The following is a 48,712-nucleotide window of genomic DNA, read 5'->3' as shown; positions in this document are numbered from 1 at the left end:
TCCTCGGTGCTTTCCAGGTTCCCGCTTCCGCGTTTCCCTTTCCGGCGGTTCCGACTCTATCAGACCCTTTCGGTGTCTGACTCCCAGTCAGCGGGCTTGTCCTCCCGGCCGTTGGGCCGTTCCGACGTCTCAAACCTTAGCGGATCCGTCCGGCGATTCCCAATCGGACCGCCGGGTTCCTATTCGAATTGAATTCGAGCATGCCGAAATCAATCCGGTCAGGGGATCGTGCTGGTGTTTGAGGGTGCCGCTCTGGGCGGCTGAGGTGCCGTCGCAGAACCGTTACGGCTCTGCGGCAACCCGAAGAACTCTACGGATCGGACAAGGGCGTGTCAACACCCCGCTGTCAAGATCTTTTACGCCCGCTTCGGTGCCGACTCAGTCGAGGTCGCTGAGCCGGCCGCCGGCGTCCGGCTGGGCGTGTTCCACCCTGCGCAGGAGGCGGGTCAGGACCTCGCCGAGCACCGCGCGCTCCACGGGGGTGAGGTCCTGGAGCAGGTCCTCCTCGAACACGGTCGCCATGCGCATCGCCTCCAGCCACTTCTCGCGGCCGTCGGGCGTCAGCTCGACGATGACCCGGACGCGGTTGGACTCGTCGCGCTCCCGGGTGACCAGGCCCTCGGCGACCATGCGGTCGATCCGGTGGGTCATCGCGGCCGGCGTGAGGCCGAGCCCCTTGGCCAGTTCGCCGGGCCCCATGCGGTACGGGGCGCCGGAGAGGACGAGCGCCTTGAGGACCTCCCACTCGGCGTTGCTGATGCCGAGGGCGGCGGTCTGGCGGCCGTACGCGACGTTCATGCGGCGGTTCAGCCGGGAGAGCGCCGACACGATCTTCTCGACCTGGGGATCGAGGTCCTGGAACTCGCGCTGGTAGGCGGCGATCTGTTCTTCGAGTGTCGGCTCGGCGACGCCGGGAGTGTCGGCCATGAGCGCAGTATCGCACGCACCTGCTTTGCCTCGAAGTCCTTCGATGTGTACTCTTTAGCTTCGAAGTCTTCAGGTCTAACTAGTGGAAGAGGTGAACGTGACCAGGGCGATGGGCGCAGCGATGCGCCGGATCCACGTGGGCAACGCACTCAGCGCGTTCGGGCTCGGCTTCACCGTCCCCTACCTGTACGTCTATGTGGCGCAGGTGCGGGGACTGGGAGCCATGACAGCGGGACTGGTGCTCGCCGTCTTCGCCGTGGCCGCGCTGATCGTGCTGCCGTTCGCCGGCCGGGCGATCGTGCGGCGCGGCCCGCTGCCGGTCCTGGTCGCCGCGCTGGTGACCGCCGCCCTGGGCGCGCTGAGCCTCGGTCTCGCGGGCAGTGCGGCCACCGTGCTGCCTGCCGCGGCGGCGCTGGGCGCCGGACAGGCCGTGATGCAGCCGGCCCTGGCGACGATGATCGTGGACTGCTCGACGGCCGACACCCGCTCTCGGGCGTTCGCGACGCAGTTCTTCCTCCAGAACCTGGGGCTCGGCGTCGGCGGTCTCATCGGCGGCCACCTCGTCGACACCACCCGCGTGTCCTCGTTCACGCTGCTGTTCGCGATCGAGGCGGCCATGTTCCTGCTGCTGGTCGGCGTGGTGGCGACCGTGCGGATGCCGCATTCGCCGCGGATCGAGGACGCGCCCGCGCGGTCGGCGAAGGGCAGCTGGAAGCAGCTGCTCGGGAACCGGACGATGGTGCGGCTGTGCGTGCTGGGCTTCGTGCTGTTCTTCGCCTGCTACGGACAGTTCGAGTCGGGGCTGAGCGCGTACGGCGTCGAGGCCGCCGGGATATCCACCTCCGCTCTGGGGACGGCGCTGGCCGCGAACACCCTGATGATCGTGGTGGCCCAGTTCGCCGTGCTGAAGTTCGTGGAGCGGCGGCGCCGGTCCCGGGTGATCGCCGGGGTCGGGCTGATCTGGGCCGTCGCCTGGCTGGCCGCCGGGTACGCGGGGCTGGGCCACGGCAGCCAGGAGATGGCCACGGCCGCGTTCGTGTCGACGTACGCGCTGTTCGGTCTGGGCGAGGCGATGCTGTCGCCGACGGTCGCTCCGCTGGTCGCCGATCTGGCGCCGGAGGGCATGGCCGGGCAGTACAACTCGGCGTTCGCGCTGGTCAAGCAGCTGGCGTTGGCGGTCGGCCCGGCGGTGGGCGGCCCCCTGGGCGCCTCGCTGCCCGGGCCGTACGTCGTGACCTTCCTGCTCTTCTCGCTGGGGATCACCTATCTGGCGCTGCGGCTGGGGCGGCAGCTCACCGCCGTACAGGACCAGCCGTGGCTGGCGCGGACCAGCCGGGTGGTCACCCGCGGCGGGACGCCCGCGGAGCCGGTGGCCGCGGAGGCGTGAGGCCCGTGCCCGTCGCCGGCCCCCGCGGTGGCAGGCGACGCCGGGCGGGACCGGTGCCCGGCGGAGTCTCAGTGTTTGGGCAGCAGGAACTCGCACCACACCGCTTTGCCGCCGCCCGGCGTGCGGCGGGAGCCCCAGCTGGTGGCGATCGTCGCCACGATCGCGATGCCCCGGCCGGACTCGTCGCCGGGTTCGGCGCGGCGGCGCAGGGGCAGGTGGTCGTCGCCGTCGGTGACCTCCACGATGAGGCGGCGATCGGTGCGGCGGAGTCTGAGCCGCATGGGCGGGGTGCCGTGCTGGAGGCTGTTGGCGACCAGTTCGCTGGCGGCGAGGACACCGAGGTCGTGCAGCTCGGTGGGGAAGCGCCAGCTGGTGAGGACGCCCGAGGCGAAGGCACGCGCGCGGGGGGCCGCCTCGACACCGCCGAGGAGCTCCAGGGCCGCGTTGCGGAAGAGGTCGCCGTCGGGGCCCGTACGGGCGGGGTGCTGGAGGACGAGGACGGCCACGTCGTCGTCGTGGTCCGCGGTGACCCCGGCCGAGCGGACCAGGCGGTCGCAGACGACCTGCGGGGTGCCGGTGGCCCCGGCGAGGGCACCGGCGAGCGAGGCGATGCCCTCGTCCAGGTCGGCGTCCCGGCGCTCGACCAGGCCGTCCGTGTACAGGACGGCCGTGGCGCCGGGACCGAGGGCGATGGAGCCGGAGGAGTGCATCCAGCCGCCGGTGCCGAGGGGCGGTCCGGTGGGTTCGTCGGTGCGGGAGACGGTGCCGCTCTCGTCGCGGACCAGGATCGGCAGGTGGCCGGCGGAGGCGTAGACCAGGCGGCCCTCGTTGGGGTCGTGGACGGCGTAGCAGCACGTGGCGATCTGGTGGGGGTCGATCTCGGTCGCGAGGCCGTCCAGGAGCTGGAGCACCTCGTGCGGGGGCAGGTCCAGGCGGGCGTAGGCGCGAACAGCCGTGCGGAGCTGTCCCATGACGGCGGCCGCGCGCACCCCGCGGCCCATGACGTCGCCGATGACCAGGGCGGTACGGCCGCCGCCGAGGGTGATCACGTCGTACCAGTCGCCGCCGACCGCCGCCTCGGTGCCGCCGGGCTGGTAGGTGGCGGCGATGCGCAGGTCGTCGGGCTGGTCCAGTTCCTGCGGGAGCAGGGAGCGCTGGAGGGTGACGGCGGTCTCCCGCTGGCGGCGCTCGCTGGCACGCAGGCGTTCGGCGGCCTCGGCGTGGTCGGTGACGTCCGTGGCGAAGACCAGTACGCCCGCGCCGCGGGCGCCGTCCTCGGCGACGGGGGTGCAGGTGAAGGTGTACGAGCGGCCGTCGACGGCCTTGCGGGACTTCAGGGTGCGGGGTCTGCCGCTGCGCAGCACCTGGTCGAGCAGCGGGAGCAGCCCCAGTTCGGCGAGTTCGGGCAGGGCCTCGCGGGCGGGGGCGCAGGTGGGCCGGGTGCCGAAGGCGGCCGTGTAGGCGTCGTTGACGTAGGCGACGCGGTGCTCCGGGCCGTGGACGAGGGCGACGAGGGCCGGGACGCGGTCGAGCACCTCACGCGCGGGCAGTTCGTCGACCGCGGGCACCTGGGAGGTGCCGTCGGCGGACCGTTCGGCGCGGGCCGCGGGCACGGAGCCGTTTCCCCGCCGGTCCGGGGGGACCGCCGTCCGGGTCCGCGCGGCGGCGCGGCGCTGCGTTCCGGGGAGCCGGGCGCTCCAGCGCGTGAAGTTCACTTCGGGAAGGCCTCGTGGGTGCTGGGGCGGGCTGGTGGCCCGTCCGACGTCGTGGGGCAGTCTGGCAGGGAGCGGGCCGCGGCGAGTGACAACCGTCAGACGCCGGGCCGCGCCGTGGAGTTCCCGGGTCGGGTCAGGACGACCCCTTCGGGTCGTCGGGGGGGTCGTGGGGGAGCTTTCCACCGGCCGCCAGTTCGAACTCCGCTCGGGGATGTTCGACCGAGCCGAGCGAGACGATCTCGCGTTTGAAGAGTCCGGCGAGGGTCCATTCCGCGAGCACCCGGGCCTTGCGGTTGAAGGTGGGCACCCGGCTGAGGTGGTACACCCGGTGCATGAACCAGGCAGGGTAGCCCTTCAGCCGGCGTCCGTAGACCTGGGCGACACCCTTGTGCAGACCGAGGGAGGCGACCGAGCCGACGTACTTGTGCGCGTACGTCTCCAGGGGCTCGCCGCGCAGGGAGTGCACGATGTTGTCGCCGAGGGTGCGGGCCTGGCGGACCGCGTGCTGGGCGTTGGGGGCCGTCTCGGTGCCGGGTACGGCGGCCGTGACGTCGGGCACGGCGGCGGCGTCGCCCGCGGCCCAGGCGTGTTCCGTGCCGTCGACCGTCAGCCGGGCCGTGCACCTGAGCCGGCCGCGGTCGGTGCGCGGGAGGCCGGTGGCGGCGAGCAGCGGGTGCGGTCGGACGCCGGCGGTCCACACGACCGTACGGGTCGGGAAGCGCTGGCCGTCGCTGAGCACGGCGACGCGGCCGGCGCAGGACTCCAGGCGGGTGTCGAGCAGCACCTGGATGTTGCGGCGGCGCAGCTGGGTGACGGTGTAGCGGCCCATCTCCGCGCCGACCTCGGGGAGGATGCGGCCGGTGGCCTCCACGAGGATCCACCTCATGTCCTCGGGGCGGATGTTGTGGTAGTAGCGCGCGGCGTAGCGGGCCATGTCCTCCAGCTCGCCGAGCGCCTCCACGCCCGCGTAGCCGCCGCCGACGAACACGAAGGTCAGGGCGGCGTCGCGGATGGCGGGATCGCGGGTGGAGGAGGCAATGTCCATCTGTTCGATGACGTGGTTGCGCAGGCCGATGGCCTCCTCGACGGTCTTGAACCCGATGCCGTACTCCGCGAGGCCGGGGATGGGCGCAGTGCGGGAGACCGAGCCGGGGGCGAGCACGAGTTCGTCGTAGCGGAGGAGTTCCGCGGGTCCGCCCGCCTCCGCGGTGGCGAGCGTGGTGACGGTGGCGGTCCGGGTCGGGTGGTCGACGGACGCCACCTCGCCGACGATCACGTGACAGCGGTCCAGGACGCGGCGCAGCGGGACGACGACATGCCGCGGGGAGATCGAGCCCGCGGCGGCCTCCGGAAGGAACGGCTGGTACGTCATGTACGGGTCGGGAGTGACGACCGTGATGTCGACCTCGCCCCTCCGCAGCTCGCCCTTCAGCTTCCGCTGGAGGCGCAGGGCCGTGTACATCCCGACGTAGCCGCCGCCGACAACCAGAATGCGCGCACGTTCCTTCACCGTCCCATGACGCACCCGGCGCTGTCGTTTGTCCACAGCCCCGGCAATTTGTGTGACCGGCGGCGTGATGTGCGCGAGGTCGGCCGCGGTGTCCGTGCAGGACGAATCGGGGCAGGTCAGCGGGGGCGGGCGACAGTGCACGAAGGGGCGCAATCGGGGCGTACGTGTCCCGTACTCCGATCGGGGGGCGCTCCGTGCGGAACCTGCCCCTTCTGAATTGACTGTCTCTCAACTATGTTCGTGTGTCGACGGGGTGTAGGGACTGTGGTCGAACGGGTCCGCGACGGGCGGGTCCGGTCGGGACCGATGCCATATCCGCGCACTTCGCATTCAGTGGCGGGGAGTCTCCGGGGGGAGACGTCATTACCGGGGGAAACACATGCATGTTCAGGACACTCATTGGGCATCTACGGCCACCGTCACGCCCGGTGGCCAGGCGATGACCGCGGCGAGGGGCAACGGGCGCGCGGACGGGGCGCGTACGGCACCGCTGCGGGTGGACGCACAGCGCAATCTGGAGCACGTGCTGCGCGCGGCGCGCGAGGTGTTCGGCGAGCTGGGCTACGGCGCGCCGATGGAGGACGTGGCGCGGCGCGCGCGGGTCGGGGTCGGCACGGTGTACCGGCGCTTCCCGAGCAAGGACGTGCTGGTCCGGCGGATCGCTCAGGAGGAGACGGCACGGCTGACCGAGCAGGCGCGGACCGCGCTCGGACAGGAGGACGAACCGTGGTCGGCTCTGTCGCGGTTCCTGCGCACCTCCGTGGCGTCGGGGGCCGGGCGGCTGCTCCCGCCGCAGGTCCTGCGAGTCGGCTCCGGCGGTCCGGCCGGGCCGGAGGCGTCGGGTGGGCCGGCCGGCCCGGTGGGGATCGCCCCGCCGGCCGGCGGGGTCGCTTCGATCCCCGCGGTCGCCCCGGTCGCCTTGGCCGAGGAGCCCCGGGTGCCTCAGCAGCGGGTGCAGTCCGGCGGTGGTGAGCTGCGGCTGGTGGCGGACGAGATCTCGCTGACGGCCGACGACACCGGGGCCGGGGCGCTGCTCGAAGTGGTCGGGCAGCTGGTGGAGCGGGCGCGGGCGGCGGGTGAGCTGCGGAGGGACGTCTCCGTGGGCGACGTGCTGCTGGTGATCGCCACGGCGGCGCCGTCACTGCCGGACGCGGCACAGCAGGCGGCGGCGTCCGCGCGGCTGCTGGACATCCTGCTGGAGGGGCTGCGGTCCCGGCCGGCGTGACGTCGGGCCGCTCATTCGGTCCTGCCGTCCGCGGGATGCCGTCTGCCCTCCGCACCCGTACGGCTGTCACGGTCGTACGGGTGCGGGTGTCTTGCGCGGGGCCGCCGTCGCCGTGGGTGCCGCGGGGGTGTTCGAGTGGGACGGGAGGAAGTCCCCCCGGATGAGTGGATGGGCTCTGTGACGGGGTCTCCGGACCGGCGCGCTGTGGCACTCTGAGCCGGTGACGGGTTGGGCTGGGCCGGTGTCGGGGGCTGTCCGTGGTGGGCGTTGACGGGTGGGGCGAGTCACGCGGTGGCGACGGGGACCAGGAAGCGCGCGGTCTGACCTCACCTCACGTACCGAACCAGGGCGGCCGCCCCGCTGCCGTCGGCGGCCAGGGGGATGAGAGTGTGCCGGCCCGGCGCGGGGGGAGCGTCCTGCCGCCGCCCCGGCGCACACCCCCCGCCGACGGCGAGCTGATCGAACGGATGCGCGCCGGGGACGACTCGGCATACGCGGAGCTGTACCGGCGGCACGCCGGCGCGGTACGGCGGTACGCGCGCGGCTGCTGCCGGGACGCGTACACCGCCGAGGACCTCACCGCCGAGGTGTTCGCGGGGATGCTGCAAGCGGTGCGGGGCGGTTCGGGTCCGGAACACGCCGTACGTGCTTATCTGCTGACGTCCGTGCGGCGCGTCGCCGCGCACTGGACCCGGTCGGCCCGGCGCGAGCAGCTCGTCGACGACTTCGCCGTCTTCGCCCGGCAGGCCGCAGGGGCCACGGAGGTACCCGGCGACGGCACCGTCGCGCTCGGCGCCGATGTGCGCGCCCTGCACGAGGCCGAGCAGTCCATGGCCATGCGGGCCTTCCGTTCGCTGCCCGAACGCTGGCAGGCCGTGCTGTGGCACACCGAGGTGGAGGACGAGTCCCCCGGCGAGGTCGCCGTGCTGTTCGGCCTGGACGCCAACGGCACCCGGGTGCTTGCCAGCCGCGCCCGGGAAGGGCTGAAGCAGGCCTATCTCCAGGCCCATGTCAGCGACGCCCTCGCCCAGGACGAGCAGTGCGCCCGCTACGCCGACCAGCTCGGCACGTACGCCCGCCGCAAGCTGCGTGTCCGCGCCGAGCGCGGTCTGCGCAAGCACCTGGCCGAGTGCGCCAGGTGCCGGCTGGCGGCGGCGCAGATCGAGGAGGTGGCCGGCGGTATCCCGGGTGTCGTACCGGTCGCGGTCATCGGCTGGTTCGGGGCCGCCGGGTACGCCAAGGCCCTCGGGATCGTGGCCGGCAGCGCCGGGGCCGGGGCCGCCGGTGGCGCCGCCGCGGCAACCGGGTCGTCCGGCGGGGCGGGCGGCGGGGCCGCGGCCTCGGAGGGGCTCGGGGCGCCGGTGAAGGCGGGCATCGCGGCCGGTGTCGTCGCGGTGACCGCCGCGGCGGTGGCGCTGGCTCTGGTGAACGACGGCCATCCGGCGAAGGAGGCCGCACGGCCGCGGCCGGCCGCGCCGATCGTGCGGTCGAAGACCCCGGCGCCCGCGGCGCCGGCCCGGCCGGCGGGGCCGGCACGGTCGGCACGTCCAGCGCGGCCGGCACAACTGGCCCAGGCGGCTCATCCGGTGAAGCGGAAGCCGGCGCCCGCGACCGTGGCCGTCGCCCCGGAGCCGACGGCGCCACCGCCCCCGTCACCGGCCCCGGATCCCCGGCCCGCACCGACGCCCACCCGCTCACCGAGCCCGGCGCCCACCCCGCCCCGCACGCCCGGCCCGGCTCCCGCACCACCGCCGGCGCCCGCCGTCTACCGGCTGAGCGAGCTGCGCTACGACCTCGACGGCGACGGCACCCGGCCGGAGATCGCCCTGGGCGGCAGCAGCTGGGTGTGGCAGCGGTACGGCATGTCGGCCGGCGGCAGCCGGTACGCGCACGGGGTGACCGTGTCCGGCCGGTCCTCCGTCACCGTCACCCTCAACCGCCGGTGCACCGCCTACGACGCGCTGGCCGGCGTCGACGACCTCACCCTCGGCCTCGGCAGGGTCTCGTTCTCCGTCTACGCCGACGGGGCCCGGCTCTGGCGATCCGCCACGGTCGAGGGCCGCGACCGGGCCGTCCCCGTCCATGTGGACCTCACAGGCCGCCGGACCGTACGGCTCGTGGTGGAGCCGTATCGCACCGCCTTCGACCGGGCGGCGCTCGCGGACTGGGCGGAGTCCCGGTTCACCTGCCGTTAGACCGTGTGGGCCCGGGCGTGCCCCCGCGTCACTCGACGGCCGCCGGGGCGCCCAGCTCGCGCAGGACGTCCGCGACACCGAGGGACGCGCCCCGGGCGCTCTCGGCCGCGTAACGGTCGGCCGGAAGGGCGGCGCGGGCGCCGGCGCGCACCCGGGCGGCGTCGCCGCGCTCCGGCTCGGGCCGCCGGCGGCCGTCCCGCCAGTGGTCCGCGGCGGCGAACAGCCGAATGGCTCCCGGCAGATCGCCGTGCCGGGCCAGCAGGCCGGCGGCGACGTCCACCAGCCCGGCCGTGATCGACTCGCCGCACCCCTGCTCCGCGGCCTCGCGCAGGGCTGCCACCACGACCGGCAGGGCATGCTCCGGACCCGACTCGTCGGCCGTGACCAGCACCTCGACCGTGCGCTGGGCCGCCACGAACTGCGGGGGCGGGGTACTGCCCCGCACGGCCGCGCACACCGCCTCGTACAGCTCGCGGGCGCGGCCGGTACAGCCGTCCTGCAGGGCGAGGTGGGCGCGCAGCAGCAGGACGAAGGCGCGTGACTCCGGCACCGTGTACCGGTCGGCGGCCGTTTCCGCCTCGTCCAGGGCGGCGAGCGCGGCCTTCCGGTCGCCGGAGCGGTAGGAGATCTCGGCGAGGCGGGCCAGCAGGAACGGGGACTCCGCGTACGCGCCGACCTCGTAGGCGAGCCGCAGGGCCTCCTCGTACTCGGCGCGTGCCTCGTCGAACCGGCCGCGGGCCATGGCCGTCTCGCCGGCCGCGCCGCACACCTGGGCCCGCATCCAGCGGTCACCGACGCGCCGGCTGAGCTGCCGCAGCTCGGCCAGGTCCTCGTCGACGCCCTCGAGGTTGCCCGGCGAGTCGACGGTCACGTGGGTGCGGAACATCAGGGCGACCCCGACCTCCCAGGGACCGCCGTGGCGGCGGCAGTTGGCGACGGCCTGGGTCAGGTCCGGGCGGACGTCGGCCGGGCCGCCCAGGTAGTGGGCGGTCAGCGGCCAGACCAGGCCCGGGAGCCGGGCCGCGCGCGGGCCGCCCGGTTCGTAGGCGGCGCGCACGCGCGCGATGTACTGCGGGGCCCGGTCGTCGGCGGTGAGGCTTTCCGTCCCCGAGTCGGAGGTCAGGAACAGGTCGAGCATGCGCAGGTCCGTCCGCAGCTCGTGCAGCGGATGCCCGGCCTCGCCGTCCGGGGCGGCGAGGAAGGCGCCCACCGGATCGGCCGACTCGGTGAGCGCCATCAGGTCGCCCTTCGGCGCGCCCGCGGACACGGCGTCCAGGGCGACGCCCAGGCGGAGGACCAGCCGTACCCACGCCACGGCCTCCTGGCGGTGGTTGCGCAGCCACCAGAACCAGCCGATGGCCAGGACGACGGCACCCGCTCCGGCCTCGTCGCCCGCGCGCACCGCGCGGTCCAGGGCCGCACGGACGTTGTCGAGCTCGGTCTCCAGCCGGGAGATCCACGGCAGCTGGGCCGCCGACCGCAGTCGCGGCTCCGCCTCCTCCACCAGCTCCCGCACCCACGCACGGTGGCGTCGCTCGGCCGCCGCGCGCAGGCCGGGGACCTCGGCGGCACGCTCGGTGGCGTACTCGTGGATGGTCTCCAGCATGCGGTAGCGCATGCCGGAGGCGGCGCCGTCGGGGCCGTGCGGGGCCGCCACCACCAGGGATTTGTCGACCAGCGCACCCATCAGCTCCGCCACCGGGCCGGTGCACACGGCCTCGGCCGCGGCGAGGTCCCAGCCGCCGGCGAACACCGACACCTCGCGCAGGACCGTCCGTTCCCCTTCGTCCAGCAGGTCCCAGGACCAGTCGACGACCGCGCGCAGGGTCTGCTGGCGGGGCAGGACCGTGCGGCTGCCGGCGGTGAGCAGGCGGAAGCGGTCGTCCAGCCGGTCGGCGATCTGGCGCGGGGTCAGCAGCCTGAGCCGGGCCGCGGCCAGCTCGATGGCGAGCGGCAGCCCGTCCAGGCGGCGGCAGATCTCCGTCACGGCCGCGGTGTCGCCGAGCACGGCGCCGGCGTCGGGGCGGACGGCCTTCGCGCGCTCGGCGAAGAGGTGGTGCGCCTGCTCCGGGGCCAGCGGCTCGACCGGGCGCACCGACTCGCCGGGGACGCCCAGGGGTTCACGGCTGGTCGCGAGGATCGTGAGGCCGGGGCAGTGGGTGAGGAGGGTCTCGGCGAGGGTGGCCGCCGCGCCGATGACGTGCTCGCAGTTGTCGAGGACCAGGAGTTGGCTGCGCGGGGCGCAGTACTCGACCAGCAGGGCCGTGGGGTCGGCCTGCGGGGTCGCCAGTTCGTTGCCCAGCAGCACGGTCTCGCGTATACCGAGGGCGCTGACCACCGCGTCGGGCACCGCCTCCGGCCGGTCGAGCGGGGCCAGCTCGGCCATCCGGGCCGAGGGGAACGCGGTGGCGGCCTCCTCGGCGAGGCGGGTCTTACCGGAGCCGCCCGGTCCGGTGAGCGTGACCAGGCGGGCCCTGCGCACATCCGACCGAATGGCCGCCAGCTCCCGTTCCCGGCCGACGAAGGACGTCAGACGGGGACGGAGATTGCCGGTGCGCCCGGGAGGCGGGGCGCGGTGCGGTACCTCCGGGTGCGGTCGGTCCGCCGGGTTCTCCTGTCGCAGCAACGCGGTGTGGAGGGCGCGCAGTTCCGGGCCGGGGTCGGTGCCCAGGGTGGCGGCGAGGGTGCGGCGGACGGATTCGTAGGCGGCGAGGGCGTCGGCCGGACGGCCCGCGTCCCGCAGGGCGCGGATGAGGAGGGCGTGCAGGGATTCGTCGTACGGGTGCGCCGTGGCCAGTTCCCTCAGCTCCGGTACGGCCTCCCGGGCGCGCCCGAGGGCGAGCGCGGCGGCGGCGCGGGCGCGGGCCGCGTCCAGGCGGAGGGCGTCCGGGCGGGTGGCGGCGGTGCGGTCGGGGAGGTCCGCGAGAGCCGGGCCGTGCCAGAGGGCGAGGGCCTCGGTGAGCGTGCGGTGGGCGGTGGCCGGATCGCCGGCGGCGAGTGCGTCGGTGCCGGCGCGGGTGAGCCGCTCGAAGACGTGGAGGTCCACGTCGTCCTCGGCCGCTTCCAGCCGGTAGCCGCCGGGCGCGGAGGTGACGGCGTCCCTGCCGAGGGTACGGCGGAGGCGGCCGACGAGCGCCTGGAGGGCGGCGGGGGCGTCCTGGGGCGGGTCGTCCGCCCAGATCTCGCCGATGAGGGTGCCGGGAGTGGTGGTGCGGCCGGGACGCAGGGCGAGGGCGGCGAGGAGCGTACGGAGTCGTGGGCCGCCGATGGGCAGGGGGGTGCCTTGATCGTCCGTTGCTCGGGTCACGCCCAGGATTCCGTACCGCACCGGGTCATTGTCGCGGGGAGGCGGCAGCTGAGGCACGGGGGTTTTCCCGACGGGCGGGTCGCCGCCACCGGAGGGGGCCGGCCCACTGGCCCCTGCGACGGGGCCCCGGCATTGTCCCCGGGCGGGGGCCGGGGCACCCACCCGCGCTCGCGGGGCACCGCCGCGCCCACCAGTGCCGCCCCGGCGGAACGACCGCCCGCCACGACGGTGCGGACACCGACTCCCCAGGGGCACGGGGAACCGCGCGACCAGCCCCCGCGACCCGCAGCCGCACGACCGCCACACCGACCCAGGGCCCGGGACGCTCACACCCCCGGTGTCAGGGCCCCCCGCCTCGGCTGGATCCCGGAGGGTACCGCCCGGGAGCGGGAGGGCGTGCCCGTCCAGCACGTGCCGCGGCGGGCGAGCAGGCGGTGGAGCCAGAGTTCGAGGGAGACGAGGCCGGCGAGTCCGTCGAGGGGCAGGGGGTCGCCGGCCGCGGCGGTGCGCAGGGCCTTGCGGACGACGCGGGCCTCGACCAGCCCGGCGTCGGCCAGGAGGGGGCTGGAGAAGAGGTCCACGAGGGAGTCGGCGGCGACGCGGAGACCCGCGCGGGCGGCTGCCGCCGAAGACCCGTGGGAGGGGGTGCCCCAGCCGGGCGGGAGGTCGGTGACGCCGGAGCCCGCCAGGACCGTACGGAGGATGGCGGTCCGCGCGCCGGGCTGGACGCGCAGGGCTTCGGGGAGGGCGCGGCAGGCGCGGACGACCTGGTTGTCGAGGAACGGCGCGTGCAGTCGCTGGGAGCGGATCTCCGCGGCCTGCTCCAGCACGCGGAGATCGGCGGCGTGCCGGGCGAGCGCCGCACGCGCGCGGTAGTCGCCGGGCCGCTGTGCGCCGGTCCCGGAGCGGTCGGCCTCCGCCTGGAGCAGAACCGATACTTCAGCCAGCGCCTCACCCGTCAGCCAGCGGGCGGCCGGCCCCGGTCCGGCCCAGGTCAGCGCGGCGAGCGACGCGCCGACGGCGCCCTTGGGCTCGTCGAAGCGGCGCCGCATCAGCCGCTCGGCCAGCGCCTCCAGGCCCGCCCGGTAGGGGGTGCGGGCGAGCCGCCGGGCCGCGCCGTACACGCGCGCGGGGACCATCACCGAGCCGTCGGCCCGGGCGAGCGCGGCGACCGGCCGGACCAGGTTGCGCCGCCGGCGGTCCATCAGGAGGTCGGCGAGGCGGGCGGGGTGGGCGTCCAGGACCTGGCGGGCGCCGTGGCCGGTGAAGTGGTCGGCGCTGCCCGCGGCGAGCCGGGCGCGGTGCCGGGCGGCCAGCACCAGGGAGGGGCCGGGTTCGTCGGTCAGGGGGCCGTCGAGGCCGGCGTACGGCAGGGTCTCCTCGCCGCCTGCGACCACGACGTGGTGCAGGCGGGGGTTGGCGGCGAGGGCGCCGGCGCGCTGGAGTTCGGCCTCGCGGCCGGCCACGGCGAGGTCGTTGAAGGTGACGGCGAGGAGCCGTTCGCCCGCGCCCGTGCCGTGGCCGAGGAGCGTGCCGGGTCTGCCGGGCAGCCCGGCGGCCAGCAGTGCCAGGGTGCCGGAGGCGGGCCCGCCGGACAGGTCGGCGCCGATGCCGGGCACCGGCATCCCGCGCGCGGCCCGGCGCTCGGCGGGTCCCATGCCGGGCACCGGTCCGGGGTCGAGGTCGGGCACGTGCCGGGGTGCGGAGAGCCGGGTGCGGACGGCCTCCACGAGGGCGTCCCGTACGGCGTCCACGGCGCGGTCGGGGTCGGCCGCGGGCGCGGCCACGGCGAGGGAGGCGACCGGCTCGTACCCGGCGATCTCGCGCGCTCCGGCGCGCAGCACCAGCGCGTGTCCCGGTGGGATGCGCCGTACGCCCTCGTACGGGGTGGTGTCGCGCAGCGCGGCCGGTACGTCGGGGGCGGCGAGCAGGGCGGCGAGGTGGGTGAAGTCGAGGTTGGCCTCGATGAGGTCGGCGAGGGGCAGGGCGGCCGTGGCGTAGGCCGTACCGCCGGCCCAGGGGGTGTGGAACACGGGCCGGGCGCCGGCGAGGTCACCGCAGACGGTGATGCGGCGGCCGGCCTGGACGACGGCCGTGTAGCTGCCGGGCCAGCCGGTCAGATGGCGCAGGGCGCCCCCGCGCGCGGTGACCAGGCCGCGCCGCAGTTCCTCGTCGGTGGCGCCGCAGATGCCGAGGACGGCGATGCGGTGCTGCGGGTCGGCGTGCACCACGCGGACCTCGTCCGGGCGCCAGTCGCCGACGGCCCACAGCGGGTCCGGGTCGCCCCACAGGAGCTGTGATCCGACCGGGCGCAGGGTTTCGCCGTCGTATCCGGTGGCGCCCGCGGTGCCGCTCCCGGCGGTGCCCGCGGCGGTGCTGCTCCACCCCACCAACCACCGCATCGACGCCTCCACACGCTGTGGACAACCAGTGCACCGTACGAACCGGATCCCCATGCTGCCATGAAGAACGCGCCGGGGTGGGGCGGCGGCGCCGCCTTGGACCGGGGGAAGTCCGTGGCACGTGCCAGGGGAGTTGGCCGGTGGCCCGGGCGGGTGAGGGGATCTTGTTCCGGGCGGTGCCCGACGGGTGCGGCGCGAATGCGCCCCCAGTGCGCGCCCCCAAACCGCCCCCCGCGCCCTCAAGTTACGTGGTGGGAGCGGAAATCCGAGGTCCGGAACGGGGGGCGGTTTTCGGCCAATTACGCGGAGCGGCAACGCATATGAGCACGCTCCGTACAGGCCTGCGGAGCGCGAGGCGGCGCGCGCGCAACGCACAGTCCGGGAGGCGGGCATCGCCTCCCGGACCGGTCCGCCACCCGCGGGGATGAAGGCGGCGGTGTCCCCCAGCCCACTGGATCCAGTACAGCGGGCCGACCCACGCGGAAGCCATGGAACCGCTCCCCCGGTGGCCGGAGAAGAGCGCACGGACGGGCGCACGGCCACATGCGCGGGGGCACGCGACGGCGGGCCGTGCACGGTGCGTACAGGACCGTACTGCCGTACGGACCACAATCCCGCCATCCGGAAGAATGCCCCTTAACGCTTGGGATGCGGCGAACTACGCTGGGTTTACGAATGCCGCGCGGTTATGCCATCGCGGCAGCCGTCTGTGTCGAGGGGTGGCGCATGTCCAGGGAGCAACGCGGGCCGAACGAAAAACTCGGCGCCGTTCTCGCCCTCGCGGGAATCAGCAACGCAGGACTCGCGCGGCGCGTCAACGACCTCGGCGCCCAGCGCGGGTTGACGCTTCGCTACGACAAGACGTCGGTGGCGCGCTGGGTGTCGAAGGGCATGGTGCCGCAGGGCGCGGCACCCCACCTCATCGCCGCCGCGATCGGGCAGAAACTCGGCCGCCCGGTGCCGCTGCACGAGATAGGCCTGGCGGACGCGGACCCCGCGCCCGAGGTGGGCCTCGCCTTCCCCAGGGACGTGGGACAGGCGGTGAAGTCGGCGACGGAGCTGTACCGCCTCGACCTCGCCGGCCGCCGGTCCGGCGCCGGCGGCATCTGGCAGTCGCTCGCCGGGTCGTTCGCGGTCAGCGCGTACGCGACGCCCGCCTCACGATGGCTGATAACCCCCGCCGACAGCTCGGTCGCGCGCGAGACGGCTTCCGCCGAGGAATCGGGCGCACCGATCAAAGTCGGCCACAGCGATGTGCAGAAGCTGCGGGAAGCCGCGGAGGACGCCAGGCGCTGGGACTCCAAATACGGAGGCGGCGACTGGCGTTCGTCCATGGTGCCGGAGTGCCTGCGGGTGGAGGCGGCGCCGCTGCTGCTCGGCTCCTACTCCGACGAGGTCGGCCGCGCCCTGTTCGGCGCCTCCGCCGAACTCACCCGGCTCGCCGGCTGGATGGCCTTCGACACCGGCCAGCAGGAGGCCGCCCAGCGGTACTACATCCAGGCGCTGCGCCTCGCGCGCGCGGCGGCCGACGTCCCCCTGGGCGGATACGTCCTCGCCTCCATGTCGCTGCAGGCCACCTACCGGGGTTTCGGCGACGAGGGCGTGGATCTCGCGCAGGCGGCCCTGGAGCGCAACCGGGGGCTGGCGACCGCCCGCACCATGAGCTTCTTCCGGCTGATCGAGGCGCGGGCCCACGCGCGCGCGGGGGACGCGCAGGCGGCGGGCGCGGCGCTGAAGGCCGCCGAGGGGTGGCTGGAGCGGTCCAGGGAGGGCGACAACGACCCCTCCTGGCTCGGCTTCTACGGATACGACCGGTTCGCCGCCGACGCCGCCGAGTGCTACCGCGACCTGAAGGCGCCGCGGCAGGTGCGGCGGTTCACCGAGCAGGCGCTGTCGAAGCCGACGGAGGAGTTCGTGCGCTCGCACGGGCTGCGGCTCGTCGTCTCGGCGGTGGCCGAACTGGAGTCGGGCAATCTCGACGCCGCCTGCGAGCAGGGGGTGCGGGCCGTGGAGGTGGCCGGACGGATCTCCTCCGCCCGCACCACCGAGTACGTGAAGGACCTGCTGCACCGCCTGGAGCCGTACGGGGACGAGCCGCGGGTGGTGGAGCTGCGGGAGCGGGCCCGGCCGCTGCTGGTCACGCCGGCGTAGCGGCACCGCGGCGTCCGCTGCCGGTGACGCCCCGGGACGCCGGCAACCGGCCGGCGTTTGAAGCCACTGTCAGTGGCGCAGTGCACTATCGAAGGCGGAGGTGGTGCAGGTGCGGGCCGGGGCGTACGACTGCGATGTGCTCGTGATCGGTGGCGGGATCGTCGGGCTGTCGACGGCGTACGCGATCACGCGCACCGCACCGGGTACGCGCGTGACGGTGCTGGAGAAGGAGCCCGGCCCGGCGCGGCACCAGACGGGGCGCAACAGCGGCGTCATCCACAGCGGGATCTACTACCGCCCCGGCTCCCTGAAGGCGCGGTACGCGGTGCGGGGTGCCGCCGAGATGGTGAAGTTCTGCGCCGAGTACGGCATCGCGCACGCCGTCACCGGCAAGCTGATCGTCGCGACCGAGCGCGAGGAGCTGCCGCGGCTGCACGCGCTGGTGCAGCGGGGCCGCGAGAACGGCATCCCGGTGCGCGAGCTGGGAGCCGCGCAGATCAGCGAGTACGAGCCGGAGGTGCGCGGTCTCGCCGCCATACACGTGGGGACGACCGGGGTGTGCGACTTCGTGGGCGTCGCGCGCGAGCTGGCGCGGGCGTCCGGGGCGCGGGTCCGGTACGGCGCGAGGGTCGTGCGGGTGGACCGCCGGCCGGAGCGCGGCGTGGCCGTGCTCACCGCGGCCGGGGACGTCGTCCGCGCGCGCGTGCTGGTGAACTGCGCCGGGCTGCACTGCGACGAGGTGGCCCGCCTCACCGGGGACGAGCCCGGGGTGCGGATCGTGCCGTTCCGCGGGGAGTACTACGAGCTGGCGCGGCCGGAGCTGGTGCGGGGACTGGTGTATCCGGTGCCGGATCCGGCGTTCCCGTTCCTCGGTGTGCATCTGACGCGCGGGATCGACGGGAGTGTGCACATCGGGCCGAACGCGGTCCCGGCGCTGGCCCGCGAGGGGTACGGCTGGGGAGTCGTACGGCCCCGGGAGCTGGCCGGGACGCTCGCGTGGCCGGGGTCGTGGGCGATCGCCCGGCGGCACTGGCGGTACGGGGCGGGCGAGCTGCGGCGGTCGGTGTCCAGGAGAGCGTTCCTTCAGGCCGTGCGAAGACTGCTGCCCGGCGTGGAGGCCGGCGATCTGGTGCGGGCCCCCGCCGGGGTGCGGGCCCAGGCGGTGCTGCGGGACGGGACGCTGGTGGACGACTTCCTCATCGAGGAGGGGCCGCGGACCGTGCACGTGCTCAACGCGCCGTCCCCCGCGGCCACCGCGTCCCTGCCCATCGGCAGGGAGGTCGGACGCCGGGCGCTGGGCCTGCTCGCGTAGGAGGGCGGCCTCGTGGGGCGCCGTAAAATCGGTCGTACTGTGTCTGACTCCCTGAACACCCCCGATGCCCCGCCCTCGGCACCGCACGATCCCGGTGTGTCCGTCCGGCACACCCGCACCCGGGGCGAGCCGCGGTTCCCGGACGGGCCCAGGGCCGACCCCGCCGGCTCCCATTTCGAACGGCGGATCCGGAGCTTCCAGCCGCGGCGCAGCCGGGTGACGGCCGGGCAGGCCGACGCCCTCCAGCGGCTGTGGCCCACATGGGGGCTGGACATCGACGGGCAGCGGGTGATCGACCTCGGCGAGCTGTTCGGGAACGACCGCCCCGTGGTCCTGGAGATCGGGTTCGGGATGGGCGAGGCGACCGCGCGGATGGCCGCGGCCGACCCGGGCACCAACATCCTGGCCGTGGACGTGCACACCCCGGGGCAGGGCAACCTGCTCAATCTGGCGGAGCGCGACCGGCTGTCCAACGTCCGGGTGGGCAACGGCGACGCGATCATCCTGCTCCGGGAGATGCTGCGCCCCGACGCGCTGGACGGGCTGCGCGTCTACTTCCCCGATCCCTGGCCCAAGAAGCGGCACCACAAGCGGCGCCTCATCCAGCCCGAGTTCCTCACCCTGGCCGCGGCCCGGCTGAAGCCCGGCGCGATCGTGCACTGCGCGACCGACTGGGAGCCGTACGCCGAACAGATGCTCGAGGTGCTCGGCGCGCACCCCGACTTCGAGAACACGCGGGCAGAGGGCGGTTTCGCCCCGCGCCCCGAGTTCCGGCCGCTGACCCGTTTCGAGGGACAGGGCCTGGACAAGGGTCATGTGGTGAACGACCTGCTGTTCCGGCGCGTACCGCACCGGGAGCGATGAGTCCGGCCCCGCGCCCGGACCGGTAATCCGCTCCTGCCCCTCGTCCCGCCACCGTTAGGGTCGATGCCGTGGCCACCAGTCCCCCGTTCCCGACGTATCCCCCGCGCCCCGGCGACGGTGTGCTCCGCCATCCGCACTGGTGGCAGCGCAGGTGGGTGCGGTACGGGGCGCTGAGCACGCTGCTGGCGCTGTCGGGGCTGGTCATCCTGGCGCTCGTGCGGCGCCAGACCGGCACGGAGGGCTTCGTCGTGGGGCTCGGGCTGGCCGTGCTGCCCGTGCCCTGGCTGCTGGCCGCGTTCCGGTGGCTGGACCGGGTGGAGCCGGGGCCCTGGCGGAACCTGGTCTTCGCCTTCGCCTGGGGAGCGTGCGCGGCGGCGCTGATAGCCATCGTCGCCAACAGCTTCGCCACCCGGTGGATCGCCACCTCGACCGCGGACCCGGCCGGCGCGGACACCCTCGGCGCCACCGTGATAGCGCCGATCGTCGAGGAGTCCGCGAAGGCCGCGGCCGTCCTGCTGGTCTTCCTCTTCCGCAGACGCCATTTCACCGGGCTCGTGGACGGTGTGGTGATAGCGGGGATCACCGCCACCGGCTTCGCGTTCACCGAGAACATCCTCTACCTCGGCACGGCCTTCGGGACCGACCAGCTCACCGGTGGCCACGGCATCGCCTCCGTCACCGCCGCGACCTTCTTCGTGCGCATCGTGATGTCGCCGTTCGCGCACCCCCTGTTCACGGTCCTGACCGGCATCGGTTTCGGCGTCGCCGCTCGCTCCGGCGAGCGGCAGCGCGTGCGGCGGGTCCTGCTGCCGGTCTGCGGACTGCTGCTCGCGATGAGCATGCACGCCTTCTGGAACGGCTCCTCCACGTTCGGCCGGTACGGGTTCTTCGCCGTCTACGCCGCCTTCATGCTGCCCGCGTTCGCGCTGCTGACCTGGCTCGCGATCTGGACCCGGCAGCGGGAGCTGCGGACGGTGCGCGCGGAGCTCCCCGTGTACGTACTGGCCGGATGGCTGGGTCCGGGCGAGCCGTTCGCGCTCGGTTCGATGCGGGCCCGGCGGATGGCCCGGGACTACGCCCGGCACCACCTCGGCCGGCCGGCGGCGCGGGAGGTGGCGCGCTACGAGGCGTACGCGACCTCGCTGGCGTTCCTGCGGCACCGGGGGCGGCGCGGGCGGGCCGGGGCCGACTTCGCCGTACGGGAGCGGGAGCTGCTGGACGAGCTGTGGCGGCGCAGGGAAGGGGCACGCCCGGCACTGGAGTACGCGGCACGGGCCGCCACGCCGGCCCGCCCGGTGCACGCGGGCCCCGTGCCGTACGGGCACGGCGCCCCGGCGGGCGCCTACCCGGCCTGCAACCCGTACCGGACGTAGACGCACGGGACGGCTGGGGGAGATCGGCCGGGGCGGGACGGGCGGTTACGCGGAGGCCGTGGTCAGGGTGGCCAGCTCGTCGTCCGTGAGCGTCAGGTCCGCCACGCCCAGTAGCGCCGGGAGCTGCTCCACCGTGCGTGCCGAGGCGATCGGGGCCGTGACGGTCGGCTGGGCGGCCAGCCAGGCCAGGGCGACCGTGGCGACCGGGACCTCGTGGGCGGCGGCGATGTCGTCCAGGGCCGCCAGGACCCGCCGGCCGCCCTCGGAGTCCGCGTACTTCCGGGCCGTACCGGCGCGGGCGCTGTCGACGGTCGTACCGGGGCGGTACTTGCCGGTGAGGAAGCCCGACGCGAGGGAGAAGTAGGGGACGGCGGCCAGGTTCTCGCGGGCGGCGAGGTCCTGGAGCGGGCCCTCGTACGTGTCGCGGGAGACCAGGTTGTAGTGGGGCTGGAGGGCGACGTAGCGGGCCAGTCCCTCGCGGTCGGAGTGGTCGAGGGAGGCCCGGAGGCGCTCGGAGCTGATGTTGGAGGCGGCGATGTGCCGGACCTTGCCGGCCTTCACCAGCTCGTCCAGTGCGCCGATGATCTCCTCCACCGGCACCTCGGGCTGGTCGAAGTGGGTGTAGTAGAGGTCGATGCGGTCGGTGTCCAGGCGGCGCAGCGAGGCGTCGGCGGCGGCCTTGATGTTCGCCGCGGCCAGGCCCCGGTACTCGGGGTGCTGGCTGACCTTGGTGGCGATGACGACGTCGTCGCGGTTGCCGCGGGCCTTGACCCACTTGCCGATGATCGTCTCCGACTCGCCGCCCTGGTTGCCCTCGATCCAGGCGGAGTAGGAGTCGGCGGTGTCGATGAAGTTGCCGCCCGCGGCCGTGTAGGCGTCCAGGACGGCGAAGGACGCCTGCTCGTCGGCGGTCCAGCCGAAGACGTTGCCGCCGAGGGCGAGCGGGAAGACCCGGAGGTCGGAGGAGCCGAGTGTGCGTGGTGATGTCAGTGAGGTCATACGTCACTACAACGCTGGCGGCGATGATCACAATCCGCCGCCGGCACCAAGTTCCCGCAAAACCGTCAGGGGGTGAGGCCCTTGCCCCGCAGCCACGCCATCGGGTCGATGGCGGCGGCCTGGCCGCCGGGGTGGACCTCCAGGTGCAGGTGCGGGCCGGTGACGTTGCCGGTGGCGCCCACCCGGCCGATGACCTCGCCGGTGGTGACCTTCTGGCCGGCCGTGACGTTGATCGAGGACTGGTGGCAGAACCACAGCTCGGTGCCGTCGTCGAGGGTGAGGATCGTGCGGTAGCCGTAGGAGCCGGCCCAGCCCGCCTCGGTGATCGTGCCGCCGTGGATGGCCTTGATGAGGGTGCCGGTGGGGGCGGCGAAGTCCAGGCCGGTGTGGTGGCCGGAGGACCACATCGAGCCGGCCTGGCCGAACGTCGAGGTGATCGTGTACGAGGAGGTGGGCAGCGTGTACTGACCGGCCAGCTTCGCCAGCTCGGCCTGCCGCTCCTCCTCGGCCGCCTTCGCGGCCTTCTGGTCCGCCTCCTTCGCGGCGGCGGCCTCCGCCGCGCCCTTGGCCTCGGCCGCCTTCGCGGCGGCCTCCTTCTCGGCCTGGGCGGCGGCGTCCGCGCTCTGCTTCTCGGCGGCGGCGAGGGCGACGGCCGTGGCCTTGTTGTCGGCCTGCCCCTGCTGCTGCTCGGCCTGGGCCATGATCCGGCTGCGCAGGGCCTCGCCCGCGCCGGCGCCCTGCTGGTCGTCGGCGGAGGCCGCGCCGACGCTGCTGAGCGCGGTCGTGGCGGTCTGCGGGGCCTCGGTGGCGGTGTCGCCGAAGAAGGAGCCGACGGAGGGCAGGTCCGGCAGGGAGATGGAGACCGGCGGCTTACCGGTGTTGGCGCTGGCCATGCCGCCCGCTCCGACCGCGGCCATCACGCCGACACCGAGGACGGTGGAGCTGCGGGCGAAGCCGCCGCGCTGCTTGGCGACCCGGTGCCGGCCGCGGACCGGGGCGACGGAGTCCTCGGTGGGGTTCCACTCCTCCCAGGGGCCCTCGCCGGCTCGGTAGGCGTCGTAGCCGAAGGTCTCGGTCTCGCGCTGAGCCGGCACGAACGGGGTCTCGGGGGCAGGCCGGTTGGACGCCACGCGGGCGCGCTCCTTTCCTTCCGCCGCCTACCGGGTTAGCTGACGGGTTCGGAGCGGGAAGGTCTCCTACGCGCGTATACCGGTCGTGGACCGTGTGAGCTCCACGTCGGCGTTCGCGAGATTCACCCCAGGGTGGTGGTTCCCCGGTTCCCTTGCGGGATTCGGCGCGTGCGCGCGGAGCCGTCGCTGGTGACGGCTGGGACGACCGCGCTGCGTTATCGAACGTTAATAGACCCGCCAGTCACTTTCCAAGCCGTTCGTCTAGATCATTACCGTTCAAACCTGGGGATTTACCGGTCATGGCGTCTGCAATGAGGGCGAGTTGGCCGACGTACAGGAGTCACTCGCGGCTTTGATGGTGACTCGGCCGCTATCGCACAGCGCCCGCCCGGTCACGGTCCGTCACTATCACCGGGGGCCGCGGAACCGATGTGCGTCGCACCCCGTGGATGGCGTACAGTAGAGACACAACGACGCGGGGTGGAGCAGCTCGGTAGCTCGCTGGGCTCATAACCCAGAGGTCGCAGGTTCAAATCCTGTCCCCGCTACGGAAACTCAGGGCCGGAATCCATTGGATTCCGGCCCTGAGTGCTATCCGGCGAGCAGGTGCCCGTTCGGCGCCTTGGCGAGGGACTCCAGCTCCGGCAGTACGACTACCCGGGCGCCCGCGCCGGTCAGCACACCCGAGCCGTCGGCCGCCGCGACGAACGTGTCGGGCTCCCGCCACGCCGTGACCACCCTGCGCACCCCGGACCGCAGGATCAGCTCGGCGCAGGGGGCGGGCCGGGAGGCGCGGCGGGCGCAGGGTTCCAGGCTGCTGTAGACCGTGGCGCCGGGCAGGCGCGGATCGGCCGGGTCGGTCTTCGCGAGGGCCGCCTCCTCCGCGTGGACCATCGGGTCGGCGCCCTCGCGGGAGTGGCCGCGGGCCAGCTCCGTACCGTCCGCGGCGACCACGACCGCGCCGACACTGAACGCCGTCCGGGAGGGCGGGCACAGGGCGGCGAGTTCGCAGGCGGTGCGCAGCCAGTGGCGGTCGGCCGGATTGGGGACCGGGCCGGCGCCGGGGGCCGTGGGCTCGTAGCGCATGAGGACGACGTCCTCGATGCGGCGGGTCTCGGTCAGGCGCAGGCGTCCGCCCTGGTAGGCGCCGGGACCGAACAGGCGCGGGGCCGCGGGGTCGCCGACGAGGCGCGGGGCGAGGACCAGCTGGAGTTCGTCGGCGAGGTCCTGCTGGAGCAGCTGGGTGTGGACCTGGCCGCCGCCCTCGACCATCAGTCGCTCGACGCCCCGCACGTCGTGCAGATGCTCCAGCAGGACCCGCCAGTCCAGGACGGGACCGAGCGGCACGACGTCGGCGGTGCCGCCGAGGAGACGCGCGGCCCGGCCGGCGCCCGCGTCGGTGGTGCAGACGAGCTTGTCGCCGCCGGTGTGCCAGAAATGGGCGCCCGGGTCGAGGTCGCCGGAGGCGGTGACGGTCACCTTCAGCGGGTACGCCGGCCGGCCCGCCGCGACCCGGGCCGCGCGCCGCTCGGCGGAGTTGACCAGCAGACGGGGGTTGTCGGCGCGGATCGTGCCGGCGCCGATCAGGATGGCGTCGACGGAGGCCCGTACCGCGTCGACCCGGTCGAAGTCGGCCGGGCCGGACAGCAGGAGCCGCTCGGGGCCGGTGTCGTCCAGGTAGCCGTCGAGGGAGACGGCGGCGGACAGCAGTACGTACGGCAGGGGCATCGGCGTACTCCCTCGCGGCGGCCCGGTGGACCGGCCGAAGTCTTGGTTAAAATTTGGAACAAATCTACACTGGTGGCATGACGACCCGCTGGCTCACTCCGCAGGAGCAGCGCGCCTGGCGCGCCTACCTCGCCGCGTCCCGGCTGCTGGAGGACGCGATCGACCGGCAGCTCCAGCAGGAGGGGGGCATGCCCCATCTGTTCTACTCCGTGCTGGCCAACCTCTCCGAGGCCCCCGGCCGGCGGCTGCGCATGACCGATCTCGCCGAGACGCTGAAGATCACGCGGAGCAGGCTGACCTACGGGGTGACCCGGCTGGAACGGGACGGCCTGGTGCGCCGGGAGACCTGCGGCCAGGACCGGCGCAGCTCGCTCGCGGTGCTGACGGACGAGGGGGCGGCCGTACTGGAGCGTACGGCGCCGGGGCACGTCGAGACGGTGCGCACCACACTGTTCGACCGGCTGACCCCCGAGCAGGTGGGGCAGCTCGAGGAGATCTGCGCGGGGATCGCGCGCGGCCTCCAGGGGGAGGACGGCGGTGGCGGCGCCGCGGCGGAGGACGTGCCGTGGCGCCGACGGTCATCGCCCTGCTCCGGCTGACGCGTCACGCGCCACTCCTTGAACTCTGAAGCAGAACTCCAGGACATCGGATAGGGTCCGGAACCGGATCTGCTTCAAATCTGAAGCAGATGGCAGACATGAAGCACCTCCCGGAGACCCCACGCATGCCCGACATCCCCGCCGCCACCCCGCGAGCCCGCGTCCGGGTACCGCTGCGCTTCGCCGACGGCTACGGCGCGGACGCCGAACTCGTCACCTTCCACGGTCTCGCCGACGGCCAGGAGCACATCGCCGTCGTCCTCGGCGACCCCGGCCCGGTCCCGCTGGTGCGCCTGCACTCCGAGTGCCTCACCGGCGACGTCTTCGGCTCGGCCCGCTGCGACTGCGGCGCCCAGCTGCGCGAGGCGGTCGAGCGCATCGCCAGCCGCGGCGGCATCCTGCTCTACCTCCGCCAGGAGGGCCGCGGCATCGGCCTCTCCAACAAGCTCGACGCCTACGCCCTCCAGGACCGGGGCCTCGACACCTACGAGGCGAACACCGCCCTCGGTCTCCCCGAGGACGCCCGGGACTACACGGCCGCCGCGCAGATGCTCACCGCCCTCGGCGTCGGCGAGCTCGACCTGCTGTCCAACAACCCCGACAAGGCCGGACAGTTGCGCGCCCTGGGCGTGGCCGTACGGGACCGGGTGCCGACCGGCGTCTTCCCCACGGACCACAACGTCCGCTACCTCCGCGCGAAGGTCCTCCACACCCAGCACACCCTGCCCCTGGCCGAACTGCCGGAACTGACCGGGCCGAGCGGGGTGACGGGGGTGAACGGCGGGGCAGCCGGCGCGCGAGCAGCGGACCGTAGCCCGGAGAGCGCGAGCCTCTCCACCTGACCGGGGATCGGGGGCCGCGGCCGGATCCCCCTCCGGCTCAAGCCGCCGTCCGGCGAGCGCGACGAAATGACTGCCGCGCTGAGACGAGACACGCAGGAGGCGGCGGTGTCAGGAGAGCCAGTCGGCGTAGCGGGTGGCGGCGAGGTGGGCGTCCTTGTCGGTGAGGACGTCGCCCTTGACGACGGCGAACATACCGGCGGTGGGGTCGGTGACGACGGTACGGTGGTCGCCCTTGTGGGACAGGGTGATCCGGCCCAGCTCGTCCAGGGTGAAGATGTCAGGGCCGGCAATGTTGCGGATGCCGTTCAGCGGGGCGCCCGCGGCTACCTCCGCCACCGCGGCGGCCACGTCCTTGGAAGCGATCGGCTGGATCGGCGTGGCGGGCAGCCGGACGGTGTCGCCGTCGGTGGTCCAGGACAGGACGGCGTCCATGAACTCCATGAACTGCGTCGCCCGGACGATCGAGTAGGGGATCGACCCTGCGGCGAGGAGGCTCTCCTGGAGCGCCTTGGCCCGGTAGTAGTCCAGCTCCGGCACCTGGTCCGTGCCGACGATCGAGAGAATGACGAAGTGGCCGGCGCCACCCTTGCGGGCCGAGGCCAGAAGGTTGTCCATCGAGGTCTGGAAGAAGGCCGGGGAGGCCTCGTCGAAGGTCGGGGAGTTCGTCAGGTTGACGACGACGGCGGCGCCCGCCACCGCCTCGTCCAGCCCCTGGCCGCTGATGACGTCGGCACCGGTGGACTTCGAGTGCGGTACGGCCTCGTGCCCGGCGGCGGTCAGGTTCTTGACGACCTGTGACCCGATCAGTCCGGTACCGCCGATGACTGCGATCTTCATGGCATGCCTTTCGTGGGTTATGTGCGGAATATGGCATACGAATGGTTACGTGGATGGGGCAAGAAACGGCGTCCCGATCGCCTGAGGAGAAGCGGCGACACAGGCCGTCGACGAACGGGACCGTCTCGTCGAGCGATGCCCGGCTCATACGGGCGTCACCTGCGGCGATGTCCCCGAACCCGATCGACATGCCGCAGAGGAGGACAAGCGCTCGTCCGGGGCTGACAGGACCTCCGTGACGGTCCTGCGGAACTTCGCCCAGGCCATCTGCGGACAGACAGCTGTGCAGCCCTTCGGCGCGCAGCAGCATGATGGTCTGCAGATACGTGCCGACGTCGGACCATTGGGCGGCCCCATGCCGCGCTGAACGCCGCCCACGGTAGGGCGGTTTCAGTGTGGGCGGGTACATCTCGTACTCCGGCCGGTCCCCTGAGTCACCCGATGCCGGGAGCTCGCCGGCCACCACGTACGCGTGCCACGGCTGGATGTCCGATCCGGACGGCGCCCAGGCCGCAGCGGACAGAACGCGCTCCAGTGCCTCCCTCGGGACAGGGCGGTCGGTGAATGCGCGCACTTCCAACCGTCAGCGAAACGTCGGGGCCGCCAGCAGGACACCGATGGGAAGCGCTGGCCACGCACGGAGGCGGCGGCATCCACACCGTGAGGAGACGCTCCGGCACTCCACCATCACGCTGACCTCGGACACGGACACGGGCCTGCTCCCCGAGTTGGACCGTGAAATAGCGGAGAAGGCGGCTGCACTGGTCCCCCGCAGCCGCCGCACTGGAAAGTAGTGCCCAGCCCCCCGTTAGGTGGTCGCCGTGTCAACCTGGTCGCTCCACGCATAGCAGCGAACTGATGCGGGCCGGCACCACCTACGTGATGTCGTCCCGTGCAGGGGCCTCACCACCGAGAGGTGACGTCCTCCCCTCTGCACCCCTCTCAAACGATCGGAGCTCCTCCTGCCGCACTTCCGCCTCAGTGGGCGAAGCGGCTGGCGGCCGGCCCGTGCGCCAAGCCGAGTACAACCCCGCCAGAGCAATGGCCACGGCAGCGAGGGACTCTGGCGACAACCCCAAGGCCACCAGCGTGACCCCGGTTGCGAGCACCATGACGAACGCAACGAGGTCCGGGGTGGGGGAACGGCGGAGTGGGGTGGGACGGCGCATGGGCGGATTCCTCTCGGTCCGAGCTGTAGTGATCAGCCTTCCTTCCTGATGCCTGTCGCACTAGCTTCTCTCTTTTTTATCTGAGAAAATAATCATCTTGCCGAGAGAAAGATGGAGTATGGCGCCCACATCCAGAGGTCGCGGGCGGCCACCCGCAGCTCCAGCGACGGGTTCTGAGCCTCTAGACGCGCTGGTGCTACTCATCCGGGAGCTGCGCGTCCAAGCGCGACTGTCCGTCGAAGACGTGCACGAACTGCTGAAAAATAGTGGTTACCCGGAAAAACAGTTGCCCGCCCGGTCTACGTTCCACCGCAAGATGCGTGGCATCGGGCTGAAGAGTGAACGCCGCCTCGTGGAGGAGGTCATCGGCGTCTGCGTCCCCGATGAGCGGAAGGCGAACGTGCACAGGGAACAGGCAGTCTCCTTGTTGCAGCAGGCTTGGTCGATGGACGCGAAGCCGACGGAGTCACAGCGTGCACCGGCACAGGGGAACGGCGAACTGATGCCCGAGCTAATTCGGGTCCAGCGTGAATTGATCGACGTCCGGGCCCAACTCGCAGTGGCGCTCCAGACTGCTACCGATGCCGAGAGGGATGCCGCTCGATCACGGACGTTGCTGACCACACTACTGATGCTCGGCACCTTCAGTGGCGGCCCACATGCCCTGCCGGCCCGTAGCACCGACATCAAGGCCGACCGAACCGAGACTCCGCGAGCTGCAACCGCCGCAAGAAGTCACCCGGCGAAGGCAGATCTACCGCTCGACGCCAGCACCACGAACTCAGCAAGCTCAACGGGCTCCCAGGACCGTGCCATCGTCGGCAGTCGGCTGGAGTGGCCCACGACCCATACCGATCCCGTCGACCGGTCCGCACTGCCCTACGCCCCCCGTGCGAGCGACGAAGACGCGTCGAACCCGGATGTCTTGCCTTCTGAGCGGAAACCACGGCAGGACACCGCACTGGAAGAGGTGCTCGTGGAGATGATGCGATTGGATCCCGATGGCAGCCGAGTAGGGTCCGCAATCGACAGCGCAGGCCAGCATCTGCTCGACCCAGTGCACACTGGTCGCTATCTCTGGTCCCATCTCCAGAGGACCGAGAGGATCGTCTTTGGCACCACCGTGCACCAAAGAGTCCAGCGCGAGTTGGGGCTGCACATTGGATCGACCATGGACTTCACGGTGGCAGGACACGAGGTTGACCTGAGGTTCACGCTAGGCAGACACGAATGGATGTTCCCGCCCGAGGTGCAGGGCCATTTGTGCCTAGTCATGAGCGCCGATGACGTTCGCGGTCGCTGGAGTCTGGGCTTGCTACGGGTGGAACCCAACCTGGTGCGCTCGGGAGCCAACCGCGATGGAAAACGCGGGCTGAACGCGGAGGGGCGACGTGCGATCAACTGGATTCACTACGACCTTCCGCTGCCCGATCACGCGTTGCGCCACCTGTCCCGCGACACGCTGGTCGCGATCCATTCGCAGCCTCTGGGACAAGCTCGTGTCGAAGAGCTGCTCCTGCAGGCCCAGCTCACCCCGATCAGCCAAGCGGATCTTTCCGCTGTAACCAGGTCGACTGACGGTCCCAGGCGAGTGCGTGAGGCAAGACTCAGGCTAGCGCGTCAGGGCGTGCTCGTCCTGAATGGCTCTATTCGCCAGCATGTTGATTGGGCTTCGGCCCTCAGCCTGCCCGTCCCTGCGCCGAAGAGGTTGATGAGCGTCCGGCTCACCCCGGCATCGCCTCAGCGGGACGACGACATGCCCACCGTCACGCTCGACGGCGCTCAATGGCGCGTGGCTCGTCCGGACGACCCGGAGGCCCCGCTGCCCCGGGAGATCCTCCGCTGACGATCAACCGAAGGAGTCGCCGCAAGCCACATCGACCGCCGATCGGCGAGCTCCGAGGCATCATCTGGTTCGCCCCTGGGGTACCCGCTCACGCACGGCCCCGAAAAGGCCACAGCGCCCGAGCCGGCCGAAGCCGGCTCGGGCGCCGCGTAGCAGGTCGGAGGGGGTAACCCCTCCCCTGCGGCCGTAGGCCCTGTGGGACTCGAACCCACAACCAATGGATTAAAAGTCCACTGCTCTGCCAATTGAGCTAAGGGCCCAGGCGATGTTGCCTGTCCGAGCATAGCGGGAGGAGACCGTGTCTCCGATCGGGTATCGGGGACACGGCCATGTCGGAGGGGCGGGAGTGCGGGGGATCGTTACTTTTCTGCCGGGATGGGCGTGGGTGCCGGGGTGGAGGCGGGCATCAGGAACCAGTGGCGGGCCGAGGCCAGCCACCAGGCGGCGGCGAAGCCGAGGACGGCCAGGACGGCGACGGGGGCGTAGTTGAAGGTCTTCCAGGTGACCGGGGAGACCTGGGGGAGCATGAAGAGGACCGTGATCGCCACCACCCAGCTCACCGCGACGACCCCGACGGGGCGTGACCAGCTGCCCAGGTGCCAGGGGCCGGGGGTGAAGGCGGTGCCCTTGCGGACGCGGAGGAAGGTCGGGATGACGTACGCGATGTACAGCCCGATGACCGCGATCGAGGTCACCGCGGCGTACGCGGTCGTGTTGATGAGGTAGGGCAGGCCGAGGGCCAGGGCGCCGAGCGCGGCCAGCCAGACCGCCGCCACGGGGGTGCGGGTGCGCGGGCTGACCGTGTGCCACACGCGGGAGAAGGGCAGCGCGCCGTCCCGCGAGAAGGCGTAGATCATGCGGCTGTTGGCGGTGACGGACGCCATGCCGCAGAAGAGCTGGGCGCCGATGACGACCAGCAGCAGGAGTTTGCCGGCCGTGGCACCGAGGGCGTCCAGGAGGATCTGGGCGGGCGGGGCGCCCGTGGGGGAGGCCAGTTCGGCGTCGTACGACTGGATGGCGTAGGTGAAGCCCAGGAGGAGGACGAACCCGGCGATCCAGGAGGTCCAGATCGAGCGGACGATACCCCGGGGGCCGGCCGTGGCCGCGTCGTGGGTCTCCTCGGTCATGTGGGCGGAGGCGTCGTACCCGGTGAAGGTGTACTGGGCCATCAGCAGACCCAGCAGCACCACGTACGGGCCGCTGCTCCAGCCCGTCCGGTTGACGAACTCGGTGAAGACGAACGCCGTCGACCGGTGGTGGTCGGGGACGAACGCGAGCGCGGTGACGATCAGCGCCACCCCGAGTACGTGCCACCACACGCTCACACTGTTCAGGAACGCGACGATCCGGACGCCGAAGGTGTTCAGCAGACCGTGCAGGACGAGGATCGCGGCGAACAGCACCACCGTGCGGACCGGGGTCACCCGGAAGCCGAACTGGAGGTTCAGGTAGGCGCCCAGGAAGGAAGCCGCGCCGAAGTCGACGCCCGCGGTCACCGCCACCTGGCCCAGCACGTTGAACCAGCCGGTGAACCACGCCCAGGCCGCCGCCGAGCGCGGGGGCGCCAGGCGGTGGGCCCAGAAGTACAGGCCCGCCGAGGTCGGGTACGCCGAGCAGATCTCGGCCATCGCCAGGCCCACGGACAGCGTCATCAGGCCGACCACCACCCAGCCCCAGGTGATCACGGCGGGGCCGCCGGTGGTCATGCCGAAGAGGTAGAGGGTCAGGCAGCCGGAGAGGACCGAGATGATCGTGAAGGAGACGGCGTAGTTCGAGAACGCCGACATCCGGCGGGCGAGGACCTGGGTGTAACCCAGCTGGGCCAGCCGTTCCTCGTCGGACAGACCGGGCGGGTCGGGTACGCCGGGCGCGCCGGATACGCCGGGTACGCCGGGCGGATCGGGGGCTTCGGACGGGCCGGGGCCGCCGGAGCCCTTCCGCGGTTCGCTCGCACTGTCGCCCACCCTCGCGTCTTCTGTCATGCCCCCAGCAATTCCCTGCGCGAGGTCGTGACATGCGTCATAGGGCGGTCGGTGGGTGCGGGGCACGACCTCGCCGGTGCGGAATGCCGGGAGTGGTGAGAGTGCCGGGCCGGGGACCGGCGGGCACCCCGGGGATGCCGGAAGGGCCCGTACGACCGAAGTCGTACGGGCCCTTCCTCGCTCACTCAGCGTCAGCCGTTGCGCTTCCAGCGCGGCTTGTCCTCGCGGCGCCCGAAGGAGCCGGTGCCGCGGTGGTCGTCACGACGGCCGTTGGGGCGCTCGTGGCCACCGGCGCGGAAGCCCGGGCGGTCGTCGCGGCGGTCGCGGTTGAACGGACGGTCGCTGCCCCGGTGTCCGGTGCGCTCGTCCCGGCGGAAGCCCGGACGGTCGTCACGGCGCTCGAAGCCGCCCCGCTCGCCACGGTCACGGTCGACCGGACGGCGCTCGTCACGACGCTCGAACGAACGGCCACCCCGGTCGTCACGGCGCTCGAAACCACGCCCACCGCGGTCACCGCGGTCGTCGCGACGCTCGAAGCCACGGCCACCCCGGTCGTCACGGCGGTCGTCACGACGCTCGAAGCCGCCCCGCTCGCCACGGTCACGGTCGAAGGTGCGGCGCTCCCGGCGCTCGTACGGCGCCGCGGCGGCCGGGCGCTCCTCGCGCTCGGTCTCCCGCTCCGCCGGCTCCGCGGCCACGGCCGACTCCTGCGCCGCCGCAGCCTGTGCCTCGGCCACCGCGGTCTCCGGGTCCTCGCCGCGTTCGCGGGCGGCCCGGACGACCAGCCGGTCGGCCTCCTCGCGCAGCTCGGTCGCGCGGCGCTGGGCGCGCTCCAGCTCCTTGGTGAGCTGGGCGACCTCGCGCTCGGCCTGCTGGGCGGCGTTGGCCGCGGACTCGGCCTGCACCTCGGTCATGGAGCGGGCGCCGGTGATCTCGGCGACCTCCGGCTCGAAGGTGCCGGCGCCCTGGATGATGTGGCGCGCGGCGTCGACGCCGGCGTCCTCCATGAGGCGGAAGATCTGGCGCCGCTGGTGCGGCAGCGACAGGGAGACGACCGTGCCGGTGCGGCCCGCGCGGGCGGTGCGGCCGGCGCGGTGCAGGTAGTCCTTGTGGTCACCGGCCGGGTCCACGTTCAGGACCAGGTCGATGCCGTCGACGTGGATACCGCGGGCGGCGACGTCCGTGGCGACCAGGACGTGGACGTAACCGTCCTTGAAGTCGGCCAGGACGCGGGTACGCGCGCCCTGGGTCATGCCGCCGTGCAGCGCGTCGGCCTTCACGCCGGACTCGCGCAGCTGCTCGGCGACGCGGTCGGCGCCCAGCTGGGTGCGGACGAAGATGATCGTGCGGCCCTTGCGGGAGGCGATCGCGGCGGTGACCGGCGCCTTGTCCTTGGGCTTCACGATGAGGATGTGGTGCGACATGGTCGTCACCGCGCCCTGGGCCGCGTCCACCTCGTGCAGGACGGGCTCGTTCAGGTAGCGGTCGACGAGGGTCTTGATCTCGTTCTCCATGGTGGCGGAGAAGAGCATCCGCTGGCCGCTGGCCGGGACCTGGTCGAGCAGCTCGGTGACCTCGGGCAGGAAGCCCAGGTCGGACATCTGGTCGGCCTCGTCGAGGACCGTGATCTGCACGTCGTCCAGGGAGCAGGCGCCGCGGTTGATGAGGTCGCGCAGTCGGCCCGGGGTGGCGACGAGGACGTCGACGCCGCGCTCCAGGGCGTAGATCTGGTTGCCCATCGAGGTGCCGCCGCAGACGACCTTCATCTTCAGGCCGAGGACGTCGCCGTACGGCTGGAGGGCGTCGGCCACCTGCATGGCCAGCTCACGGGTGGGCGTGAGGATGACGGCACGCGGCTTGTGCTTCTGGGTGCGTCCGCCGGCCAGCGTGGCCAGGGCCGGCAGACCGAAGGAGAGGGTCTTGCCGGAACCGGTGCGGCCCCGGCCCAGGATGTCCTTGCCGGTCAGGGCGTCCGGAATGGTCGCGGCCTGGATCGGGAAGGGGGTGGTGACGCCGTTCTGTGCGAGCTTGCGCACGATGCCCTCGGGGAGACCGAGGTCGGCAAAGGTGGTCTGGGGGGTGTCAGCGGCCTCGGGGGCCTCGGTGACCTCGGTCGTCACGTCTACGAGTTCGTTCTCGTTCTCGTTCTCGGACACGACGATCTGGTCAGTACTGGACACGGACATGCGAATGCGAAACCTTCCGGAGTCTCTTCGGCACGCGCCCGTCAACTCCGTGTTTCGCTCACGACCGCCTCAATGCGGTCCGCCACGGTAAGGGGAGAGTACGCGCCACACGGCGCTCTCTGATGGCGCCGGGCAAATGGGATCAAACGATCTACTACCATACGCACCCACTGCCCCTGAAGGCAAACCGAGCGCATAAGACCAGGTCAGGTCATGCCGCGACGCCCGCCGCGGGCGCCGGCTCCCGCTGCACCAGCTGCGGCCCCGTCTCCTCGTGCGCCGAGGACGACGGCTCCGCCGACGGCGGCTCCGAGACCGGCGGAGGCGGGGTGGAGGCGGGCGGCTCGGGCGGCGCGGTGCTGGCCGGAGGGGTCGGCGGCACCTTGCTCGGCGCCGGTTCCCCGGGCCCGGCACTCTTCCCCGGCTTCGCCGGGGCGGCGGAGGCGCTGCCCGCGCCGGTCGGGCCGGCCGACGCCGACGGTGACCCGCCCGGCTTCTTCTTGCCGCCGTGCCCGTGCCTGCCGTCCGCCGCCGGCTCCCCACGGTGCGGGCCGCCCACGCCGCCCGCACCGCCCACCGGACCGCCGCCGGGCGCGTCACCGCCGTGCCGTCCCGCGGAATGGGCGGGTCGGGCCCGGCCCGCGTCGTCACCCACGTTCATACAGCCCGCGGCAGCGGTGACGGCCAGCACCGTGACGGCGAGACGGACGGGTACGTTCAAGGGGCGCACGGCGGCCACCTCCGGGGGCGGGGAAGAAGTCAACCTCCCCAACTCCCGCCGCCCGCAAGAGGACACGCGTCCCGCGCCCATCACCGCTCAGCCGTAACCGAGGGCGTGCAGCCGGGCGTCGTCGATGCCGAAGTGGTGGGCGACCTCGTGCACCACCGTGACCTCGGTCTCCGCGACGACGTCCTCGCGGCTCTCGCACATCCTGAGCGTGGGCCCGCGGTAGACGGTGATCCGGTCCGGCAGCACACCGGCGTACCACTCGCCCCGGTCGGTCAGCGGAGTGCCCTCGTACAGCCCGAGCAGCCCGGGGTCACCGGCGGGCGGCTCGTCCTCCACGAACACGGCCACGTTGTCCATGAGCCGCGCCAGCTCCGGCGGGATCCGGTCGAGCGCCTCGGCCACCAGTTCCTCGAACTCCTCGCGCGTCATCTCCAGCACACCGTCATTGTCCGGTACGCGCGGCCCGTACGTACGCTCCGGACCGCCGCATATCCGCTTCGGCACCTGGGCATACGGGACCAATGGCCCGCGTCCCCCTCGCAGCCCTGCGCACCACGCCGAACCGGACCTCGAACCGCACCCGCACCGCCCGCCCGCTCCCCTGCCTCGACCCCGCCGCACGGCCCCGTCCCTGGCTGCGCGCCCTCGGGCTGACCGCCGTCGTCCTGCTCGGCGCCTGGCTCGGCCTGCTGGTCGTCGGCAACGTCCGGGCCCCGGTCGGCCCGATGGACACGACCATGGCGCTGCGCCCCTCCCTCACCGGCGGCACGAAGATCAACGTGTCGCCGCTGGGCGCGCTCACCCTGGACAGCCATGTGGCACCGGTCCGCCTGGACGTCAACGTCGACCAGCTGGACCCACTGCGCTCCCAGGCCCTGGTCGACCACCCGGAGCGGCTCTCCGGGCTCCAGGACGAGGTGGCCCGGGACGTCGAGCACGGCACGCTCGACCTGGCCGTGCGCTCCTGTGTGGCGGTGGTCTCGGGGGCCACGGCCCTCGGGCTCGCCGTCTACCGCCGCCCGCGCCCGGCCCTGGCCGCCGGCGGCCTCGCGCTGGTCCTGCTGGCCGCGTCGGGCGCGTCGGCGTACGCCACCTGGAACCCGAAGTCGGTGCTGGAGCCGCGGTTCTCCGGGCTGCTCAGCTCGGCGCCGTCCGTGGTCGGCAACGCGCGCAGCATCGTCACGGAGTTCGACGTCTACCAGAAGGAACTGGCCCGGCTGGTGACGAACGTGACGAAGCTCTACGACGTCACATCGACGCTCCCCGCCTACCGCCCCGACCCCTCCACCATCCGGGTCCTGCACGTGTCGGACATCCACCTCAATCCGGCGAGCTGGAAGATCATCGCCTCGCTGGTGGACCAGTACAAGGTGGACGTGATCGTCGACTCCGGCGACACGATGGACCACGGCACAGCGGCGGAGAACGGCTTCCTGGACCCGGTCCGGGAGCTGGGCGTGCCGTACGTGTGGGTGCGCGGCAACCACGACTCCCGGGCCACCCAGCGGTATCTGGCGCGCATGCGCAACGTCCACGTCCTGGACGACGGCCGGGCGGAGACGGTCGCGGGCCTGCGGTTCGCGGGCATCGGTGATCCGCAGTTCACCCCCGACCGCTCGGCGGTGATCGGCCGGGACGCGTCCGAGGGACTGGCGGGTGACCGGCTGGCCAGTGCCCTGCGCGACCAGCGGGCGGCCGGCACCCCGGCGGACGTGGCCGTCGCGCACGAACCGTCCGCCGCCCGGGAGACGGACGGCGAGGTGCCGCTGGTGCTCTGCGGTCACCTCCACCACGAGGGCACGGAGACGCTGCCGTACGGCACCCGGCTGCGGATGGAGGGCTCCACGGGCGGCAGCGGGCTGCGTGCGGTGGAGCACGGCGATCCCGCGCCGATCGAGGCCTCGATCCTGTACTTCGACCGGGCCAGCCGCAGACTGCAGGCGTGGGACGCCATCAAACTGGGGGGCCTGGGGCTGACGACGGCGGAGGTCAGCCGCCACCTGGCGGACGAGAACCGGCCGGGCGCCGGCGCCTCGCGCACGCCCTCCCCGGCCGGTTCCGCCACCTCGCCGTAAACCGTTTTGGCGATACCCCTCGCCATCCCATATGCTTCTCACGTCCCCGACGCGCTGAGAAGCGCCCAGGCGGGCCGATAGCCCTCATCGTCTAGCGGCCTAGGACGCCGCCCTTTCAAGGCGGTAGCACGGGTTCGAATCCCGTTGGGGGCACGCTTTACCGTGTGCGACACTGTTGCACACACGCTTGGTCCTGTGGAGCAGTTTGGAGTGCTCGCCACCCTGTCAAGGTGGAGGCCGCGGGTTCAAATCCCGTCAGGACCGCTGGTGTTTCACGTGAAACACCGTGGCTGGGTAGCTCAGTTGGTACGAGCGTCCGCCTGAAAAGCGGAAGGTCGCCGGTTCGACCCCGGCCCCAGCCACCAGCGCGAAAGCCCCTCCCGACGCAGTCGGAGGGGCTTTCGCCGTTTCCGTCGAGGGACTGCGCCGGCGCCGAACAACCTTGGCACCACGTCCGCCCGGCGCTACGTTCAGGCGGAGCGCACGTGGTGCGCAGGGGGCGGGGGAGACATGAGCAGGAACGGAACCGGAGCCATCGGGGACGCCGACCTGGAGAAGATCCGGGCCCGGTACGGGATGCTGGCGGTCGTCATCAGCAATCTGGCGATCGCCGCGGTCGCGATCTTCGGCGTGTGGCGGCTCGACGGCGACAAGGCGGTGATCGTCGGCATCCTCACGGCGGCCTTCACCGCCGTCAGCGGTATGACCACCGCCTACCTGGGCATCAAGGCCGTCTCCAACACCGCGCGGTCCATCGCCCTCGGGAACGGCGCCTCCTACCGGCACACCGAAGCGGCCCCACCGGCCCCACCGGCCCCGTCGGCCCCGCACATCCCCTAGGCCGCGTGCGCCGGGCCGACCGGCCGTCCGCCCGGGTGCCGGTGCCGCCAGATCAGGAAGACCGCGCAGGAGACCACCGCCCAGCCCGTCAGCACCAGGAACGGGAACGCGTGCTGGTGGCCCCTGAAGTACACCGCGGTGTGCTGGGCATTCACCGACGCGCCGGGCGGCAGCCAGCGGCCGATCACGCCGAGCGGGGAAGGCAGCAGCGGCCAGGAGACGGCGCCGCCGGACGACGGGTTGCCCAGCAGCACCATCAGTCCCCAGGTAGGCAGCATCGCCCAGCGCCCGACGAGGGTGTTGAACATCGTGAACACCATGCCCGTGGTGAACATCGTCAGGGCGAGGATCCCCCAGGACTCCAGGAACGGCAGCTTCACCGCATCCAGCAGCCAGTCCACCACCGCGGCGATCACGAACCCGCCGAGCAGCGCGTAGGCCACGGTGAAGGCGACCCGCTCCAGCGGATTCAGGGCCCGCGCGTGCACGCTCAGCTGGATCGAGCCGACGAAGCCGATGATCACGGCGGCCAGGGAGATGTAGAAGATCGCCAGTCCGCGCGGGTCGCCCCGCTGCGACGGCTTCAGGTCATGGACCGTCACCGTGGTGCCCGTGGCCCTGCCCACCTTCACCGCGGTCTCCCCGAGCACCTGGGCGACCGTCGCCCCGGAGGCCCCCGACACGTCCAGCCTGATCGACCGGCCGTCGGCGGACGCCTCCACCACCGCGAACTCCTTCTGCTCGTCCACCGCCCGCACCGCGTCCTCCCGGCTGCCGTACGGATGCAGCTTCAGCGAGGCGCCCAGGGCCTGTTGCATGCCGTCGAGGAACCGCCGGGCGGCCGGCCCGCCGTAGGAGCCGGTCACCGCCGTGGGGATGTTGTGGGGGGTCGGGTCGGCCATGGCGTACGTGTAGGAACCGGCGAAGAGACCGGCGGCCGCAGCGATGATCAACAGCAGGACCGAGGCGGGCAGGAAGGGTGACTCCCGGAACGCCGACCAGCGTTCCGCGCGGGTCGGGGGGCGGCCGTGGCTGCCATGGGGGGAATCGGGCATAACGACCACGCTAGGTCATGTCCCGCCGGCCCGCCGGGACGACGTCGGCTGTTCGCAGGGGTGCGGTCACCGGCTGGGCCGGACCCCGGGCCGGCTGCCGGCGACCCGGACCCGAGACCCGCTGTCCGCCGGGCCGGCTGCCGGCGCCCCGAACCCCGGGGCGACTGTTCGTGGGGCCGGACGTCGGCGAAGCCCGGACCCTGGACCGGCTGTCCACGGGGCCTGCTGCCGGTGGGGTCCGGACCCCGGGGTGACCGGTCGCGCGGCCCGCCGCCCGCGCCCGGGTCAATTCGTTCGCGTGTTTTTCGGGCGAGGTGAGATCCTGGAGGCCGTATGTCTACGCATCCCGCCCCCGCCCTCGGCACCCTCGCCCCTCGTCTGTCCGAGCTGTCGCTGCGCGACGCGCACCGGATCGGCAGGCGGCTGGAGGGCGCGCGCAAGATCCGCAAGCCGGAGGCCCGTGCCGCCGTCCTCGCCGAGATCGACACCGAGATCCGCCGCGCCGAGGACCGGATGGCCGAGCGGCGCTCCCGCGTGCCGGCCGTCACCTATCCCGAACAACTGCCCGTCAGCCAGAAGAAGGACGTGATCGCGGACGCCATCCGCGACCACCAGGTCGTCATCGTGGCCGGTGAGACCGGGTCCGGCAAGACGACCCAGATCCCGAAGATCTGTCTGGAACTGGGCCGGGGCGTGCGCGGCATGATCGGGCACACGCAGCCGCGGCGGATCGCCGCCCGGACCGTCGCCGAGCGGGTCGCCGACGAGCTGAAGTCGCCGCTGGGCGAGACCGTCGGCTGGAAGGTCCGCTTCACCGACCAGGTGAGCCCGGAGGCCACCTTCGTCAAGCTGATGACGGACGGCATCCTGCTCGCCGAGATCCAGACCGACCGCGAGCTGCGCGCCTACGACACGATCATCATCGACGAGGCCCACGAGCGGTCCCTCAACATCGACTTCCTGCTGGGCTACCTGGCGCAGCTCCTGCCCAAACGTCCCGACCTGAAGGTCGTCATCACCTCGGCGACCATCGATCCGGAGCGTTTCTCCCGGCACTTCGGCGACGCGCCGATCGTCGAGGTCAGCGGCCGGACGTACCCGGTGGAGGTGCGTTACCGCCCGCTCCTGGAGGAGTACTCCGACGACGCGGCGGACGCCGACCGGGACCAGATCACCGCGATCACCGACGCCGTCGAGGAGTTGATGGCGGAGGGCAGCGGCGACATCCTCGTGTTCCTCTCCGGTGAGCGGGAGATCCGGGACACCGCGGACGCGCTGGAGAAGAAGAAATACCGCTTCACCGAGGTGCTGCCGCTGTACGCGCGGCTCTCGCACGCCGAGCAGCACCGCGTGTTCCAGCAGCACACCGGACGCAGGATCGTGCTGGCGACGAACGTCGCGGAGACGTCCCTCACCGTGCCCGGCATCAAGTACGTCATCGACCCCGGCTTCGCCCGGATCAGCCGCTACAGCCACCGCACCAAGGTCCAGCGGCTGCCCATCGAGGCGATCTCGCAGGCCAGCGCCAACCAGCGCAAGGGCCGCTGCGGCCGTACGTCCGACGGCATCTGCATCCGGCTGTACTCCGAGGACGACTTCCTCGCCCGCCCGGAGTTCACCGACGCGGAGATCCTCCGTACGAACCTGGCGAGCGTCATCCTTCAGATGACCGCGGCCGGTCTCGGCGACATCGAGAAGTTTCCCTTCATCGACCCGCCGGACCACCGCAACATCCGTGACGGCGTGCAGCTGCTCCAGGAACTGGGCGCGCTGGACCCGGCCGAGAAGGACGCCCGCAAGCGGCTCACGGACACCGGCCGCAAGCTGGCCCAGCTGCCCGTCGACCCCCGCCTGGCCCGGATGGTCCTGGAGGCCGACAGGAACGGCTGTGTCCGCGAGGTCATGGTCATCGCCGCCGCGCTGTCCATCCAGGACCCACGCGAACGCCCGGCCGACAAGCAGGCCCAGGCCGACCAGCAGCACGCCCGGTTCAAGGACGAGACCAGCGACTTCCTCGCCTATCTGAACCTGTGGCGGTATGTCCGCGAGCAGCAGAAGGAGCGCGGTTCGTCGTCCTTCCGGCGGATGTGCAAGCAGGAGTACCTGAACTTCCTGCGCATCCGCGAATGGCAGGACATCTACAGCCAGCTGCGCACGGTGGCCAAGCAGATGGGCATCCACCCCAACGAGGACGACGCCCCCGGCGACCGCGTCCACCTCTCCCTCCTCGCCGGCCTGCTGTCCCACATCGGGATGAAGGACGTGAAGGACGGCAACAAGAACGAGTACCTGGGCGCCCGCAGCGCCAAGTTCGCGATCTTCCCGGGTTCGGCGCTGTTCCGGAAGCAGCCCAAGTTCGTGATGTCGGCCGAGCTGGTGGAGACGAGCCGCCTGTGGGCGCGGGTCAACGCCAAGATCGAACCCGAGTGGGTCGAGCCGCTCGCCGAGCACCTGCTGAAGCGGACCTACAGCGAACCGCATTGGGAGAAGGACCAGGCGGCCGTCATGGCGTACGAGAAGGTGACGCTGTACGGCGTCCCGATCGTCGCCCAGCGGAAGGTGAACTACGGGCGCATCGACCCCGAGATCTCCCGCGAACTGTTCATCCGCAACGCGCTGGTGGAGGGCGACTGGCGCACGCACCACAAGTTCTTCGCCGACAACCGCCGGCTGCTCAGCGAGGTCGAGGAGCTGGAGCACCGCGCCCGGCGCCGGGACATCGTCGTGGACGACGAGACGCTGTTCGACTTCTACGACGAGCGGGTGCCCCAGCACGCCGTGTCGGGCGCCCACTTCGACTCCTGGTGGAAGCGAAAGCGGCAGGAGCAGCCGGACTTCCTCGACTTCGAGCGGGAGATGCTGATCCGGGAGTCGGCGGAGGCGGTCACCAAGGCCGACTACCCGGACACCTGGCGGCAGGGGCAGCTCTCCTTCCGCGTGACGTACCAGTTCGAGCCCGGCGCGGACGCCGACGGCGTGACCGTGCACATCCCGCTCCAGGTCCTCAACCAGGTCACCGGCGAGGGATTCGACTGGCAGATCCCGGGGCTGCGCGAGGAGGTGGTGACGGAGCTGATCCGCTCGCTGCCCAAGCCGGTCCGCCGCCACTACGTGCCGGCGCCGAACTACGCGAAGGCGTTCCTGGAAAAGGCGGTGCCCCTTCAGGAACCGCTGACGGTGACCATGGCCCGCGAGCTGAAGCGCATGGTCGGCGTCCCCTTCGAGGCGGACGACTTCGACTGGGCGAAGGTCCCCGACCACCTCAGGATCACCTTCCGGATCGTCGACGAGCGGCGCCGGAAACTGGCCGAGGACAAGGACCTGGAAGCTCTGAAGCTGCGGTTGAAGCCGAAGGCCAGGAAGGCGCTGTCCCAGGCCGCCGCCGCGACCGCCTCCCGCGAGGGCGGGGAGTCCCTGGAGCGCACCGGCCTGACCGACTGGACGATCGGCACGCTCACCCGCGTCTTCGAGACCCGCAGGGCCGGACAGCCGGTCAAGGCGTACCCCGCGCTGGTGGACGACGGCGACACCGTCTCGGTCCGCCTCTTCGACACCGAGGAGGAGCAGGTGGAGGCCATGTGGAAAGGCACCCGCCGCCTGATCCTCCGCAACATCCCGGTGAATCCGGCGAAGTTCGCCTCGGACCGGCTGACGAACCAGCAGAAGCTGGCCCTGTCCGCGAATCCGCACGGCTCCGTACAGAGCCTGTTCGAGGACTGCGCGACGGCCGCGGCGGACAAGCTCGTCGCCGACTTCGGCGGGCCGGCGTGGGACGAGGAGTCGTACCGCAAGCTGTACGACAAGGTGCGCGCGGAGATCGTGGACACGACGGTCCGTACGGTCGCCCAGGTGCAGCAGGTCCTGGCCGCCTGGCAGGCCTGTGAACGCCGCCTGAAGGCCGTCTCCAGCCCGGCGTTGCTCGCCAACCTCACGGACGTGCGCAAGCAGCTGGACGCCCTCGTCAAGCCCGGCTTCGTGACGTGGGCGGGCATACGCCGGCTGCCCGACCTGCTGCGCTATCTCGTGGCCGTCGACCGGCGTCTCCAGCAGATGCCGACGGGCGTCCAGCGGGACACCACGCGGATGGAGAAGATCCACGAGATGCAGGACGAGTACGCCTGGCTCCTGGAACAGCTCCCGAAGGGGCGCCCGGTGCCGTCCTCCGTGCTGGACATCCGCTGGATGCTGGAGGAGCTCCGGGTCAGCTACTTCGCCCACGCGCTGGGCACGGCGTACCCGGTCTCCGACAAGCGGATCCTGAAGGCGATCGACGCCGCCGCACCGTGACGGGAGCCGTACGGAGGGTGAGTTCGACCAGGACCCTCGCCCTCCTGTACAGTCCTTCTCGCAGCGCAACACAGCAACAAGCGCCGCAAAACCTGGTCCTGTGGAGCAGCTTGGAGTGCTCGCCACCCTGTCAAGGTGGAGGCCGCGGGTTCAAATCCCGTCAGGACCGCACAATGAACTGAGGCCCGCATCCCGCAAGGGGCGCGGGCCTCAGTCGTACCCGCTTCCCCGACGCCCCCCGCGCGCCCAGGGCGTGCGGTCTTGACGGCGCCGCTTTCCCTCGGTACCCAAGGAGCAGGGCTCCGTCCTCCTGTGCGGCCCCGGAGGTGGCGTATGGCGGCTTCGGTCAGGCATGAGACGCGAGCGCTTCTCAGGGCGCATCTGTCGGCCGCCTCGTCCTACGGGCATCTCACCCGCCACTGCCCCATCTGTCACCGCCTGCTGCGGCTGGCGATGGACACGGGCCCGTGGAGCCAGGAGGACGGGGACGAGGACCAGGCGGGGTGGCAGGCCGTCGAGGACGAGGACCCCCGGCCCGCCTGACGCCCGCCGACTCCAACCCCCGTATGGACGCCGGGTTCTGGAACGCGCGCTTCCCCTAGCGCACGCGCGCCGGGGACAACAAGCGCCCTGGTGTGTGACGGGAGTCACCGCATGAGTTTTTGAAACGGCGGTATTTACCCCCTTCATATAACGGGTCGATTTAATATGTGCAATTGCACCGACCCCGGGCACCACCCCCGGCCGTTCCGACAGGCCTCCCCAGACTCCGACAAGGACGCTCACGGCGCCGCCTCCGGGCCCCTGGTCCGCGCACAAAAAAGATCGCGCTGGACTCGGCGGAGTCCAGCGCGATCGACGACACACCCTGTACGGCTTGCCTGCGATGCTCTCTTCGGCTGGGGCGTGGGCCTGTTGGGGCAGGTCCCGCGTCGCTTGTAGCTAGGGGTTCGGGCGCCCCGGCCGGTTGGGGGACCGACCGTCTTGCCCGGTTATGGAGTTGTTCAGGCCTCGCTGCGCTGCTGCGGGATGCCCGCGAGCAGAGCGCGGACCTCGGCCTCGCGGTAGCGGCGGTGCCCGCCGAGCGTACGGATGGAAGTGAGCTTGCCGGCCTTCGCCCACCGCGTGACCGTCTTGGGGTCGACACGGAACATGGTGGCGACCTCAGCCGGGGTCAGCAGCGGCTCGGCATCAGGGGTGCGAGCGGTCATGAGCGGCCTCCTCGGGAGAACCGAACCTTCTCGGTTCTTTCCTCTAAATTCTGCACCTTGACCCGCGTTGCCCGAAATGGCGGACGCGAGTCGAGTCGGTTATAGGACGAACGGCTTGTCCTCGGCACTACAACTACACCATCTGTCCAGCCGCGTCGGCCAAACCGATGGAATTGCCCTCCCAGGTGTTCATCAGCGACGGATGCCGATGGACCGTGCCATAGCGGACAGTCACGCCACTGTGACGATCAGTCACAGCGGCGTGCAGAGGTCACCAGACCCCCCAAAACTTACAAAGCGGAGAATCCGCCCAGGATCGAGCATAGTTGGACGGAAGGAGCCCTCCCCGGACTCCTTGTCCTATTTTGGCATGAGGGGTGGCAAGAGGCGCAAGAGCCGGGTAAGTGCCGTCCATCACCCTTGGGACAAAAGTCCAGATCTGAACCAACGTCTCGTCAGATGGACCAAGTGCGTAGACCGTACGTCGTGCGCGGCGGTTTGGGCCGTGATGTACGTCACTATGTTCGAATCGTGTCCCGCGCTCAGTTCGCGGATCGCCGGTCCCGTACCGCCCGCCAGCGCTCCACCAGCCGCCCGTACGCCTCCCCGGCGGCCATCGCGTCGCCCCGGCGCAGCGCCTCGATCCCGGCCGCCACGTCCGCCGCCGACCGGTCGTCCTCCAGCTCGCCGGCCGGCAGCACGTGCACCAGGCCGCCGTAGTCCAGCTCGACCAGTGAGCGCGGGTGGAACTCCTCCAGCCAGCGGCCGACGTCCAGCAGGCCGTCGAGCAGCGGGCCCTCCTCCACGGTGTCCCTGAGCGTGCGCAGCGCCCGCGCGACCCGGCGCCTGGCCTGCACCATCGGCGTGCGGTAGCGCAGCACCGGAGGGACCTCGGCGGTCCCCTCGTCGTACCGGCGCTCCTCGTCGGAGACCAGCACGAACCAGTTCAGCGGCACCTGCCAGGTCGCCGTCCTGATCCACGGGCGGGCGTCGGGGTTGCGGGCGAGCCAGCGCTCGTGGTCCTGGGCGGCCTGGTGGCGCACCAGCGCCGGCAGCACCGCGTCCAGCACCGTCGGCGGCAGTTCGCCGGGCAGCTCGTCCAGGGCCTGCCAGCCGCGCAGCCGGGTCCGCCAGGGGCACACGCAGACGACCCCGTCGACCTCCAGGACGAAGGCGTCGGCGCTCTCGTGCACCGGGACCGCGACCGGCGGGGTGGGCAGCAGGGCGGCCAGGGAGCGGCGCAGTTCGTCCTGGTAGGAGGGGCGGTCGGGGCGGCGGGCGTAGCGCTCCCAGTGGGCGCGTTCCGCGTCCGGGAAGGCGCCCAGCGGCTCGTACACGCGCAGGTACGTGGCGTAGGGGACGACCACCGAGTACTCCTTGGCCACGCCTGCTCCCTCCCCAGCGGATCCGGCTCGAAACACTGCGCATCGTGCCACGCCGTTGCGTGCGCGCAGGACCCGCGAGAGTGATCCTGAACACTGCGCGGATGGTGCTCGGGCGGAGGCTCTACGCTCATGCCACGGCACCCCGCCACCCGTACGGGGTCCGACCCCACTCGCCGCTCTTTACACAGGAGTCACCACAGTGACCGACGTAACCGGCGCGTCTGCTGATGTCCTGCACACCCTGTTCCACTCGGACCAGGGCGGCCATGAGCAGGTCGTGCTCTGCCAGGACCGCGCCAGCGGCCTCAAGGCCGTGATCGCCATCCACAACACCGCCCTGGGCCCCGCCCTCGGCGGCACGCGCTTCTACCCGTACGCGACCGAGGCCGAGGCCGTCGCCGACGCCCTCAACCTCGCGCGCGGCATGTCGTACAAGAACGCCATGGCCGGTCTCGGTCACGGCGGCGGCAAGGCCGTGATCATCGGTGACCCGGAGCGCGACAAGACCGAGGAGCTGCTCCTCGCCTACGGCCGCATGGTCGCCTCGCTCGGCGGGCGTTACGTCACCGCGTGCGACGTCGGTACGTACGTCGCCGACATGGACGTGGTGGCCCGCGAGTGCCGCTGGACCACCGGCCGCTCCCCCGAGAACGGTGGCGCCGGCGACTCCTCCGTGCTCACCGCCTTCGGTGTCTACCAGGGCATGCGCGCCTCCGCCCAGCACCTGTGGGGCGACCCGTCGCTGCGGGGCCGGAAGGTCGGCGTCGCCGGGGTCGGCAAGGTCGGCCACCACCTGGTCAGGCACCTGCGGGACGAGGGTGCCGAGGTCGTCGTCACGGACGTGCGCGCGGACGCCGTACAGCGGATCCTCGACCAGCACCCCGAGGGCGTGACGGCCGTCGCCGACACCGAGGCGCTGATCCGGACCGAGGGCCTGGACATCTACGCCCCCTGCGCCCTCGGCGGGGCCCTGAACGACGACTCCGTGGCCGTGCTGACCGCCGGGGTGGTGTGTGGGGCCGCGAACAACCAGCTCGCCCACCCCGGGGTGGAGAAGGACCTCGCCGACCGCGGGATCCTCTACGCGCCGGACTACGTGGTGAACGCCGGCGGGGTCATCCAGGTCGCCGACGAACTGCACGGGTTCGACTTCGACCGGTGCAAGGCGAAGGCGGCCAGGATCTTCGACACCACGCTGGCCATATTCGCGCGTGCGAAGGACGACGGGATCCCGCCGGCCGCGGCGGCCGACCGGATCGCCGAGCAGCGCATGGCCGACGCCCGCGCGGGCGGCATCGCACCCTGATGCGATCGAACGAATGAGCGGTACCCGTCGGCGGCAGGGTGGAGAGAACTCTCACTTCCACCGGCGGGTCGTTCCTTCAGAACTGGTTAAAATGGTCACTGACCAGCGAGGACAGGGCGCCTCGAAGGTTTTGGGCAGACGCGCGTACCGTGGGCGACGTACCGTATGGGCGTGGGCTCAGGTACCGTGGGAGCCCTACGGACCGGCCTCTCCCCGGAGAGTCCGTTCCAGACCATGAACGCGTGTCAGACTCTGGGGCCGTCGAGCCCCGTCGTTGAGGGGGTCGAGCCATGGGGCGCGGCCGGGCCAAGGCCAAACAGGCGAAGGTTGCCCGTCAGCTGAAGTACAACAGCGGCGGGACTGACCTCTCACGCCTGGCCGAGGAGCTGGGCGCATCGACGTCGAACCAGTCGCGGAACGGCGACCGTTTCACGGACGATGAGCACGACGACGACCTGTATGCACGGTACGCCGACCTCTATGAGGACGACGACGAGGACGAGGACGACGAGTCCTCATCGCATCGTCGAGGCGCTTGACCTTGCACGGACCGGTCCGGTCGGTGGCGTAGCCACCGACCGGATTTCGTGCTGTCCGCACGGTCAGACGGCGTAGTCCCCGACCAGCTCCGCGCCGGTCGTCTTCCCGTCCCGCTCGGTGATCTCGCCGGCCACCCACGCCTCGACGCCGCGGTCGGCCAGGGTCGCCAGGGCCACCTCGGTGGACTCCTGCGGGACGATCGCCATCATGCCGACGCCCATGTTCAGGGTCTTCTCCAGCTCCAGGCGCTCGACGTTGCCGGCCGCCCCGACCAGACCGAAGATCGCGCCCGGGGTCCAGGTGGAGCGGTCGACCACGGCGTGCAGGCCGTCCGGGATCACCCGGGCCAGGTTGGCGGCGAGACCGCCGCCGGTGATGTGGCTGAAGGCGTGCACATCGGTGGTGCGGGTGAGCGCCAGGCAGTCCAGCGAGTAGATCTTCGTGGGCTCCAGCAGCTCCTCGCCGAGGCTCCGGCCCAGCTCGGCCACCTCCGTCTCCAGGGTCATCCCGGCACGGTCCAGCAGGACGTGCCGGACCAGGGAGTACCCGTTCGAGTGAAGCCCGGAGGACGTCATGGCGATCACGGCGTCACCCGTGCGGATACGATCCGCGCCGAGCAGCCGGTCCGCCTCCACGACGCCCGTACCGGCGCCGGCGACGTCGAAGTCGTCCTCGCCCAGCAGACCCGGGTGTTCGGCCGTCTCGCCGCCCACCAGGGCGCAGCCGGCCAGCACACAGCCCTCCGCGATGCCCTTGACGATCGCGGCGACCCGCTCGGGGTGGACCTTGCCGACGCAGATGTAGTCGGTCATGAACAGCGGCTCGGCGCCGCACACCACGATGTCGTCCATGACCATGGCGACCAGGTCGTGGCCGATGGTGTCGTAGACGCCCATGCGGCGCGCGATGTCGACCTTCGTGCCGACGCCGTCCGTGGCGGAGGCCAGCAGCGGGCGCTCGTAGCGCTTGAGGGCGGAGGCGTCGAAGAGCCCGGCGAAACCGCCGAGACCGCCCAGCACCTCGGGGCGCCGGGTCTTCTTCACCCACTCCTTCATCAGCTCCACCGCGCGGTCGCCCGCCTCGATGTCGACGCCGGCGCTCGCGTAGCTGGCGCCGTCCGCGGTGGAGGGGCCGGCATGCGGGGCACGCTGATGAAAACCATCAGAAGACATGACCTTGAGAACTTTCGTGTCGTACCGCGTGAACAGCGGGAATTACGGGCGGCGGATCGCGTCGGTCGCGGCCGTGGCAGCCGGGCCCGCGGCCAGCTCCGTCTCCAGCAGCTGCTTGCCGAGCAGCTCCGGGTCCGGCAGGTCCATCGGATACTCGCCGTCGAAGCAGGCACGGCACAGGTTCGGCTTGGCGATCGTGGTCGCCTCGATCATGCCGTCGATGGAGATGTAGGCCAGGGAGTCGGCGCCCAGGCTGGTGCCGATCTCCTCGATGGTCATGCCGTTGGCGATCAGCTCCGCGCGCGTGGCGAAGTCGATGCCGAAGAAGCAGGGCCACTTCACGGGCGGGGAGGAGATCCGGATGTGGACCTCGGCGGCGCCCGCCTCGCGGAGCATGCGGACCAGGGCCCGCTGGGTGTTGCCGC

The 48,712-nt window shown here is 72.2% G+C and carries 34 protein-coding genes, 6 tRNA genes, 2 pseudogenes and 1 riboswitch (1 of these 43 running past the window's edge); of the genes and pseudogenes, 22 read left to right on the top strand and 20 right to left on the bottom strand.

Features of this window, described 5'->3' with window-relative positions:
* Window positions 1-378: 378 nt before the first annotated feature.
* Window positions 379-927, bottom strand: coding sequence for a MarR family winged helix-turn-helix transcriptional regulator (locus tag ACGFT1_RS11370; protein ID WP_373908738.1), 549 nt, complete (start codon window positions 925-927; stop codon window positions 379-381).
* A 97-nt stretch (window positions 928-1,024) separates the two neighbouring features.
* On the opposite strand from ACGFT1_RS11370, the gene ACGFT1_RS11365 reads away from it, so the two are divergent.
* On the top strand, window positions 1,025-2,314 hold the full coding sequence (locus ACGFT1_RS11365) for an MFS transporter (protein ID WP_373908737.1): 1,290 nt from the start codon (window positions 1,025-1,027) through the stop codon (window positions 2,312-2,314).
* 68 nt (window positions 2,315-2,382) lie between these two features.
* On the opposite strand, the gene ACGFT1_RS11360 is transcribed toward ACGFT1_RS11365, so the two are convergent.
* Window positions 2,383-4,029, bottom strand: a complete 1,647-nt coding sequence (locus ACGFT1_RS11360) for a SpoIIE family protein phosphatase (protein WP_373908736.1) — start codon at window positions 4,027-4,029, stop codon at window positions 2,383-2,385.
* 133 nt (window positions 4,030-4,162) lie between these two features.
* Entirely contained in the window at window positions 4,163-5,539 is a 1,377-nt protein-coding gene (locus tag ACGFT1_RS11355; RefSeq protein ID WP_373908735.1) for an NAD(P)/FAD-dependent oxidoreductase, read from the bottom strand.
* 379 nt (window positions 5,540-5,918) lie between these two features.
* Between ACGFT1_RS11355 and ACGFT1_RS11350 the strand changes: the two genes are divergently transcribed.
* The gene (locus ACGFT1_RS11350) at window positions 5,919-6,764 is read left to right on the top strand and encodes a TetR/AcrR family transcriptional regulator (protein WP_373908734.1); all 846 of its coding nucleotides are present in this window, start codon (window positions 5,919-5,921) and stop codon (window positions 6,762-6,764) included.
* Between the two features lie 260 nt (window positions 6,765-7,024).
* On the top strand, window positions 7,025-8,959 hold the full coding sequence (locus tag ACGFT1_RS11345) for a sigma-70 family RNA polymerase sigma factor (protein WP_373908769.1): 1,935 nt from the start codon (window positions 7,025-7,027) through the stop codon (window positions 8,957-8,959).
* 28 nt (window positions 8,960-8,987) lie between these two features.
* Here ACGFT1_RS11345 and ACGFT1_RS11340 read toward each other — a convergent pair whose 3' ends face one another.
* Both ACGFT1_RS11340 and ACGFT1_RS11335 read right to left on the bottom strand, forming a co-directional pair.
* Window positions 8,988-12,266: a BTAD domain-containing putative transcriptional regulator gene (locus ACGFT1_RS11340; RefSeq protein ID WP_373908733.1), complete on the bottom strand. Its 3,279-nt coding sequence runs from the start codon at window positions 12,264-12,266 to the stop codon at window positions 8,988-8,990.
* A 326-nt stretch (window positions 12,267-12,592) separates the two neighbouring features.
* Complete coding sequence (locus ACGFT1_RS11335) at window positions 12,593-14,668, bottom strand: asparagine synthase-related protein (protein ID WP_373908732.1); 2,076 nt, start codon at window positions 14,666-14,668, stop codon at window positions 12,593-12,595.
* 726 nt (window positions 14,669-15,394) lie between these two features.
* On the opposite strand from ACGFT1_RS11335, the gene ACGFT1_RS11330 reads away from it, so the two are divergent.
* From ACGFT1_RS11330 to ACGFT1_RS11315, 4 genes are all read left to right on the top strand, one after another.
* Window positions 15,395-16,819: an MFS transporter gene (locus ACGFT1_RS11330; RefSeq protein ID WP_356819349.1), complete on the top strand. Its 1,425-nt coding sequence runs from the start codon at window positions 15,395-15,397 to the stop codon at window positions 16,817-16,819.
* Window positions 16,820-16,919: 100 nt separating this feature from the next.
* Complete coding sequence (lhgO, locus tag ACGFT1_RS11325) at window positions 16,920-18,131, top strand: L-2-hydroxyglutarate oxidase (protein ID WP_373908731.1); 1,212 nt, start codon at window positions 16,920-16,922, stop codon at window positions 18,129-18,131.
* A 39-nt stretch (window positions 18,132-18,170) separates the two neighbouring features.
* On the top strand, window positions 18,171-18,995 hold the full coding sequence (gene trmB, locus ACGFT1_RS11320; RefSeq protein WP_373908730.1) for a tRNA (guanosine(46)-N7)-methyltransferase TrmB: 825 nt from the start codon (window positions 18,171-18,173) through the stop codon (window positions 18,993-18,995).
* Window positions 18,996-19,063: 68 nt separating this feature from the next.
* Complete coding sequence (locus tag ACGFT1_RS11315) at window positions 19,064-20,368, top strand: PrsW family intramembrane metalloprotease (RefSeq protein WP_373908729.1); 1,305 nt, start codon at window positions 19,064-19,066, stop codon at window positions 20,366-20,368.
* Between the two features lie 45 nt (window positions 20,369-20,413).
* Here ACGFT1_RS11315 and ACGFT1_RS11310 read toward each other — a convergent pair whose 3' ends face one another.
* Both ACGFT1_RS11310 and ACGFT1_RS11305 read right to left on the bottom strand, forming a co-directional pair.
* Window positions 20,414-21,358 (bottom strand): aldo/keto reductase, encoded by a 945-nt coding sequence (locus ACGFT1_RS11310; protein WP_373908768.1) that lies wholly within the window; start codon window positions 21,356-21,358, stop codon window positions 20,414-20,416.
* Between the two features lie 74 nt (window positions 21,359-21,432).
* Window positions 21,433-22,497 (bottom strand): M23 family metallopeptidase, encoded by a 1,065-nt coding sequence (locus ACGFT1_RS11305; protein WP_373908728.1) that lies wholly within the window; start codon window positions 22,495-22,497, stop codon window positions 21,433-21,435.
* A 9-nt stretch (window positions 22,498-22,506) separates the two neighbouring features.
* A riboswitch (cyclic di-AMP (ydaO/yuaA leader) is annotated at window positions 22,507-22,674 on the bottom strand.
* 297 nt (window positions 22,675-22,971) lie between these two features.
* Between ACGFT1_RS11305 and ACGFT1_RS11300 the strand changes: the two genes are divergently transcribed.
* Window positions 22,972-23,045: transfer RNA gene (locus ACGFT1_RS11300), tRNA-Met, on the top strand.
* A 43-nt stretch (window positions 23,046-23,088) separates the two neighbouring features.
* On the opposite strand, the gene ACGFT1_RS11295 is transcribed toward ACGFT1_RS11300, so the two are convergent.
* Entirely contained in the window at window positions 23,089-24,225 is a 1,137-nt protein-coding gene (locus tag ACGFT1_RS11295) for a dihydrofolate reductase family protein (RefSeq protein ID WP_373908727.1), read from the bottom strand.
* Between the two features lie 77 nt (window positions 24,226-24,302).
* On the opposite strand from ACGFT1_RS11295, the gene ACGFT1_RS11290 reads away from it, so the two are divergent.
* Window positions 24,303-24,824, top strand: a complete 522-nt coding sequence (locus ACGFT1_RS11290) for a MarR family winged helix-turn-helix transcriptional regulator (RefSeq protein ID WP_373908726.1) — start codon at window positions 24,303-24,305, stop codon at window positions 24,822-24,824.
* 125 nt (window positions 24,825-24,949) lie between these two features.
* Window positions 24,950-25,666 carry a GTP cyclohydrolase II gene (ribA, locus tag ACGFT1_RS11285; protein ID WP_373908767.1) on the top strand — a complete coding sequence of 239 codons (717 nt, stop codon included), beginning with the start codon at window positions 24,950-24,952 and terminating at the stop codon, window positions 25,664-25,666.
* Between the two features lie 108 nt (window positions 25,667-25,774).
* Here ribA and ACGFT1_RS11280 read toward each other — a convergent pair whose 3' ends face one another.
* Both ACGFT1_RS11280 and ACGFT1_RS11275 read right to left on the bottom strand, forming a co-directional pair.
* Entirely contained in the window at window positions 25,775-26,503 is a 729-nt protein-coding gene (locus ACGFT1_RS11280; RefSeq protein ID WP_373908725.1) for an SDR family oxidoreductase, read from the bottom strand.
* A gap of 103 nt (window positions 26,504-26,606) precedes the next feature.
* Window positions 26,607-27,083 (bottom strand): annotated as a pseudogene (locus ACGFT1_RS11275) (nitroreductase); the annotation flags it as partial.
* 44 nt (window positions 27,084-27,127) lie between these two features.
* Here ACGFT1_RS11275 and ACGFT1_RS11270 point away from each other — a divergent pair.
* Both ACGFT1_RS11270 and ACGFT1_RS11265 read left to right on the top strand, forming a co-directional pair.
* A pseudogene (locus ACGFT1_RS11270) lies at window positions 27,128-27,297 on the top strand (site-specific integrase); the annotation flags it as partial.
* A gap of 619 nt (window positions 27,298-27,916) precedes the next feature.
* Window positions 27,917-29,518 carry a NaeI family type II restriction endonuclease gene (locus ACGFT1_RS11265; protein WP_373908724.1) on the top strand — a complete coding sequence of 534 codons (1,602 nt, stop codon included), beginning with the start codon at window positions 27,917-27,919 and terminating at the stop codon, window positions 29,516-29,518.
* 187 nt (window positions 29,519-29,705) lie between these two features.
* On the opposite strand, the gene ACGFT1_RS11260 is transcribed toward ACGFT1_RS11265, so the two are convergent.
* The 5 genes from ACGFT1_RS11260 to ACGFT1_RS11240 all read right to left on the bottom strand — a co-directional run bounded on the left by ACGFT1_RS11260 (window position 29,706) and on the right by ACGFT1_RS11240 (window position 34,854).
* Window positions 29,706-29,778 (bottom strand) — tRNA-Lys (locus ACGFT1_RS11260).
* A gap of 99 nt (window positions 29,779-29,877) precedes the next feature.
* Entirely contained in the window at window positions 29,878-31,500 is a 1,623-nt protein-coding gene (locus tag ACGFT1_RS11255; protein WP_373908723.1) for an amino acid permease, read from the bottom strand.
* A 191-nt stretch (window positions 31,501-31,691) separates the two neighbouring features.
* Window positions 31,692-33,686: a DEAD/DEAH box helicase gene (locus ACGFT1_RS11250; RefSeq protein ID WP_373908722.1), complete on the bottom strand. Its 1,995-nt coding sequence runs from the start codon at window positions 33,684-33,686 to the stop codon at window positions 31,692-31,694.
* A 211-nt stretch (window positions 33,687-33,897) separates the two neighbouring features.
* Window positions 33,898-34,416 (bottom strand): hypothetical protein, encoded by a 519-nt coding sequence (locus ACGFT1_RS11245; RefSeq protein ID WP_373908721.1) that lies wholly within the window; start codon window positions 34,414-34,416, stop codon window positions 33,898-33,900.
* Between the two features lie 87 nt (window positions 34,417-34,503).
* A complete protein-coding gene (locus tag ACGFT1_RS11240) occupies window positions 34,504-34,854 on the bottom strand; it encodes a metallopeptidase family protein (RefSeq protein ID WP_373908720.1) in 351 nt (116 codons plus the stop codon).
* A gap of 83 nt (window positions 34,855-34,937) precedes the next feature.
* Here ACGFT1_RS11240 and ACGFT1_RS11235 point away from each other — a divergent pair, with 83 nt between their 5' ends.
* From ACGFT1_RS11235 to ACGFT1_RS11215, 5 genes are all read left to right on the top strand, one after another.
* On the top strand, window positions 34,938-36,491 hold the full coding sequence (locus tag ACGFT1_RS11235) for a metallophosphoesterase (RefSeq protein WP_373908719.1): 1,554 nt from the start codon (window positions 34,938-34,940) through the stop codon (window positions 36,489-36,491).
* An 80-nt stretch (window positions 36,492-36,571) separates the two neighbouring features.
* Window positions 36,572-36,644 (top strand) — tRNA-Glu (locus tag ACGFT1_RS11230).
* 36 nt (window positions 36,645-36,680) lie between these two features.
* A tRNA-Asp gene (locus tag ACGFT1_RS11225) sits at window positions 36,681-36,755 on the top strand.
* A 24-nt stretch (window positions 36,756-36,779) separates the two neighbouring features.
* Window positions 36,780-36,856 (top strand) — tRNA-Phe (locus ACGFT1_RS11220).
* A 145-nt stretch (window positions 36,857-37,001) separates the two neighbouring features.
* Complete coding sequence (locus tag ACGFT1_RS11215) at window positions 37,002-37,331, top strand: hypothetical protein (protein WP_373908718.1); 330 nt, start codon at window positions 37,002-37,004, stop codon at window positions 37,329-37,331.
* Here ACGFT1_RS11215 and ACGFT1_RS11210 read toward each other — a convergent pair.
* Window positions 37,328-38,386, bottom strand: a complete 1,059-nt coding sequence (locus ACGFT1_RS11210; RefSeq protein ID WP_373908717.1) for an ABC transporter permease — start codon at window positions 38,384-38,386, stop codon at window positions 37,328-37,330. The two genes, ACGFT1_RS11215 and ACGFT1_RS11210, sit on opposite strands and share 4 nt — an antisense overlap.
* 333 nt (window positions 38,387-38,719) lie before the next feature.
* Here ACGFT1_RS11210 and hrpA point away from each other — a divergent pair, with 333 nt between their 5' ends.
* From hrpA to ACGFT1_RS11195, 3 genes are all read left to right on the top strand, one after another.
* Window positions 38,720-42,673: an ATP-dependent RNA helicase HrpA gene (gene hrpA, locus ACGFT1_RS11205; RefSeq protein ID WP_373908716.1), complete on the top strand. Its 3,954-nt coding sequence runs from the start codon at window positions 38,720-38,722 to the stop codon at window positions 42,671-42,673.
* 94 nt (window positions 42,674-42,767) lie between these two features.
* Window positions 42,768-42,842, top strand: a tRNA-Asp gene (locus ACGFT1_RS11200).
* A 164-nt stretch (window positions 42,843-43,006) separates the two neighbouring features.
* Complete coding sequence (locus tag ACGFT1_RS11195; RefSeq protein ID WP_373908715.1) at window positions 43,007-43,216, top strand: DUF6274 family protein; 210 nt, start codon at window positions 43,007-43,009, stop codon at window positions 43,214-43,216.
* 461 nt (window positions 43,217-43,677) lie between these two features.
* Here ACGFT1_RS11195 and bldC read toward each other — a convergent pair whose 3' ends face one another.
* The gene (gene bldC / locus ACGFT1_RS11190; protein WP_003949541.1) at window positions 43,678-43,884 is read right to left on the bottom strand and encodes a developmental transcriptional regulator BldC; all 207 of its coding nucleotides are present in this window, start codon (window positions 43,882-43,884) and stop codon (window positions 43,678-43,680) included.
* 542 nt (window positions 43,885-44,426) lie between these two features.
* Window positions 44,427-45,269, bottom strand: a complete 843-nt coding sequence (locus ACGFT1_RS11185; protein ID WP_373908714.1) for a hypothetical protein — start codon at window positions 45,267-45,269, stop codon at window positions 44,427-44,429.
* Between the two features lie 199 nt (window positions 45,270-45,468).
* On the opposite strand from ACGFT1_RS11185, the gene ACGFT1_RS11180 reads away from it, so the two are divergent.
* The gene (locus tag ACGFT1_RS11180) at window positions 45,469-46,575 is read left to right on the top strand and encodes a Leu/Phe/Val dehydrogenase (RefSeq protein ID WP_373908713.1); all 1,107 of its coding nucleotides are present in this window, start codon (window positions 45,469-45,471) and stop codon (window positions 46,573-46,575) included.
* Window positions 46,576-46,865: 290 nt separating this feature from the next.
* The gene (locus ACGFT1_RS11175; RefSeq protein ID WP_373908712.1) at window positions 46,866-47,114 is read left to right on the top strand and encodes a DUF3073 domain-containing protein; all 249 of its coding nucleotides are present in this window, start codon (window positions 46,866-46,868) and stop codon (window positions 47,112-47,114) included.
* 63 nt (window positions 47,115-47,177) lie between these two features.
* Here ACGFT1_RS11175 and purM read toward each other — a convergent pair whose 3' ends face one another.
* Window positions 47,178-48,287 (bottom strand): phosphoribosylformylglycinamidine cyclo-ligase, encoded by a 1,110-nt coding sequence (gene purM, locus ACGFT1_RS11170; protein ID WP_373908711.1) that lies wholly within the window; start codon window positions 48,285-48,287, stop codon window positions 47,178-47,180.
* 42 nt (window positions 48,288-48,329) lie between these two features.
* Window positions 48,330-48,712: the 3' portion of an amidophosphoribosyltransferase gene (gene purF / locus ACGFT1_RS11165; protein ID WP_356819309.1), read on the bottom strand. Its footprint extends 1,147 nt past the window's final position; 383 of the gene's 1,530 nt are visible here — the last part of the coding sequence; its start codon lies beyond the right edge, outside the window; the stop codon is at window positions 48,330-48,332.

Source organism: Streptomyces sp. Y20, assembly GCF_043195475.1.
Taxonomy (GTDB): domain Bacteria; phylum Actinomycetota; class Actinomycetes; order Streptomycetales; family Streptomycetaceae; genus Streptomyces.
Note: the sequence above shows the minus strand (reverse complement) of the source record. Positions and strands in the feature narration are given on the sequence as shown.

Bases quoted from the DNA above. Each gene is read 5' to 3' on its own strand.
- ACGFT1_RS11370 (WP_373908738.1), bottom strand. From the start codon at position 927: ATGGCCGACACTCCCGGCGTCGCCGAGCCGACACTCGAAGAACAGATC.
- ACGFT1_RS11350 (WP_373908734.1), top strand. From the start codon at position 5,919: ATGCATGTTCAGGACACTCATTGGGCATCTACGGCCACCGTCACGCCC.
- ACGFT1_RS11335 (WP_373908732.1), bottom strand. From the start codon at position 14,668: ATGCGGTGGTTGGTGGGGTGGAGCAGCACCGCCGCGGGCACCGCCGGG.
- ACGFT1_RS11330 (WP_356819349.1), top strand. From the start codon at position 15,395: ATGTCCAGGGAGCAACGCGGGCCGAACGAAAAACTCGGCGCCGTTCTC.
- ACGFT1_RS11295 (WP_373908727.1), bottom strand. From the start codon at position 24,225: ATGCCCCTGCCGTACGTACTGCTGTCCGCCGCCGTCTCCCTCGACGGC.
- ACGFT1_RS11290 (WP_373908726.1), top strand. From the start codon at position 24,303: ATGACGACCCGCTGGCTCACTCCGCAGGAGCAGCGCGCCTGGCGCGCC.
- ribA (WP_373908767.1), top strand. From the start codon at position 24,950: ATGCCCGACATCCCCGCCGCCACCCCGCGAGCCCGCGTCCGGGTACCG.
- ACGFT1_RS11280 (WP_373908725.1), bottom strand. From the start codon at position 26,503: ATGAAGATCGCAGTCATCGGCGGTACCGGACTGATCGGGTCACAGGTC.
- ACGFT1_RS11255 (WP_373908723.1), bottom strand. From the start codon at position 31,500: ATGACAGAAGACGCGAGGGTGGGCGACAGTGCGAGCGAACCGCGGAAG.
- ACGFT1_RS11250 (WP_373908722.1), bottom strand. From the start codon at position 33,686: ATGTCCGTGTCCAGTACTGACCAGATCGTCGTGTCCGAGAACGAGAAC.
- ACGFT1_RS11235 (WP_373908719.1), top strand. From the start codon at position 34,938: ATGGCCCGCGTCCCCCTCGCAGCCCTGCGCACCACGCCGAACCGGACC.
- ACGFT1_RS11215 (WP_373908718.1), top strand. From the start codon at position 37,002: ATGAGCAGGAACGGAACCGGAGCCATCGGGGACGCCGACCTGGAGAAG.
- ACGFT1_RS11210 (WP_373908717.1), bottom strand. From the start codon at position 38,386: ATGCCCGATTCCCCCCATGGCAGCCACGGCCGCCCCCCGACCCGCGCG.
- hrpA (WP_373908716.1), top strand. From the start codon at position 38,720: ATGTCTACGCATCCCGCCCCCGCCCTCGGCACCCTCGCCCCTCGTCTG.
- ACGFT1_RS11195 (WP_373908715.1), top strand. From the start codon at position 43,007: ATGGCGGCTTCGGTCAGGCATGAGACGCGAGCGCTTCTCAGGGCGCAT.
- bldC (WP_003949541.1), bottom strand. From the start codon at position 43,884: ATGACCGCTCGCACCCCTGATGCCGAGCCGCTGCTGACCCCGGCTGAG.
- ACGFT1_RS11175 (WP_373908712.1), top strand. From the start codon at position 46,866: ATGGGGCGCGGCCGGGCCAAGGCCAAACAGGCGAAGGTTGCCCGTCAG.
- purM (WP_373908711.1), bottom strand. From the start codon at position 48,287: ATGTCTTCTGATGGTTTTCATCAGCGTGCCCCGCATGCCGGCCCCTCC.